This window comes from Streptomyces sp. SA15, assembly GCF_002291145.1.
In the GTDB taxonomy this organism is placed as follows: domain Bacteria; phylum Actinomycetota; class Actinomycetes; order Streptomycetales; family Streptomycetaceae; genus Streptomyces.
This window is the reverse complement of record NZ_NTGE01000099.1, coordinates 348,597-406,267: the sequence shown is the minus strand read 5'-3', so window position 1 is coordinate 406,267 and position 57,671 is coordinate 348,597. Positions and strand designations below refer to the sequence as shown.

The 57,671-nt window shown below is 70.7% G+C and carries 36 protein-coding genes and 3 pseudogenes (2 of these 39 cut by a window edge); 18 read left to right on the top strand and 21 right to left on the bottom strand.

Annotated elements, in window-relative coordinates; genetic code table 11:
• The 4 genes from CLM62_RS21965 to CLM62_RS21945 form a co-directional block, all read right to left on the bottom strand.
• Nucleotides 1-965 carry the 5' portion of a polysaccharide deacetylase family protein gene (locus CLM62_RS21965; RefSeq protein WP_095751575.1) on the bottom strand. The gene continues 493 nt to the left of window position 1, outside the view, so the window shows 965 of its 1,458 coding nt (coding positions 1-965); its start codon is at nucleotides 963-965; the stop codon falls past the left edge of the window.
• 213 nt (nucleotides 966-1,178) lie between these two features.
• Entirely contained in the window at nucleotides 1,179-5,036 is a 3,858-nt protein-coding gene (locus tag CLM62_RS21960; RefSeq protein ID WP_095751574.1) for a helix-turn-helix domain-containing protein, read from the bottom strand.
• Nucleotides 5,037-5,202: 166 nt separating this feature from the next.
• Nucleotides 5,203-6,768 (bottom strand): alpha/beta hydrolase, encoded by a 1,566-nt coding sequence (locus CLM62_RS21955; protein WP_095751715.1) that lies wholly within the window; start codon nucleotides 6,766-6,768, stop codon nucleotides 5,203-5,205.
• An 851-nt stretch (nucleotides 6,769-7,619) separates the two neighbouring features.
• Nucleotides 7,620-9,098, bottom strand: a complete 1,479-nt coding sequence (locus CLM62_RS21945; protein WP_095751573.1) for an MFS transporter — start codon at nucleotides 9,096-9,098, stop codon at nucleotides 7,620-7,622.
• A gap of 382 nt (nucleotides 9,099-9,480) precedes the next feature.
• Here CLM62_RS21945 and CLM62_RS51725 point away from each other — a divergent pair.
• Nucleotides 9,481-9,738: pseudogene (locus CLM62_RS51725) on the top strand (MarR family winged helix-turn-helix transcriptional regulator); the annotation flags it as partial.
• A 37-nt stretch (nucleotides 9,739-9,775) separates the two neighbouring features.
• Here CLM62_RS51725 and CLM62_RS21935 read toward each other — a convergent pair.
• Nucleotides 9,776-9,964, bottom strand: coding sequence for a hypothetical protein (locus tag CLM62_RS21935; protein ID WP_095751572.1), 189 nt, complete (start codon nucleotides 9,962-9,964; stop codon nucleotides 9,776-9,778).
• A 258-nt stretch (nucleotides 9,965-10,222) separates the two neighbouring features.
• On the opposite strand from CLM62_RS21935, the gene CLM62_RS21930 reads away from it, so the two are divergent.
• Nucleotides 10,223-12,682 (top strand): SpoIIE family protein phosphatase, encoded by a 2,460-nt coding sequence (locus CLM62_RS21930; protein ID WP_095751714.1) that lies wholly within the window; start codon nucleotides 10,223-10,225, stop codon nucleotides 12,680-12,682.
• A 126-nt stretch (nucleotides 12,683-12,808) separates the two neighbouring features.
• Here the strand turns inward: CLM62_RS21930 and CLM62_RS21925 are convergent, their stop codons facing one another.
• Nucleotides 12,809-15,997, bottom strand: a complete 3,189-nt coding sequence (locus tag CLM62_RS21925; protein WP_257003986.1) for a S8 family serine peptidase — start codon at nucleotides 15,995-15,997, stop codon at nucleotides 12,809-12,811.
• A gap of 347 nt (nucleotides 15,998-16,344) precedes the next feature.
• On the opposite strand from CLM62_RS21925, the gene CLM62_RS21920 reads away from it, so the two are divergent.
• Complete coding sequence (locus CLM62_RS21920) at nucleotides 16,345-16,866, top strand: hypothetical protein (protein ID WP_095751571.1); 522 nt, start codon at nucleotides 16,345-16,347, stop codon at nucleotides 16,864-16,866.
• A 73-nt stretch (nucleotides 16,867-16,939) separates the two neighbouring features.
• On the opposite strand, the gene CLM62_RS21915 is transcribed toward CLM62_RS21920, so the two are convergent.
• Nucleotides 16,940-19,852: a hypothetical protein gene (locus tag CLM62_RS21915; protein WP_095751712.1), complete on the bottom strand. Its 2,913-nt coding sequence runs from the start codon at nucleotides 19,850-19,852 to the stop codon at nucleotides 16,940-16,942.
• Between the two features lie 315 nt (nucleotides 19,853-20,167).
• On the opposite strand from CLM62_RS21915, the gene CLM62_RS21910 reads away from it, so the two are divergent.
• The 3 genes from CLM62_RS21910 to CLM62_RS21900 all read left to right on the top strand — a co-directional run bounded on the left by CLM62_RS21910 (nucleotide 20,168) and on the right by CLM62_RS21900 (nucleotide 23,486).
• Nucleotides 20,168-21,763, top strand: a complete 1,596-nt coding sequence (locus CLM62_RS21910; RefSeq protein ID WP_095751570.1) for an AAA family ATPase — start codon at nucleotides 20,168-20,170, stop codon at nucleotides 21,761-21,763.
• Nucleotides 21,760-22,632 (top strand): hypothetical protein, encoded by an 873-nt coding sequence (locus CLM62_RS21905; RefSeq protein ID WP_257003985.1) that lies wholly within the window; start codon nucleotides 21,760-21,762, stop codon nucleotides 22,630-22,632. The genes CLM62_RS21910 and CLM62_RS21905 overlap by 4 nt, the downstream gene beginning before the upstream one ends.
• Nucleotides 22,633-22,697: 65 nt before the next feature.
• Nucleotides 22,698-23,486, top strand: a complete 789-nt coding sequence (locus CLM62_RS21900) for an Fpg/Nei family DNA glycosylase (protein ID WP_095751569.1) — start codon at nucleotides 22,698-22,700, stop codon at nucleotides 23,484-23,486.
• A gap of 95 nt (nucleotides 23,487-23,581) precedes the next feature.
• Here the strand turns inward: CLM62_RS21900 and CLM62_RS21895 are convergent, their stop codons facing one another.
• A complete protein-coding gene (locus CLM62_RS21895; protein WP_095751568.1) occupies nucleotides 23,582-24,124 on the bottom strand; it encodes an MOSC domain-containing protein in 543 nt (180 codons plus the stop codon).
• Nucleotides 24,125-24,607: 483 nt separating this feature from the next.
• On the opposite strand from CLM62_RS21895, the gene CLM62_RS21890 reads away from it, so the two are divergent.
• Together CLM62_RS21890 and CLM62_RS51720 are read left to right on the top strand one after the other, a co-directional pair.
• Nucleotides 24,608-24,877 carry a hypothetical protein gene (locus CLM62_RS21890; protein WP_095751567.1) on the top strand — a complete coding sequence of 90 codons (270 nt, stop codon included), beginning with the start codon at nucleotides 24,608-24,610 and terminating at the stop codon, nucleotides 24,875-24,877.
• Between the two features lie 46 nt (nucleotides 24,878-24,923).
• On the top strand, nucleotides 24,924-25,052 hold the full coding sequence (locus CLM62_RS51720; protein WP_257003984.1) for a hypothetical protein: 129 nt from the start codon (nucleotides 24,924-24,926) through the stop codon (nucleotides 25,050-25,052).
• Between the two features lie 255 nt (nucleotides 25,053-25,307).
• Here CLM62_RS51720 and CLM62_RS21885 read toward each other — a convergent pair whose 3' ends face one another.
• From CLM62_RS21885 to CLM62_RS21860, 6 genes are all read right to left on the bottom strand, one after another.
• Nucleotides 25,308-26,729, bottom strand: a complete 1,422-nt coding sequence (locus tag CLM62_RS21885; protein ID WP_095751566.1) for an ATP-binding protein — start codon at nucleotides 26,727-26,729, stop codon at nucleotides 25,308-25,310.
• Between the two features lie 110 nt (nucleotides 26,730-26,839).
• Nucleotides 26,840-28,741, bottom strand: coding sequence for a glycoside hydrolase family 97 protein (locus CLM62_RS21880; protein ID WP_257003983.1), 1,902 nt, complete (start codon nucleotides 28,739-28,741; stop codon nucleotides 26,840-26,842).
• A 139-nt stretch (nucleotides 28,742-28,880) separates the two neighbouring features.
• Nucleotides 28,881-30,284 (bottom strand): alpha/beta hydrolase, encoded by a 1,404-nt coding sequence (locus tag CLM62_RS21875; RefSeq protein WP_179382179.1) that lies wholly within the window; start codon nucleotides 30,282-30,284, stop codon nucleotides 28,881-28,883.
• Between the two features lie 247 nt (nucleotides 30,285-30,531).
• The gene (locus CLM62_RS21870) at nucleotides 30,532-31,218 is read right to left on the bottom strand and encodes a DUF2637 domain-containing protein (protein WP_095751564.1); all 687 of its coding nucleotides are present in this window, start codon (nucleotides 31,216-31,218) and stop codon (nucleotides 30,532-30,534) included.
• Between the two features lie 698 nt (nucleotides 31,219-31,916).
• A complete protein-coding gene (locus CLM62_RS21865) occupies nucleotides 31,917-33,428 on the bottom strand; it encodes a DEAD/DEAH box helicase (protein WP_095751563.1) in 1,512 nt (503 codons plus the stop codon).
• Nucleotides 33,429-33,675: 247 nt separating this feature from the next.
• On the bottom strand, nucleotides 33,676-33,879 hold the full coding sequence (locus CLM62_RS21860) for a cold-shock protein (protein WP_095751562.1): 204 nt from the start codon (nucleotides 33,877-33,879) through the stop codon (nucleotides 33,676-33,678).
• A 261-nt stretch (nucleotides 33,880-34,140) separates the two neighbouring features.
• Here CLM62_RS21860 and CLM62_RS21855 point away from each other — a divergent pair.
• The 5 genes and pseudogenes from CLM62_RS21855 to CLM62_RS21835 form a co-directional block, all read left to right on the top strand.
• Nucleotides 34,141-34,326, top strand: a pseudogene (locus CLM62_RS21855) (carboxymuconolactone decarboxylase family protein); the annotation flags it as partial.
• A gap of 161 nt (nucleotides 34,327-34,487) precedes the next feature.
• Entirely contained in the window at nucleotides 34,488-36,563 is a 2,076-nt protein-coding gene (locus CLM62_RS21850) for a glycoside hydrolase (RefSeq protein ID WP_095751561.1), read from the top strand.
• Nucleotides 36,564-36,722: 159 nt separating this feature from the next.
• A complete protein-coding gene (locus CLM62_RS21845; RefSeq protein WP_095751709.1) occupies nucleotides 36,723-37,601 on the top strand; it encodes a PP2C family protein-serine/threonine phosphatase in 879 nt (292 codons plus the stop codon).
• The gene (locus tag CLM62_RS21840; protein WP_095751560.1) at nucleotides 37,598-38,593 is read left to right on the top strand and encodes an MASE1 domain-containing protein; all 996 of its coding nucleotides are present in this window, start codon (nucleotides 37,598-37,600) and stop codon (nucleotides 38,591-38,593) included. Before CLM62_RS21845 ends, CLM62_RS21840 begins: the two co-directional genes overlap by 4 nt.
• A 228-nt stretch (nucleotides 38,594-38,821) precedes the next feature.
• Nucleotides 38,822-40,348 carry a glycosyl hydrolase family 28 protein gene (locus CLM62_RS21835; RefSeq protein WP_095751559.1) on the top strand — a complete coding sequence of 509 codons (1,527 nt, stop codon included), beginning with the start codon at nucleotides 38,822-38,824 and terminating at the stop codon, nucleotides 40,346-40,348.
• A gap of 79 nt (nucleotides 40,349-40,427) precedes the next feature.
• On the opposite strand, the gene CLM62_RS21830 is transcribed toward CLM62_RS21835, so the two are convergent.
• The 4 genes and pseudogenes from CLM62_RS21830 to CLM62_RS53125 form a co-directional block, all read right to left on the bottom strand.
• Nucleotides 40,428-40,979 (bottom strand): tellurite resistance TerB family protein, encoded by a 552-nt coding sequence (locus CLM62_RS21830; RefSeq protein ID WP_095751708.1) that lies wholly within the window; start codon nucleotides 40,977-40,979, stop codon nucleotides 40,428-40,430.
• A 175-nt stretch (nucleotides 40,980-41,154) separates the two neighbouring features.
• Nucleotides 41,155-44,448: an FG-GAP-like repeat-containing protein gene (locus CLM62_RS21825; RefSeq protein ID WP_107483811.1), complete on the bottom strand. Its 3,294-nt coding sequence runs from the start codon at nucleotides 44,446-44,448 to the stop codon at nucleotides 41,155-41,157.
• A gap of 135 nt (nucleotides 44,449-44,583) precedes the next feature.
• Nucleotides 44,584-45,612 (bottom strand): acyltransferase family protein, encoded by a 1,029-nt coding sequence (locus tag CLM62_RS53130; RefSeq protein WP_373559178.1) that lies wholly within the window; start codon nucleotides 45,610-45,612, stop codon nucleotides 44,584-44,586.
• A 108-nt stretch (nucleotides 45,613-45,720) separates the two neighbouring features.
• A pseudogene (locus CLM62_RS53125) lies at nucleotides 45,721-46,901 on the bottom strand (AMP-binding protein); the annotation flags it as partial.
• 577 nt (nucleotides 46,902-47,478) lie between these two features.
• On the opposite strand from CLM62_RS53125, the gene CLM62_RS21815 reads away from it, so the two are divergent.
• From CLM62_RS21815 to CLM62_RS21805, 3 genes are read left to right on the top strand one after another with little or no spacing between them, the layout of a single operon-like run.
• A complete protein-coding gene (locus CLM62_RS21815; protein WP_095751557.1) occupies nucleotides 47,479-48,525 on the top strand; it encodes an iron ABC transporter substrate-binding protein in 1,047 nt (348 codons plus the stop codon).
• 6 nt (nucleotides 48,526-48,531) lie between these two features.
• The gene (locus tag CLM62_RS21810; RefSeq protein WP_095751556.1) at nucleotides 48,532-50,160 is read left to right on the top strand and encodes an iron ABC transporter permease; all 1,629 of its coding nucleotides are present in this window, start codon (nucleotides 48,532-48,534) and stop codon (nucleotides 50,158-50,160) included.
• Entirely contained in the window at nucleotides 50,157-51,209 is a 1,053-nt protein-coding gene (locus CLM62_RS21805) for an ABC transporter ATP-binding protein (protein WP_095751555.1), read from the top strand. The genes CLM62_RS21810 and CLM62_RS21805 overlap by 4 nt, the downstream gene beginning before the upstream one ends.
• 23 nt (nucleotides 51,210-51,232) lie before the next feature.
• Here CLM62_RS21805 and rutA read toward each other — a convergent pair whose 3' ends face one another.
• Complete coding sequence (gene rutA, locus CLM62_RS21800) at nucleotides 51,233-52,315, bottom strand: pyrimidine utilization protein A (protein WP_095751554.1); 1,083 nt, start codon at nucleotides 52,313-52,315, stop codon at nucleotides 51,233-51,235.
• Nucleotides 52,316-52,431: 116 nt separating this feature from the next.
• On the opposite strand from rutA, the gene CLM62_RS21795 reads away from it, so the two are divergent.
• Nucleotides 52,432-55,368: a SpoIIE family protein phosphatase gene (locus CLM62_RS21795; protein WP_095751553.1), complete on the top strand. Its 2,937-nt coding sequence runs from the start codon at nucleotides 52,432-52,434 to the stop codon at nucleotides 55,366-55,368.
• 39 nt (nucleotides 55,369-55,407) lie between these two features.
• Here the strand turns inward: CLM62_RS21795 and CLM62_RS21790 are convergent, their stop codons facing one another.
• Together CLM62_RS21790 and CLM62_RS21785 are read right to left on the bottom strand one after the other, a co-directional pair.
• Nucleotides 55,408-55,875: a DUF5990 family protein gene (locus CLM62_RS21790; protein WP_095751552.1), complete on the bottom strand. Its 468-nt coding sequence runs from the start codon at nucleotides 55,873-55,875 to the stop codon at nucleotides 55,408-55,410.
• 69 nt (nucleotides 55,876-55,944) lie between these two features.
• Complete coding sequence (locus tag CLM62_RS21785; RefSeq protein ID WP_095751551.1) at nucleotides 55,945-57,294, bottom strand: helix-turn-helix transcriptional regulator; 1,350 nt, start codon at nucleotides 57,292-57,294, stop codon at nucleotides 55,945-55,947.
• Nucleotides 57,295-57,505: 211 nt separating this feature from the next.
• Between CLM62_RS21785 and CLM62_RS21780 the strand changes: the two genes are divergently transcribed.
• Nucleotides 57,506-57,671 carry the 5' end (the start) of a DUF4232 domain-containing protein gene (locus CLM62_RS21780; RefSeq protein ID WP_095751550.1) on the top strand. 605 nt of this gene lie beyond the right edge of the window, so 166 of the gene's 771 nt are visible here — the first part of the coding sequence; it begins with the start codon at nucleotides 57,506-57,508; its stop codon lies beyond the right edge, outside the window.

Genomic DNA, 57,671 nt, shown 5'->3' with positions numbered 1-57,671 from the left:
GTCAGCAGCGTCGCCGTCTCCGGGGCGGCGGGGCCGTCGTCGAAGGTGAGGGCGACGCATTTCGCCCTCCGGCAGTCCGTCGGGTCGTCCTTCGGGGCGGTGTGCGTCGGTACGGCCGGCTCGGGCTCGGCGGTGACGCCGAGGTCGAGCCGGCCGCTCGGGTGCACGGTCTGACGCTGGACGCGCCCGCCGAAGTCGGACAGCCACGGGGTGACCGTCGCCTTCGAGAGGGTCACGGTGAAGCGCCCGGCCGGCGGGACGCCCACCTCACCGCGGTCGAAGTCCACCCTCAGACCTCCGTCGGCGGTGAACGCCATGTCGTCCAGGGCCGCCGTGCGGGAGGCCGGGTCGGCGAGCGTGTCGTCGAGTGAGGCCGCGTCGATGCCCTCCCGGCCATCGAGCTGCTTCTTCAGGGCGGCGGTGAAGGCGTCCGTGGAGCCGTCCGCGATGAGGTCGACGGCGGAACTGCGGGCGCGGTCCTTGCCGTCGTACCAGTACGTGCGGGTCATCAGCCCGTCTCCGGCCGAGCGGACGTCCAGTGTGGTCAGCCGTACGCCCAGGACGTCGCCGGAGGCGACCAGGAACTGGTGGCTGACGTTCAGCTCCGCGCCCTCGACCGCGCTCGTACCGTCGTCACACACCGCCGGCCGGAAGTCCGCGAGGCGCCGCTCGATGTCCTTCTTCATCTCGGCCGTCATGGCCTCGGCACCCGGCACGGCCGGATAGCTGGTCGCGTACGGGCAGGAGCTGTGCTCGCTGTTGTCGTTGACGATCTTCAGGCCCTTGATGCGAGACGGGTCGACGCCCCGGTCGGCGGCCGCGGCGGACGCGCCGGGAAGGGCGGACGGCGACGGCTGCCTTCCGGAGGAGTCCGAGGACCAGGACCCGCATGCCGCCGTCAGGGCCAGCGAGCCGAGCAGGATGAGAGAGGGGATGAGCGAGGGGACGAGCGAGTACTTGCGCATGCGAGAGCCCTAGAGGACGGGGATGTGCCGGACGGCCGAACGGCCACTGCCCGATCCTCACGGCCCCGGCGGTTGTCCAGCGACCCGCTCCATCACCTCTGGACAATCACGTGGACAACCATGCCTGACCTGCGCCTTTGGGCTCCTCGGGCTCCTCGGGCTCCTCGGGCTCCTTGGGACTCCTTGGGATTCCTTTGGACGATCCCGTCCTGCTCAGCTCACCTCGCAGATCTCCCGGTACGGCGCGTCAGGGACGTACGTCCGCCACTGCGCCTCGCTCAGTCCGCCGCCCGCGCGGTCGCAGACGGCGGCCACGGCGTGGTCCGGGGTGACGGGGTAGCGCTGGAGTGGGGTGTTCGGGCCGGACGCGTAGAGCGTGCCGCCGTCCCGGGCGAACGCGACCGAGCGGATCTCGCCGCCGGGCGTGGGCAGATCCGTGCCGAGTGGCTGCTGCGACGGGGTGTCCCACAGCTGGAGGGTGCCGTTCCCGCCGCCCACGCCGAGCGTGCGGCCGTCGGGCGAGAAGGCGAGCGCGGCCACCGCCTCCGGCGGGTTCCCGTCGGCGAACGCGGTCAGTACGCCCGTACGGTGACCGACGTCGCCGTCCCACAGGGTGATCCGGCCGGACTCGTCCCCTACGGCGAGCCGCTTGCCGTCGGGGCTGAACGCCAGCGCGGTGACGTCCCTGCCGTCGGCCAGCTCCCGGCCGGTGACGTGACCGGACGGCAGCTGGACGTACTGGTCGTCGGTGCCGACCGCCCGGGCTCCGTCGGGGCGTACGGCCACGGTCTCGCCGTAGAAGCCCTGGTGGAAGGTCGCCGTCCTGCGGGGACGGCTGCCGATTGTCCACAGGTCTGTGACGACTCCCTCGCTCGCGGCGCGCGAGAGGAGCAGAGTACGGCCGTCCGGGCCGAGGGCGACGGGGGACATCGGGTCGGCGGACGTTCCCGGGAGGTCGAACGTCGTCCGTACCTTGTGCGCCCGCACGTCCCATACGGTGAACCGCTGCCGTTCGGAGTCGGAGCCGGCGGCACTCGCCCCCACGATGTCGCTCACCGCGAGCGACCCGCCGTCCGGGCTGAACGACATCACCGGCGCGTCGCCGACACCCGTCGGCAGGGAGCCGAGGGCAGCCCGTGCGAGTACGGCCCCTGTACGGGTGGACCGCAACTCGAAACGGAAGCCCCCGTCCCCGTCCCCGTCCCCGCCCCCGCCCCCGTCGCCATCGCGGGTCGCGGTGGCCAGAGTCGTGCCGTCCGGGCTGAGCGCGCTCGCGTCGGCCGGGGTGCTCTGCCAACCGGGCGTCAGGTTGGCCGTCACGTCGTACGAGCGGACCGTCGTGCCGTCGAGGAAGCGCAGCACGCGCTCGCGGCCCGGGACCCAGGACAGATTCCTGACCTCCCTGCCGGTCAATGGAGTGCGGAAGGCCGGTAGCGCGGAGTCCGTCAGGCGCCACACCGTGAGTTCCTCGCCGTCCGCCGTGGCGAGGAAACGCCCGTCGGGCGTGAAGGCGGCCTGGGTGAAGCCGCTGTCGACGAGGCTCAGGGCCTCGGAGAGGCGACGGCCGCCAGGGACGTCCCAGACCTTCAGCGTGGTGCCGGAGACGGCGGCGAGCCGCTTGCCGTCCGGGCTGAGGCGGAGCAGACGTTCGCCGTCATCGGCGCCCGTACCGGTACCGCAGAGGTTCTCCTCCTTGTCCCAGGCGCCGGCCAGGCGCTCGCCGCGGACGGTGTCCCAGACCTGGGGCGCGCCGCCGGACGCGCAGAGCGCGAGGACGCCGCCGTCCGCGTCGAGGGCGCTGGTGACCAGGGCACTCGGCAGCCGCGCCTGGAACAGGACCTCGCCGTCGCCGCGTCGGCGCAACTCGATGGGGCTCCGGTCGTCCGAGGGCGCGACGAGGTAGCTGTTCCCGTCCGCCGCGAACTCCATCAGCCCCATGTCCCGCAGATCGGCGAGCGGCCTGCCGGTCGCCAGGTCCCACAGCTGTTCGCCGTCCTCTCCCGAGAGGTCGACGGTTCGCGCGTCCGGGCCGACCAGGCTCGCGTCCAGGCCGGCGGGCAGCTCGGACGAGCCGGTACGGCGGCGGGTGGCCACGTCCCACATGGTCACCCGGCGGCCTGCCACGCTGACGAGCGTCCGGCCCGCGTCGGTGAGGAAGCGCGCGGTGTCGTTCCCGGTCTGTGGGTCGGTGAAGGCGTCCCGCTCCGGCTGGAACAGGGCGCCGAGGAGGGCCGAGCGGGACTCGGTGAGCGGGGCGACCTTCCAGGCCGCGACGCCGAGCAGTGCGGCGGTGCGCGGGTCGGTCGAGCGCAGGCCGGTGGCCGTCGCGGCGATCCGGCGGGCGGCTGCCTTGGCGGCTTCCTGACCACTCGCCCGGTTCTGCTGCCAGGCCAGCAGGCCGCCCGCGAGGGCGAGGACGAGGAGAGCGCAGAGTACGGCCGTGAAGGTTCGCCTTCTTCTGGCCGCCGTGGCGCGCGCGGCCAGGGAGGCGGTGAGGAAGGCCTGCTCCGGTCCGGTCAGGAGGAAGGCGCCCTGCTCCGGTCGGGTCGGGGTGCCGTCCGGAGTGTCGTCCGGGGTGTCATCCGAGTTGTCATCCCAGTTGTCATATGACTTGTCATCCGAGTTGTCCCCAGGCGGCCGCCCCCCGAACAGCTCCTCCGCCCGAGCCAGCCGCGTCCCCCGGTACAGCGCTCCCGGGTCGTGCCCCAGCTCCGCCCACGCGCGGGCGGCCTCGTCGAGGCGGCGTTGCTCGCGCAGCCGCTCGCGGTCCTCGTCGATCCAGCCGGCGAGTCTCGGCCAGCCGGTGATCAGCGCCTCGTGGGCGAGCTCCACCCTGTCGCCGTCCAGGGTGACCAGGCGGGCGGCGGCGAGGCGCTCGAGGACGTCCCGTGCGCCGGGGCCGAGTTCGTCCCGCCCGACCGGGCGCCGGGTGTCGGCGGTGCCGTCCCCGGGGGCGATCAGGCGGAGCAGGATGCGGCGGGCGGTGTGGGCCTGGTCCTCGGACAGCTCGCCGTACACCTGCTCGGCGGTGGCGGCGATCGCGCCGCGCACCCCGCCCGCCGCCTCGTACGTCGCGAGAGTCAGCGTCCGGCCGCGGCGGCGGCGCCAGGTCTCCAGCAGGGCGTGCGAGACCATGGGGAGCGCCCCCGGCTGATCGCTGACCTCGTCGATGATCCGGGCGGTCAGCGTCCGCTCCACCAGGAGGCCCGTGACCGCCGCGGGCTTGGTGATCACCTCGCGCAGCTCGTCCCGGCCCAGCGCGCCGACCAGCAGGTTCGCCCGGCTGACCGCCTCGGCCAGGTGGCGGTGGTCGGCGCAGTGGCCGTAGAAGTCGCCGCGCACCGCGACCAGGACCCGCAGTCGGCTGCCTGGCTCGCGGGCCGTCAGCAGCAGTTCGAGGAAACGTTCCCGCTCCTCGCGGTCCGGGCACAGGGTGAACAGTTCCTCGAACTGGTCGACGATCACCCAGGTGTCCTGCTCGCCGTCCTGCGGGACCAGCGCCTTCGCGTGGGTGCGTGCGGGCCGCTCGCCCGGGGTGAGCACCCGGACCACCGCCGGACGACGGTCGCCCGAGGCGTCCCGCAGGGCGGGGATCAGCCCGGCCCGCAGCAGCGAGGACTTGCCGCTGCCGGACGGCCCGAACACGGCGGCGAAGCGGTGCTCGCGCACCAGGTCCAGCAATTCGCCGACCAGGCGGCCCCGGCCGAAGAACAGATCGCTGTCGGACGGCTCGAAGCGGGCCAGTCCCCGATACGGCGGGCTCGCGTCCCCTGCGTCTGCCTCGGGGACCGTCTCCGTCTCCTCCTCGACCGCGTCCTTCGCCAGCCGCCAGCGCTCCTCCCATTCCTCCGCGTCCGCGTCCAGGGCCTGCGCGTAGGCCCGTACGACGGCCAGTGAGGGGAGCTGCTCGCCGGCCGCCGCGTGAGACAACGCGCTCGTCGAGTAGTTCGCCCGCCGCGCCATCTCGCGGTAGGTGGGCTTCCCGGCCTTCTCTCGGAGGGCGCGCAGGTCATGGGCGAGCCGCTGTATCGGACCGGCGTCGGGGTCGACCGGCTTCTCACGTCGTCCCACCGGGCAGGCCTTTCAAGGGTCGAGCAAAGCGGCTGGTCACGTTACATTTCCGCCTGAACCCGTGGCAATGTCGGCCCGGCCCTGACCTGCCCTGATCGGTGAAGAAAAGGGGCGAGGCGCCGAACCCTGGTGGGTCCGGCGCCTCGGTGTGGTGGTGCGGGGTGGGTCAGCGCAGGGTGCCGAGGAGGTCGAGGCGGTCGTTGACGCCCTTGAGGAGCTCGCCGAGCGTCGTGCCGGGCGGGGCCACGGTGGGCGTGGAGGACGGCGGCTGGGTCTCGTCGGCGCAGGTCGTGCCCGAGGCCGGAACCTTCAGGTCCAGCAGGTAGCCGGTGATCGCGTCCGTCGCGCAGGCGCTCCTGTTGAAGGCGGTGTGGCCCTCGGCCTTGAACGTGAGCAGCGAGGCGTTGTCGAGCTCACGGGACAGGGCCACCGCGTCGCGGTAAGGGGTGTCCGGGTCGCCGGTGGTGCCGACGACGAGGATCGGCGCGGAGCCCTCCGCACGGTAGGAGCCGTCGTAGCGGCTGACCTTCTCGCCGGGCCACTGGACGCAGGCGGGGGCGTGCTGGTGGTCGTAGGTCGGCGGGCCGTAGGCGAGGGCCGGGCCGAGCAGCGGTGCCGCCTTGGCGTTGGCCGTGACGTTCCGCTCCAGCCGGTTCAGGTCGCTCGGGTAGTCCCGGTCGACGCACTCGACGGCCACATTCGGGGCCAGGAAGTCGAAGCTGGCCGGGGACGGCGGCCGGAGCAGGAAGGAGGTGTTGTCGCGCTGCTGGGCCTTGCGCAGGGCCTCGCCGAGGGAGGGCCAGATGACCTTGCCCTCGTTGATGTTGAACAGGATGCGGTAGACGAGGGTGTAGCCGTTCGCCTGCCCGCCGTTCGCGGTCGGCACCGGGTTGGCGTCCAGGTCGGCCTTGAGCTTCTCGAAGGCCGCCCGCGGGTCGCCGTCGCCGAACCCGCAGGTGGCCTGGTCGGCGGCGCACCAGGTGAGGAAGCGGCTCATCGCGCCGTCCAGGGCCTGGTACTGGGGCCAGTCGTAGGAGTACGGCTGGTTCGCGTAGCGCTCCGGGTCGTACGCGCCGTCAAGTGCCAGGGCGCGCACCCGCTCCGGGAACATGGCGGCGTAGACGGTGCCGATGTAGCTGCCGAACGACCGCCCGTAGTAGGTGAGTTGGTCCTCGCCCAGCGCCTGGCGCAGCAGGTCGATGTCGCGGGCGACGTACTCGGTGCCGATGTACGGCAGCAGGTCGCCCGAGTTGTCCAGGCAGGCCTGGCCGAACTCGGCGGCCTGGCGCAGGGCCGGACCGTAGGCGTCCGGGCCGGGGACGCCCTTGGCCTCGGTGACGGCCTTGGTGTAGCGCTGGTCGTCCCAGCACTGGAGCGGGGAGCTGCGTCCGACGCCGCGTACGTCGTATCCGAAGACGTCGAACGAGTCGCGCAGGCCGGCCGGCAGGTTCGCGTAGTTGTTGCGGACGAAGTCCACTCCGGAGTTGCCTGGCCCGCCCGGCTGCATGAAGAGGGTGCCCTTGTGCTTCGCCTCGTCCGTGGCCTTCTTGCGGATCACCGCCAGGGTGATGGTGCGGCCCTGCGGTTCGCGGTAGTCCAGCGGCACGTCGGCGCTCGCGCACTCGAAGCCGCCCTGGCAGTCGGACCAGGACAGGGACGGCACCGGCGGAGTCTTCTCCGAGGCCGTCCCGGTCGTCTCAGCGGCCATCACCTGGACGCCCGTACCGGCCATGGCGAGAGCGGCCGCGGCGGCTCCGGCGATTCTCAGGCGCGTGAAGCGCTTGCGCGCTCGGGTACCGGTCGTACCGGTCCGGCACCCGAGCCCGCGCGTGAGGCGGTTGCCCCGGCCGGGCGAGACGTGATCTTGCGTGGTCACCGCGTGTTTCCCCTCGGGCTGATGCTGCCGTGCTTTTGCTGCCGTGCTTTTGAAGAACCCACCCGGGGTTCTGGAACCCCCTGTTCCAGAACCCCGGTGACGCTCTAAGAGCCCCCGTATGAAGGTGAGTTCGGGGATTGTCTAGCTCAACTGGAGGGGAAATAGCGACAGGAGTGGCCGTGTGTTCGTCCTTCCACCAGATCTTCCCAGTACCCGGCGGTAGTTGGCGCGTTCGCCACGTCGACAAGGGGTAAGGCAGGGCGACTTGGGCGTGAGCTGCGTCACGTCTGCTTTGCGCGGACCGCCCCCCCGCTGCTCTTCCTGACCACCTGCGACTCCCTCCACTGCCTCGTGCCCGAACTCGGCCCGGGCCAGGAGGACTACGTCACCAAGCCCCTGGGCATCGTCGAAGTCCTGGCCCGCGCCCAGGCTCTGCTGCGCGGCCGGAGACCCGGGCGGCGAAGAAGTGCCCTGCTTTCCACACCTGCCGGGGCTTCGGCTACTGGCTTGGCTGCCCCCGGCGTTGAGACGCTCCGCGTCCGCCCGCTGTCAGCTGGACGGCCCTGCTGGACCTGTTCTCCCACACCCTCTGAAAGTGATTGGCAGATCTGTTCCACCGCCGCACTCACGTGACCTGCGGTTTTCCCTCACGGGGGTGGAACAGATCTGCCAATTACCCCTTGATCCCCTACGCGAGCACCAGGAATCTACGCGGTCGCGTCGGTGAGTTCCGCCGGGCGTTTCGGGCCGTCGGCGGCAGATGGCGCGGCTGCACGGTGCCGGGGGATGAACGTGGCCAGGGCGAGAGCCAGGAGGGCCGCTCCGGCGCCGATGGCCATGACGACCTTGAAGCCGTTCTCCGAGGGCAGGGCGTGGCCGGCGAAGTCCGTGGTCATCTGGGCCAGCAGGACGCCGGCGATGGCGCTGGCGAAGGAGGTGCCCAGGGAGCGCATCAGGGTGTTGAGGCTGTTGGCGGCGGCCGTCTCGGAGGCGGGTACGGCGCCCATGATCAGGGCGGGCATGGCGCCGTAGGTGAAGCCGATGCCGCCGCCGATGACGCAGGCCACCAGGATCAGGTGCCAGATCTCGGACATCAGCACGATGCTCAGGCCGTAGCCCGCGGCCACGATCAGGGCGCCGATCATCAGCGTGAGCTTCGGGCCCTTGGCCTTGGTGATGCCGGCGGACACGGCGGACATGGCCATCACCACCAGGCCCTGCGGGGCCATGACCAGGCCGACGCTGAGCATCGACTTGCCGAGGCCGTAGCCGGTGGCCTCGGGCAGCTGGAGCACCTGCGGCAGGACCAGGGACATCGCGAACATCGAGAAGCCGAGCGCGATCGAGGCGAGGTTGGTGAACAGCACCTGGCGGCGGGCGGTGGTGCGCAGGTCCACCAGCGGCTGGGCGGTCCGCAACTCGTACCAGCCCCACGTCAGCAGGAGGACGACGGCGGCGGTGAACAGACCCAGGGTCGTGCCGCTCGTCCAGCCCCAGTCGCCGCCCTTGGAGATGGCCAGCAGCAGACAGATCAGCGCGGCGGACAGACCGAGGGCGCCGACGAGGTCGAAGCGGCCGCCGGTGCGCACCTTGGACTCGGGCACGATCACCAGCACGAGCGCCAGGGCGAGGGCACCGAGGACGGCGGAGGTCCAGAACAGTACGTGCCAGTCGAAGTTGTCGGCGATGAAGGCGGCGGCGGGCAGGCCCAGCGCACCGCCGACGCCCAGGGAGGCGCTCATCAGGGCGGTGGAGCCGGCCAGCCGCTCGGCGGGCAGTTCGTCGCGCATGATGCTGATGCCGAGCGGGACGACGGCGGCGGCCAGGCCCTGGAGCGTACGGCCGACGATCATCGGGACCAGGGACTCGCTCAGCGCGCACACCACCGAACCGGAGATCAGCAGGACGATGCTGGCCAGCAGCATGCGGCGCTTGCCGAACATGTCACCGAGCCGGCCCACCACCGGCGTGGCCACGGCCGCCGCCAGCAGGGTCGCGGTCACCGCCCAGGCCGTGTCGGACGCGGGTGCGTCGAGGAACTCGGGGAGCCTCGGGACGATCGGGATGACCAGGGTCTGCATCAGCGAGACGACGATCCCGGCGAGGGCCAGCACCGCCACCACGGCATTCGGCCTCGGCGGGGCGGACGTGCCCGCGTCGGCGGGTTGGGCAGGGGCGTGGGACATGGCGGGGCCTCCGTCGGAGCAGGAGCAACTGGATTGCTTGAGTTACGCAAAGAAAAGGATTGATTGAGTTAAGCAAGCGATTGCGGAAGGGTCTGTCTCGGTCGCCGTCGCCCTGCGCCTCACGCGCTCGCTTTCTGGATGTACGAGATGTATGAGATTGCGAGATTGCAAGATGGGCGATATGTACGGGATCTGACGGGACGTAGGGGTGTCACCGGGCCCGGCGGCGGACGGGGGGAGTGCTCCGCCCGCCGGACCCGGCGACCGCGCCGTTGCCCGTCCCCACGAGTTCGGCGCGACGGGGTCGCCTCCGCTCAAAGCGGCCCCGGTCTGTGGTGCGGCGGGATCGCCGCGTGGGTTGCTTGAGTTAGGCAAGCACGTTCTGCGGCAGCTGGAGCGGTGCGGCTACGTGATCCGCGTCCCGGACCCGGACGACCGCCGAGCCCAGCGCGTCCAGCTCACCGAGGCCGGACTGGCCGCCGTCCACCGCATACGGGAGGCGAGTCGCCGAGGGGTCGAAGTGGCCCTGGCGGACTGGTCGGCCGGGGATCGGCGGCAGCTCGCCACGCTCTTCCACCGGCTGTACGACGACTTCGTACGACGTGCCGAGGCGCAGGTCGACATCCGGCCCCCGGCCTGACGGACCACCCGCCCGACCGGAGATGTGACACAGGCTCTCAGCCCCGCTGCCGCGCGGGCCGCCCCCGGAGGAGGCCCATGCCCGCGCCGAGGGAGACGACACCCATGCCGGCGCTGGTGACGAGGCCCTGCGCGCCGTCGACGGCGAAGGGCGCGACCGCGGCGACGGCGAGGTTGAACAGGAACAGGAACCACAGGACGGGGCGGGAGGAGAGCAGCGCCTTCACGGGAGTTTCCTTTCGGGGAGAGCCGTGGACTTCCCCGGACGGGGAGCCGTTGACCTTGCGAGAACAACGATCCCGTCGTCGCGCCGCGGTCACGAGGGAGCCGACTCCCGAACCCATGGTGTAGCCCGCTGCACCCCGTGTTCCGGCGGAATAGAGTGAAACGGAAGATGGCTAGACATATGGAGCCCCTCAAGTACCCCAGGAGCTCCGTACCTCAGGAGCTCCACGAGAGCGAGATGAGTGGCCATGGAGCGGGCCATGGAGCGGCGGATCGTCGACGACCAGAGGGCGGGTCCCGGCCCGCACGTCGTCGGTGAGGCGCTCACCGCGCGCGCCACCGTCGACGAACACGGCACCGTCACCGGGTGGAACGACGGCGCCGAAGCCCTGCTCGGATACGCGTCCGAGGAGATCCTGGGCCGGCCGGCGGCCTCCCTGCTCGCCGAGGCACCCCCGGCACGGGAGATGCCACCCTTCGCCCAACTGCCGAGGTGGCACGGAACGCTCGCTCTGCGGCACCGGGACGGCCGCCGTATCGAGAGCAGGGTGCTGGCACACCACCACACGGCGCCGGCGCACGGCGGCGGCGAATGGCTGCTGCTCTCCCCCCTGACCGGGGAGGAGCCCGAGCCCGTCGACGAGACCCTGGTGCGCTGGAGCTTCACCCAGTCTCCGTGCTGTGCCCAGGCGCTGTACGACACGCGGCTCCGGCTGCGGCGCGCCAATGAGGACATGCAGCGGGCCTTGGCCCTCACCGAGGCCGAGATGCGCGGGCTGCGGGTGACCGAGATCGTCGACAACGATGCGGGCGTTCGGGCGGAACAGGCCATGGCGCGGGTGCTGGAGACCGGTGATCCGCAGTACGACGAGAACTATCTGCGCGCCGCCGGGGAGACCCGCGAGCACGCCTGGTCGGTCTTCATGGCGCCGCTGCGCGACCAGGAGGGCCGCATCCAGGGTGTCTGCCTCTCCGCGCACGACATGACGGAGCAGCACTGGGCCCGCAAGCGCCTCCAGCTGATCGCCGAGGCCGGCCGGCGCATCGGCAGCACGCTCGACGTGACGCGGACGGCGCAGGAACTCGCGGACGTGGCGGTCCCGGAACTCGCCGACTTCATCAGCGTCGAACTGCTGGCGTCCCTCGAGGAGCCACGCGAGCAGCCCCCGGCCGCCGCCGGATCGCTCACCCTGCGACGCATCGCCCAACAGTCCGTGTATCCCGGGGTCCCCGAGGCGGCCATCGCCCCGGGTGAGCTGGACGAGTATCCGGAGGGCTCCCCGCCGGTGGAGAGTCTGCGCTCGGGACGCGCCGTGCTGCACCAGGTCACCGAGCCCGCGATCGCAGAATGGATCGTCCAGCGCCCGATCAGGGCCTCCCGCGTCCGCGAGTTCGGCATCCATTCGGTGATGACCGTGCCCCTGTCGGCACGCGGAATCACCCTGGGCGTCGCCGTCTTCGTACGCCACCGGCACCCCGACCCGTTCCAGCAGGACGACCTGGTCCTGGCCGAGGAACTGGCGTCCAGGGCGGCGGTCTGCATCGACAACGCCCGGCGCTACACCCGCGAACGCGGCACGGCCGTCACCCTGCAGCGCAGCCTGCTGCCGCAGAGCATGCCCGAGCAGGCCGCCGTGGACGTCGCCTCCCGCTACCTGCCGGCCGGTGCCCAGGCAGGGGTGGGCGGAGACTGGTTCGACGTGATCCCGCTGTCCGGAGCCAGGGTGGCGCTGGTCGTGGGCGACGTCGTGGGCCACGGCATCCACGCCTCCGCGACCATGGGCCGGCTGCGGACCGCCGTACGCACCCTCGCCGACATCGACCTGCCCCCCGACGAACTGCTCACCCACCTCGACGATCTGGTGGGTCGGCTGTCCACCGAGGCGGAAGGCGCCGGGTGGACCGCCGGGGACGGGGAGACCTCGGGAGATGTCGGAGCGACCTGTCTGTACGCCGTGTACGACCCGGTCTCCCGCCATTGCACGCTCGCCCGGGCCGGGCATCCGCTGCCGGCCATGGTGAGCCCGGACGGCACCGTGGAACTGCTCGACCTTCCGGTGGGACCCCCGCTGGGCCTCGGCGGACTGCCCTTCGAGGCGGCCGAGGTCGAACTGCCGGAAGGCAGCCTGCTCGCCCTCTACACCAACGGTCTGCTCGAATCCCGCGACGACGGCGTCGAAAGCGACGTCGACGGCGGCATCGCCCGGTTGTGCCGCGCCCTCGCCGGCCCCGCCGCCTCCCTGGACATCCTGTGCGACGCGGTTCTCGCGTCCGTACTGCCGCAGCGGCCCTCCGACGACGTGGCGCTGCTCGTCGCCCGCACCCGGGGGCTCGACACCGACCGGGTCGCCTCCTGGGACGTGCCCCCCGAGCCCGCCGCCGTCTCCGAGGCGCGCAAGAACGCCATGGCGCAGCTCGAGGAGTGGGGCCTGACCGACGCGGTGTTCGTCACCGAACTGGTCGTCAGCGAACTGGTCACCAACGCCATCCGGCACGCCGAAGCGCCCATCCAGCTCCGCCTCATCCATGACAGAAGCCTCATCTGCGAGGTCTCCGACGGCAGCAGCACCGCCCCCCACATGCGCCGCGCCCGCACCTTCGACGAAGGCGGCCGGGGCCTGCTGCTGGTCGCCCAGCTCACCCGGCGTTGGGGCACGCGCCCGACCTCCAAGGGGAAGACGATATGGGCGGAACAGAGCGTCGAGCAGTCCCGCAAGTAGCCTCGAGCAGTCCCACAAGCAAGGAACAGCCCACATGCAAGAGGGCCGGCCCCCGCCACACGTGTGGCGGGGGCCGGCCCGGTGACCGGTTCTCCGAATCAGGGAGTGACGGTCAGGGAACGACGGTCAGGGAGTGACGGTCACGACAGTGCTGCCGACGCTGTCGGTTCCGTCGCCGTAGCCGACGAGGCCCAGGTAGGAGTGGCCGGTCGGGAGGTCCTTCCAGGAGACGGTGACCTCGGCGGTGCCGCCCATGGACGCCGGCTGCTCGGCCGGGGCGGCGGTGGCCTGGTGGTCCGGCTTGCTGTCCGGGCCGATCAGCCAGGTGTGCAGGGTGTACGGCTGGCTCGTCTTGCCTTCCGGCAGTGCGAACTGGACGACGTACACCGTGTACGTGCCCGGCTTGAGGTCGGCGTGCTCGTCGCTGCTGCCGCCGGGCAGGTCGTTGACGAGGTTGCCGTCCTTGTCGAGGACGAACAGGTCCAGGTCGCTGCCCGCCAGGTGGTCGGCGGACTGGATCGCGACGCGGGCCAGTTTCGTGCCCTCGGGCACGGTGACCTCGGACTTGGCCACGGAGGCCGGCTGCGACGACGCCGTCGGGTCGAAGTTGCGGTTGGTGCCGGTGAGCGTGCCGGTCTTGGTGGTGCCCTCGTACAGGCCGTTCACGGCGGCGGTGAGCTTGCCGTCGTAGCCGGTCTTCGGGGTGAGGGCGACCGAGCCGGTGGCGCCCTTGCCGGTGACGTCGGCCGGCGGGGCGAGCGGCGCGGCGCGCAGGGCGACGGTGCTGCGGACGCGGTGGTCCTTGTCGCTCAGGATGACCGAGCCGTACGACCACTTGCCGAAGGCGGCGTCGGTACGGGTGAAGCTCACCTTGTACGTGGCCGACTCACCGGGCTTCACGGTCAGCGTCTTCGGCGACACCGTGGCCTTGTAGCCGGGCGGCGTCTGCAGCGACGCGGTGTAGACGCCGGTGGTGTCGTCGACGTTGGTGACCGTGCGGGTGATGGTCTGCTTCCCGGTGAACCTGCCGGACGAGATCGTCGGGTAGTTCAGGTCGCTCGGGTCGATCTTCCGGGCGGTGGCACAGGCGTCGGATCCGTCGCCGTACACCGGCTTGTCGCCGACCGCGCAGGAGAACGCGATCCAGTCGGCGGACGTGGAGTCGTAGACCAGGCCAGGCTTGTCGGCGGCGTTGGGGACGACGTGCCCGGCGCCGTAGTCGAGCGGGGTGGCCGCGCTGCCGGAGCGCTGGATCGGCTTGCCGTCGCTGTTCTTGGTGGACGCGGTCGTCATCAGCGCCGACTTGACCTCCATCGGCGACCAGTCGGGGTGCAGCGCCTTGAGCAGCAGAGCCAGACCGGAGACGTGCGGGGCGGACATGGAGGTGCCGGACATGATGCCCTGCTCGCCCTTGAAGGTGCCGTTCTCGCCGCCCGGCGAGGTGCCGGCGACGACGTCGACGCCGGGGGCCGTGATGTCGGGCTTGAGCAGGCTGCCGTCGCTGAGCGGGTCCGGGCCGCCGGAGGAGAAGCCGGCCATCTCGGGGGCCGTCTGACGGACGGCCTTGGCCGCGGCCAGTTCGGCCTTGGCCCCGGAGCCGTCGGCGTACGCCTTGACGGCCTCGCCGGAAGCCTTGTCGAGGTGCGTGGTCGGGACGGTGTGCGCGTCGGCGACCTCCTCGTCGGCCGCGCTGACGTTGTACAGCACCATGCCGACGCCGCCGGCCGCCTTGACCTGGGCGCTCTTGTCGACTCGGGCGTTGCCGCCGCGCGCGCAGACCACGATGGCGTCCTTGACCTTGGCCGGGTCCAGGGCGTCCGGCTGGCACTGCCCGGCCTTGGTGGCGTCCACACCGCTCTTGGCGGCCTTCGCCCCGTCGACCAGCGGCGCGGACGGTACGGCGGAGCCGCTGATGCCGACGCCGGTGTAGGCCTTGCCGTCGCCGAGGGTGACGGTCGTGCGGTAGCCGATGTCGTGGGTGGAGGCGGCGACCGTGGTCACCCACGGCACGCTGTTGCCGGTGGTGTTCGGCCCGTCGTTGCCCGACGAGGCGGAGACGAAGACACCGGCCCTGGCGGCGTTGAACATCGCCAGGAACTCCGGGTCGGTGGTGTCCTGAGCGGGACCGCCGAGGGAGTAGTTGATGACGTCCACGCCGTCGGCCACGGCCTTGTCCATGGCGGCGACGATGTCGATCGTCGAGCAGCCCATGCTCCAGCAGATCTTGTACGCCGAGATGCGGGCGCCCGGCGCGATCCCGGATATGTCGCCCTTGATGCCGCTGTCGGTCACGGCGGCGGGCACGTGGGCGTTGCCGGCCGCGGTGGTCGCGGTGTGGGTGCCGTGGGACTCGGCGTCCATCGGGGACGCCCAGTCGGTGGGGCCGGGGCTGGGGATGCCCTTGTTGAAGTACTGGGCGCCGATCACCTTGTTGTTGCAGGTGACCCGGTGGGCGAGGTCCGCGCCGGGGTCGCAGCTGCCCTTCCACTTCTTGGCGATGATCTCGTCGTCGGTCGTGTTCGGCATCGCCTGCAGCGAGGGGTTGCCGGTGTTGATGCCGGTGTCGAGGACACCGAGGATCATCCCTTCACCGGCCTTGCGCTGACCGCCCGGGAACTTGGAGTACAGGCCCTTGCGGTCCTTCAGACCGAGGAACTCGGCGGTGTCGGGGACGGGAAGCGAGCCGGCCGCGGTCGTGTCGGTGGGGGCGGCGGCGGGCCGGGCGGCGGCTGCCGTGTTCCCGAGCGCAGTGTTCCCGAGCGCAGTGTTCCCGACTGCCGTGTTCCCGCCCGCCGTCTTCGCCGCGCCCGTCGCCTGCCCGGCCGCCGCCGCGTCGGCGTCGGACGCGGCCGTCACCTGGCGCATCTCGTTCCGGCTCAGCGAGACGACGCCCGGGGTGCGGGCCAGCTCGTTGGCCTGACCCGCCGTCAACTTGGCGGCGAATCCGTTCAGTACGTACTGGTAGCTGTACAGCGGCTTCACGCCCTGCACCTCGTCCAGCACCTTGTCGAGTTCCTTCTTCAGGTGGCCGAGGTAGTCGCGCACGGCCTTCGTCCCCGGCTTCAGCCGCTCACCCGGATCGGGCGCCGTCTCGGATGCCGTGGCGACGGGCTTGTCGGCGAGTTGGACGAAGTACGTGCCGCCCTTGTAGGGCAGCCGACCGGCGTCGGCCGAGGAGACCGGCGGCGCGTCGGTGGGTGCGGCCTGGGCGAAGGGCCCGTAGGTGAAGATCAGGCCGCCGGCGACGGCCGGGGCCAACAGGAAAGCGCTTCTACGGCCGACGCGGCGGCGTCGGCGCGGGTGTTGCTGGGACAAGATGGTGCCTTCCCCCTGCGCACGCCGCTAAGTGGGGTGCGCATGACGGTCGTTGGAGTAGTCACGTCCCCCGGGATGGTTTTCATCTTGGCTGCTGAGAGATCACTGTGAGAAGGGTGGGATCTCTGAAAGCGCAACAACTTCACATCTGTTCCACCCGAGTTCGCACAGTCCGGGGGATCCTCGACCTTTCGGACGATCGTCGGCCCGCGTCCCTCGTCCGTTCGGCCGATCCGACGGGCCCCGGCAGCCGCCTACGATGCGCTGCGTAATCTTGGCAACATCCCTGGCCGGCAGCCCGTTGAGGCCGACCGATTCACTCGAGCGAACCCGAAGGAACAGCGAACGTGTCGTCCAAGAACAGTCGTCTCAGGGTCGCTTTGGTGGCCCTCACCGTGGCGGTGGCGGGCCTGGCCCTGGCCGGACCCGCCGCGGCAGCCACGCACCAGACCTCCACAGCCTCCGCGACAGCGGCCACGGCTCCGCAGGATGAAGCGCCCCTCATACCCGTCGACTTCGTGGACCTGCCCACGAGCGCCCTCCCGGCCGACAGCAAGCGGCACAAGTTCACCGTTACCTACCGCAACGAATCGTCGGCGGACCAGACGGTCGCCCCGCAGCTCCTCGTGGAGTCACCGGACGCGGGTCCGTTCCTCAACCCGTCGGACGTCAAGCTGGAGCGGCGCACCGCGCACGGCTGCTGGGAAGCCGTGGAGGTCGGCAGCCAGACCGGCACCCTGTTCACCGACCTCACGACCGCGCAGCGCACCCTGCACGCCGGCGAGACCCTCACCGAGGTCTACCGCCTCACCGTCCTCAACCCGGAGGCCGAGGGCACGGTGCACCCGAGGGTGGCGCTCTACGGCTGACCGCTCCTGGTGACTTGACGCTCGGCCCCGGACAGGTGAGGTACCTGTCCGGGGCCGAAACGCGTCCTACTGACTACTGCTGCGGCGCCGGGGCGGGCGACGGAGACGGGGACGGGTCGACGGCGTCCTCGGGTTCGCCCGGCAGGGGCTCGAAGGCCAGGGCGTCCCAGGCGATCGAGTCGTCGCCGGTACCGTCCGCCGTGTCCGAGCTCAGCGAGACACTCGGGGTGCCCTTGAACTCGTACGAACCCAGCGACACCCAGGTGTTCTCGCCGCCGGTGTCCTGGGAGATCGTCTTGTCCACGACGGTGCCGTCACCGAGATCGATGTGGTACGTCGCCTGGTCGGTGTTGGCCTCGTGGTCGGGCAGGTGGACCATGACCCGCGCCCAGCCCCTGACCTTCCGGTCGGGCGTCCAGGTTCCGGTGACGACCGAGTCGGTGAACTTTGGATCCCGGGTGTGGGTGAGCCAGAAGTGGCCGCCGAAGCCCGCACCGAGTTGGTGGAAGTCGATCTTCGACGGGTAGACGGTCGCGCCGTTCTGCTCCGCGGAGCCGAAGGTGAACGACAACGTGCCCCGGCTGGTCCAGTTCTTGCCGGCGCAGGGGTTGGTGTTGCCGACCCGGAACTTCACCGTGTTGGGCACGTCGTCCACGATCAACGCGTTCTCGGGCAGGGAGGAGGTGCAGGCGGCCGGGCGGGGCGAGGTGACCTCCGGCTCGGGATCGGTCGCCTGGTAGGTCAGCACCTCGGTGCCGCACTTCTCCGCGCAGTCCGTCCACGTCACCGGCTCGTGCCACCAGCACTTGAAGTCGTCCCGCTGGCACGGGCCTTCGGGCTGGCTCGACCCCTCGACCTTGCGGGGCTTGGAGGTGTCGCACTCGTTGACGGTGGGCTTGCAGAAGGCGTCGTGCGGCGGCTGCGCGTCCGGCGCGTTGCCGGTCGGCCAGTCGCCGACCGTGAAGGCCGGAGCGGACGTGCCGGTCGTCGGGTCTGTCTTCTGCTGGGAGTACGCCGCCCAGCCCAGGACCCGCTCCGGGTACGTCCACAGGTTGGGGGTGCGGGCGTCGTCCGGGCCGGACGACAGGAACATCTTCCGGTCCGGCGGGTAGAGGCCGTTGGCCGGGTTGTTGAACCAGCCGAGGCCCCACGGGGCGGCGCTGTCCGAGGCGTTCGGCTCGTTGAAGCCGCTGTTGTACGCCCACAGTGCGTACCACCAGTTCTCCAGGTACTGGGGGTCCCCGCCGTTGACGAGCATGCCGTGGTCGTACAGCTGGTTCCACTTGTCCTGGAGGATCTGCAGCCCGGCCGCGATGTTGGCCGCGTAGTCCACGGTGATCGCCTTCTGCTGCTCGGCCGTGTAGGCGGCGTCCGAGCGGGCCATGCCGGTGGTCACCTGGGAGATGCCGTAACCGCAGTCGGCGGCCGACCAGTTGACGGTGTGGACGCTGCCGGCGTTGCCGTAGTAGCCGCCCTGGATGAAGTTGCCGCTCTCGCCGGCCGCCGCCCTGGGGCTGGCCTGCACCAGATTGCTCTCCTGGGAGAGCACGCCGAGCATGACCTGCGCGGGCACCCGGCCACCGCCCTTGAGGTCGACGGGCGGGAAGAATCCCTGCGGGGTGTACGACGGAAGGTCGGTGCCGTTCCAGCCGGACCGGCGGCGGACGTCCAGCTTGCCCTGCACGGCGAGGTCCGTCGCCCACTCGACCATGGCGGGGGACGGCTGGAGCGACTGGAGCTCGGGGTCGTTGCGCGTGACGGCGCAGGCCCGGTCCGGGTCGGTGGTGGTGTGCGCCGGGCCGTCGTCGACGCTGTTCAGCTGCATGCCGACCGACGGCTTTGCGCTGCCGCGGTCGTCGGTTGGGGCGGACAGGGCAGGGGACTGTGCGGCGCCCTGCGCCTGCCGCAGCGCCTTCGGCTTCACCCGGAAGTCGAAGGTCTGGTCGGTGCCCGGTATCAGGGCGTTGATACCGACCGGCTGCGCGGTGCCGGGCGTCTGGGCCGTGGTGATGTTCTTGCCACCGGCCGCTTCGGCGCCGTTGCCGATACTGGTCAGGGCGAGAGAGCCGGTGGTGGAGACCTCGGACGAGGCGGGGACGTCGAGCAGCTTCCAGCTCTTGGGCAGAGCGGAGCCCGTGATCTCCTCCCGCGCGTCCTTCCCGGTCACGAAGACCCGGCCGCCGTTGCCGCGCACGGACAGGGCCCCGAGCAGGCCGGAGCCGAGCAACCGGTCGGAGCCGGCCTGCGTGACCCGGCGGATCTGTACCCGCTCCTTGGCGGCCGGGACCTGGTAGGCGAGGCCGCTGCCCGCGTCCGGCACCAGCCGGAACGGCATTCCCTCCGTACGGGCCAGGGTGTCGATACGTCCGTCGCCGTTCACCGAGACCACCGAGTCACCGGTGGCCGCCGCGATCCCGTTCCCGAAGGGCACGGCGGAGGTCAGGAGCCCCTTGACGGTCTGCTGCCCCGTCAGCTTTCCCTGCCGCGCGTCGACGGTCAGCAACTGTGTGTCGTCGCCCTGCGGCCGGGTGAGCACGGCCTGCTCGCCCTCGCCGCAACCGGGGTTGAAGTAGGCGAGGGAGACCAGCTCCGGCAGCTTGGTCACCGCGCCGTTCTCCAGGTCGACCACGGCCGCGAAGGCGCCCTTCTGGAAGCCCTCCTGATCGTTGATCACCTGCCGGGGTGCGTAGACCACCACGGCGCGGTCCCCCGACGCCGTCATACAACTCTGGCCGATCCACTGGTCGGTGTCGATGCCCGGCTCGGACAGGGTGGCCGCGGTGCGCCAGGCGTAGGCGTCCGCGGCGTCGGCGGTCAGGATGTGCAGTCCGGTGCTGTCCCCGTCGTACGCGACGATCCGGTCGTCGGACCGCTGCCATCCGGACGGTAGTTGGGAGGTGTCGGTGACCCGGTCCGACAACGGTGTGGGGTTCGGACCGGACGAGCCGGTCAGGGCCGCCGACGCCAGCGGGGCGATGAGCGCCATCGCCAGCACGGATATCCCTCCGGCCGCGAGTATTCGGCCCCGTCGGCTTTTCGGCACCCGCCAGCGGTGCCTTCCTCCTGGGGTTTCACGAGAAGTGCGCAAGGTGTTCCGTCCGGATTCATTTATGAAGGTCTGTGCCGGCTTTGACGGTTCCCCCGACGCCGGTGCAGCGGAAGTTATCAATCCGATGTGGCCGCTCCAGGTGGCCGAGGTGTTCTACCGGGCGGTATCCACGAAACATCCACGAGATCATTAATGAGACGGCCGGATGAGGTTCTGGGAGGGGTCCCGTGCGGCACGGTCAGAATTCCTCGCATGCGTGAGACCAGCCGGGCCGAAGTCCGCGAGATCGCGGGAGCCATAGCGAGCGAGACCGTCATGCGATACGCCGACGCCCTCGCCAGATCGCCCTACGCCGAACAGACCATGGAGACGACGGCGCAGCGCGTGGCCACCGAGGTCGCCCGCGCCATCGCCGACGAACGCGTCGCCCATGCCGACGAGATCGTCCGGGCCGCCGAGGAGGCGGCCGGGAACACGGCCACCGAGACCGCGCAGCGGGTCGCCGAGAAGACAGCCGCGAGTCTCACGGCCGAGGCGGCGGCCAAGTCGCTGGAGGAGGCGCGCGAAGCGGTCGCGGAGGCGCTGGAGGAATCCCGCCGGGCGGTCGAGGCCGCGCTGGAAAAGGCGCGGGGCGAGGCCAAGTCGGCGCTGGAGAAGGCGCGGAGCGAGGCGAGGGAGGAACTGGACAAGGCCCGGACGGAGGCGAAGGAAGCGCTCGGGCAGGCACGGAGCGAGGCGAGGGAGGAACTGGACAAGGCCCGGACGGAGGCGAAGGAAGCGCTCGGGCAGGCGCAGAGGGAGGTGAAGGAGGAACTGGGTCAGGCGCGGACGGAGCTGGAGGATGCGCAGGAGGAGCTGAAGAAGGCGCTCTCGAAGATCCGGGTCGACCTGGCGGACGCCAAGGGGGAGTTGGACAAGACGCTGTCGAAGGCCTGGACGGCCCTGATCGCGGCGCGGGATCAGGTGACGGAGACCGTCGGCCGGTTCGCCCGGGAGGAGGCGGTCCGCGCGGTCCTCGAGACCGTCGCCGAGAAGGTGCCGCCCGTCGTGGAGGTCAGGGTGGCGGACGCCGACCCGGTCCGCGTCACCGGCCACACGCACGCCGTACTGCCGGACGTACTGCTCGCCCTCGGCGCCGGCTGCCACGTCCTGCTGGTGGGACCGGCCGGCACCGGCAAGTCGATGATGGCCCAGCAGGCGGCGGAGGGGTTCGGCCAGGAGTTCCACGCCCTGTCCCTCGGCCCGACGACGCCGATGAGCAAGATCTTCGGCTACTACGACGCGCACGGGACCTACCACGGAACGCCCTTCCGCAGCGCCTTCGAGCACGGCGGCCTGATGCTGCTCGACGAACTGGACAGCGGCCACCCCGGGCTCCTCGCGGAACTGAACCAGGCCCTGTCCATCCGCTCCTGCGCCTTCGCCGACGGCATGGTCGCCGCCCACCCGGAGTTCCGCCTCGTCGCCACAGCGAACACGTACGGCACCGGCGGCGACCGGCAGTACGTGGGCCGCCAGGCGCTGGACGCGGCCACGCTCGACCGCTTCGTCGTCATCGACGTACCGGTGGACGAGGACCTGGAGGAGCGCCTCGCACTCGCGCACGCGCCCGCACGGCAGGAGGACACCCTGCGGGTGATCGAGAAGGTACGGCGGCTGCGCGCCACGGCGGCCGAGAAGCGGCTGCCGGTGATGTTCTCGCCCCGCGCCGGCATCGACGCGGCGAAGCTGCTCCAGGCCGGGGCGAGCGTGGAGCAGGCCATCCGGTGGCGGGTGGTACGGGGCATGTCGGCGGCCCACCGCTCGGCGCTGGGGCTGGGAGACGGCGGAGAGGACGGCGAGGAGTGAGCCGGATCAACGCCGAGCCGGGGGACACCGTCCACGCACTGCCGGTGATGTGGTCCTGGCAGGAGTTCGTCGACCGGGCCCGCGAGCCCGACAGCATCGACAACGGAGACGGGCGCAACTACACCGACGACGAGTGGGCCGGCGCCTCGTGGGAGGAGGCGCTGCGGCTGGCCGAGGACGGCTGGACGACCGTACTGCCCGAGGTGGAGGCCGAGGTGGCCGAGCTGCGCGAACGGGTCGGGGACCAGGTGCTGACCACCGCCCTGGTGCCCGCCTGGGACGTCACCGGCAGCGAGGTGGACGTCGGCGTCTACCTGAGCGGCGTACCGGAGTGCATGGTGGACGCGGTGCCACAGCGAATCTCGGCACGAGGCCGGGTAGTGACGTTCCTGGTCCCGACCGGCTACGTCAACACCACCCCCCACTCGGCCGTGCACCACCGGGGCGTGGCCCTGGCCGCCCTGTGCTCGTCCATCATCGCCTCCGGGCACAGCGTCGAGATCTGGTCGGGCTTCTGCTCCTACGTGAGCGATACGGACCGGTACGCGTCGGTGGCGCGGGTGGTCTCGGCGGCGGAGCCGCTGGACATCGGCCGGCTGATGTTCGTGATGGCACATCCGGCGATGCTGCGCCGCCTGTGGTTCGCGGTGTGGGACAGCGCCCCGGAGCCGGTGGCCCGCCGCTTCAAGCAGGAGGTGTACGGCAGCGCGTCGTACGACTGCTTCCCGGAGGATCTCCCGGAGGGCATCACGGACCCGTACGTCCTCCCCTACCTGTCGCCGGAGGACAGCCAGTGGGAATCGACGGACACGGCGCTGGCATGGTGCCGGAAGATGTTCGCGGGGCTGGGGCTGCTGCGGGCATCCTGAAGAGAGAGGGTTTGCCCCGTTCCGGGCGAGGGTGCTCCGCGTTCCGGAGAGAGGATGTGACCCCCATGCCTGAACTGCCAGACGTCGAGGGATTCCGAAGGGTGCTCGAATCCTGCGCGAAGGGCCGGGTCATCCGCCAGGTCGACGTCCGCGACGCGGGCGTCCTGCACGGGGTGAGCGAGCGGCGCCTGCGCGAGGCCCTGGAGGGCCGGCGCTTCACCACTCCGCAGCGCCACGGAAAGTGGCTGCTGGCCCACACCGGCGGCCCCACCCTCATCCTCCACTTCGGCATGACCGGCCAACTGCTCTGCGCCCACGCCGACGACGCCCCCGAGCCCCACGACCGCGTCCTGTTCACCGTCGGCACCGACCGCCAGCTCCGCTACCGCGACCAGCGAAAACTCCAGGGCCTCTGGCTGGCCGAGGACGACTCCGAGGTCGTACGACTGCTGGACGATCAGGGCCCCGACGCGCTGACGGTGGACCGCGACGACTTCGAGGCCGCGCTGGCCTCACACCGAGGCCGCGTCAAGGCGGTCCTCACCGACCAGTCGGTCCTGGCCGGCCTCGGCAACCTGCTCGCCGACGAGATCCTGTGGCGAGCCGGCCTGAGCCCCGCGACCCGGTCGAGCGACCTCACGGAACCGCAACGCCGCCACCTCCACACGACCATGCGCCGCACCCTACGCGCCGCGGTCACGGCCGGCTGCGTCCCGCCCCGCGACTCCTGGCTCACGGGCCACCGCGACGACCCGGACCCGAGATGCCCGCGCTGCGGCGGCCATCTGCGGCGGTCGCGTATGGCGGGGCGGGGGACGGTGTGGTGTCCGGGGTGTCAGGGGGACGGGGCCTGAATTCAGTAATTGGCAGATCTGTTCCACCGGCACGGCCGCGTGACCTGCGGTTTTCCCTCGCGGGGGTGGAACAGATCTGCCAATTACCGCACTGGTCAGACCCGGTCCAGCGAGCGGTGCGGCCCTTCCGGGAGCTCGACCTTGATCCCATCGCCTGGACGCACCACGCCACCCACCTTCACCACGCTCATGATTCCGGCCTTCCGCACGATGCCGCCGGCCTGGTCACGGCCGACGACCTGCTTCAGCAGACCTTCCTGAAAGTTGTCGATCTGCAGGCACGGATTGCGCAGGCCGGTCACCTCCACCACCGCGTCGTCGCCGATGCGCAGCACCGCACCGACAGGCAGGGCAAGGAGGTCGATCCCGCGCGTGGTGATGTTCTCGCCGAGCTCGCCGGGCGCCACCCGGAATCCCGCCTCACCCACCTCGGCCAAGAGCTCCTCATGGATGAGGTGAACCTGGCGCAGGTTCGGCTGGGTGGGGTCCTGCGCGACGCGTGAGCGGTGCTTGACCGTCACACCGGCGTGCACGTCCCCTTCGACGCCGAGACCTGCGAGCAAGGTGATGCTCTCCCGGTTCGGCTTGGTGAACGAATACTCGCCGTTGCTGCTGACCGCGGTCACCGTTGCGCTCATGATCCCGAGCCCCCTGTTCAGTAGCGATGATCTGTCAGGAACCTAACGCTCAACGCCTATGGTGCGCACCCGCGTTCAATCGCGGGCCGGCTCGTTGAAGATGCAGTTTCATGGACGACTCGTCACCAGGCTGGGGTCGGCTCCCGGTCATGGCTGAACGCCGGTGAACCGGCCTGAATGAGACGGAAACTGAGAACGGCCCGTCCGACAGTCGTTGTCAGTGGCCTCGCCTAAGGACTGTCCCGTAACTGCTGGCCAGGCCGGTGAGTGGGGCGCGGAAACTGCGTGGCCGTTGCGCCTGCGCGCCAGCAGGCTGCTCTCAGTCCTTGACGGGGGCCGACGGGCGCGGCGGCCTCGTCCATACGTGGTGGGTCCGTTACTGCCCACTTCCCCATTCGTTACTTACAGTGAAGGGCGAGTACTCTCCGTGTGGTGGTGCGGCTGTCTGCGCACCACCACGAGTAAAGAAGGCAAAGGATTTCTGTGCTCAAGAACATCGCTAGGGCTTCCCTGGCCACCACCGCCGCGCTGGCGTTCATGGCCGCCGCTGCCGGGACCGCCTCCGCCGCCGACAAAAACACCTCCAACCCCCGCAGCGACGCCAGGTGCAGCAACCCCCTCCTCATCCTGTCGCCCGGCACCAAGATCGACGGCAGCCGCTGCTCGAGCGTTACGGTCCTCCACCAGGAGATCGACAAGAACAACAGCAACAACACCTCCGTGCTGTCTGCGCTGTTCGGCCACAAGCGCTGATCCCAGCTCTCTCCCTCCCTCGCGTCCCTTCGAAAGGAACGGAAGTATGACTTCTCGCACCCGGGCCCTGGTGATCAGCGCCCTTACCGCCGGTCTGCTCGCCCTGATGGCCGCCCCCGCCAGCGCCATCGCCATCGACGTCGCCGGCTTGATCATCGAGACGCCGCCTATCTAAGTACCAGTACCTCCCTGCGGTTCCTGCCGCCCTTCCTCCGCCGCTGGAACCGCGTGCCGGGCCCCCTCCGGGCCCGGCACGCGTAGTCCCGCCGACGCGCGAGCAAGAGGGATCGGCCGCCGGTTTCGGTGAGCGCTTCAGGTCAAGGTCGGTGGAGTCTCAATGACCCGGTCAAGCGCTGCTGCCAGGCTGAGACGGCCACCCGCCCCGCCGGGCCCGAGTGATCACCCGGGGAGCGAACCCGTCCGCCCTTAATCAGGCCCTCCGCCACGCCCCCAGCAGTTCCTCGGGCCCGTACGCCGCCTGGAGTCCCGAACAGCTGACTCCGCTGCGGGAGACCGCCACGAGCGGTACGGGATCGTCCGTGATCGCCGCCCGGTGTTTTTGCAATGCCGCCAAGTCATGGCTGTCGAACGCGGAGTTCTCCAGCCACTTGACCGAGCCGAGGAAGAGCAACTGCTTGGCCACCGGTTGCCGGTCGGCTCCCACCAGGTCGATCTCGACGTCGTTGCTGCGGGTCCAGTAGCCGCCGATCGCTGGAGCGGTCGGCAGGGCGTCGTCCGGCAGTAGGCGGGCCAGGGACTCCCGGACGAGTGGCTCGATGGCGCGGCCTCGCCAGCTCGTCCATTGCTCCTTGATCCGGCTCAGCGTGAGGTCGCCCCGCATTCGTTCGATCTCCGCCATGTGCGGATCCAGGAACATCAGCCAGAACCGCAGGTAGGGGTCGGCCACTCGGTAGCGGCGCTCCTTGGACGGCTTGGTCGAGAGCGGCAGTTCGGCTGCCACTACTCGTTTCTCGGTCAGTACGTCCGTGGCTCGCGTGAGGGTGGTGTGGGCGATGCCTCCGGCGGCGCGCGCGATGTTCGTGAAGGTCCGCTCTCCCGTGCCGATGGCTCGCAGCACTTCGCGGCTCATCGCCTGCGGCGGGAACTCCGCGGCCAGCGATCGCTCGGCCGAGACCAGCAGTGCCGAGATCGGATTGTCCAACGAGTCGCGGAGAAATTCCCAGACATCCGCACCTCTGCGCCACTCGGCGCAGATCAGTGGCAGCCCGCCGGTGATCAGGGCGGCGTCGAAGGCGGACGACGGCGGCAGGTCGAGCATCTCGCCGATGTCGGCCGGGTTCAGCGGCCCCAGGATCATCTCGCGCCCGCGTTGGTGGAAGGGGCGGTCGTAGCTGTTCAGTGCCTCCATCATCGACAGGTCGGAACCGACCAGGAGGAGGAGCACGGGCTTGCGGCTGAGCAGGCGGTCCCATGCCCGCTGGAGCATGCCCTCGAAGGCGTCGATCCGGTTCATGAGATACGGAACCTCATCGATGACGACCACGCTCGGGCTGTCGTCGGGGAGGATGTCCGCGAGCAGCCTGAATGCCGCGTTCCACTGTCCCGGCGTCTCCTCCGAGAACAGCGCCCGCTCGGGCAGGTTGGACCTGGAGACCGCGTCGATCAGCTCCGTCAGCTCGTCCTCCGCCGAGCCGCCCGCCGCGGTGAAGAAGAGATACGGCGTCTCGGAGCGCCGGATGAACTCCTCCACCAGGGTGGACTTGCCGATCCGGCGCCTTCCGCGCATGAGGACGCACCGGCCGGGCTTCGCGGAACCCGCGGCTTCGCGAACCTCCTGGAAGGCGCGGTGGAGCACGTTCAGCTCGCGGTCCCGTCCGATGAAACGGTGCATGGCGCGACTCCCAGAGCAGGAGGAATAGTATCGCTGGCGATACTATCTCGCTCGATACCATCCCTCCCGTACTGAAGCCGGGGAGGCCGCTGACGCGGCCCCCGCCCCCGTCAGCTCGGCTTCAAGATGATCGCCTGGCCACCCGCAGGGGCCATGCCCACGTCCAGCGTGGTCTCCGAGGTGACCGTCCGCGTACCGACCACGACCGGCGTACGGAACGGGCTGCTGCCCGGCGTGCCGTCGGCGTACACGGTCGCCGTGTAGCTTCCGCTGCCCAGGAACGACAGCGGGATCGACAGCGTCCGGGCCGTCTCGTTGGTCATCGCCCCGAGGTACCAGGCGGAGCCGCCCCGTCGGGCGACCGCCACGTACTCGCCGATCGATCCGGCCAGGGTCCTGCTCTCGTCCCAGGTCGTGGGGACCGCGTTGAACCAGGGCAGGCCGGGCCAGCCGGCGGGGTTGGCGTACTTGGACGGCCTGTCGTACCAGAACAGGAAGTTGAGGGGCTGGTAGTACACCGCGGCCATCGCCATCTGGTGGGCGTTGGTCGTCTTGTTGCGGGACTGGCCGTAGCAGATGGTGTAGTCGATCGGGCCGCCGATGTTGCGGGAGAAGGGCAGCGTCACGTTGTGGGTGGCGGTCGGGAACTGCTCGTTGCCCCGGACGCCCTCCAGGCTGATGTAGTTCGGGTAGGCGCGCTCGTAGCCGAACGGCCGGACGTCGTCGTGCATGTCGATCAGCAGCTCGTACTTGGCGGCCGTCCGCGCCCAGCCGGTGATCTGGTTCGTCATCGACTGCGTTCCCTCGTTGATGAAGCCCAGCTTGATGCCCGCGACGCCCCAGCTCTTGTAGAGGCCGAACAGCGCGTCCGCGTCGGTCAGCGCGATCCGGTTGACGTAGAGGAAGACGCCGATGCCCTTGCCGGTCGCGTACGAGATGACCGACGGCAGGTCGATGGCGGCGATCGGCTTCGTCGCGTCGGTGGTGGTGAACTCGGGGCCGTACCAGCCGGCGTCGTACTCGATGTATTCCACGCCGCGGGCCACGGCGAAGTCGACGCCCGCGAGGCCGGCGGCGGTGCTGAGCTCGCAGCGGAAGACCTTGCCCGGCTTGATCCACGAGGTGTCGGTCAGGGCGATGGGCGGGGCCAGGTTGAGCACCAGCTCGGCGTTGTCGACCAGCTCGGCGTGCGTGGCCCCGATCACGACCGCGCGCCACGGCGTGGCGAACGGGGTGGTGACCGTGGCGGTCGTCTCGACCGGGCCGGAGCCGCGGGCGGTGTGCTCCATCAGGAAGGCGGAGAGGGTGCCGGGCTGCCCGGGGACCGAACTGAGCATCAGGCGGGGGAAGTCCAGGCGGGCGGACTCGCAGACGCAGGCGATGTACCCGTTGGAGAGGGCGGCGGTCAGGGGCAGGTCGGTCAGGGGGCCCTGGTCCGTGCTCGGCGTTCCGGTGGAGGGGATCGCGTCGGGGGCGACCGGGAGGTAGGCGTCCTCGTCGCGTGCGCTGTAGACGGTGGTGTCGTCCGGGAAGACGAACGTCGTCAGTTCGTCAGCGATGGTCGTGGTGCCCTCTTCGAGGAGGATGTAGCGCAGGGCCACGCCGGTCCTGTACGCGCGGATCCGGACGCCGAAGCGGATCCCCGAGGCGGTGTCCTGGAGGGTCCAGCGCTGCTCCTGGTAGTGGTCGGTGACGGTCGCGTTGCGCCCGTACACGGGGGACCAGGTGGTGCGGGTGGTCCGGAAGTCGTCCCGGAGGAGCGTCACGTCGCTGCCGAGGACGGTCCCGTCGGCCAGCCTGAGGCCCAGGGCCGAGGTGTCGATCACCGTCTTGCCGTTCCGGGTGGCGGACCACCGGAGCGCCCCGTCCACCACCGACATGGTGATGGACGTGCCGCCCATGCGTGCGGTCGCGCGGGGCGCACCGGCCGGGGCGTCCGCCGCGAGGGCTGGCGCCGTGGCACCGAGGCCCACCGCGGCCGTCCCGACGGTGACGGCCGCGCCCTTGAGCATCCCGCGGCGGGACAGTGCCCCATCTTCTGAAGTTGCCCCATCCTCTGAAGTTCTCATCGCACTCTCCGGCCCCGACCTGAGTCATGAGTAGTAAGCGGTTTCCGTCGGGGGGACGGTAGTACGCGGAGCTGAGGTCTCACTACCCCCTTGCAAGAAACCCGGCGAAGGCACGGGTCATCGTGTTGTGGGCACTGGCGGCGAACAGCGGGTCCAGATGGTTCATCCCCTCGTCCGTCTCGTACACGGCGTACGGAATATGGGAACCGGTTACGACGCGCCGGGCACCGGTCTCGACCGTCCCGCTGGCGTAGCTCGTCTGGAAGGCGTAGAGCGGTACGTCGATCCCCGCGCCGTGCTGCAGCCGGAGCCCGAGGGAACGGGCGAGGTCCGTATCGGCGTAGGCATCGGTGACGTCCAGGTCCACCGACAGCCGGGACGGCCAGTACCACTCCCAGACCGTCGGCTCCGGGCCCGCGTACGCCGCCGCGACACGGCCGATGGGCGTGATGCCCTCGTCGATCCAGCCGCGTACGTCACCGCCGCCACCGCTCTCGGCGACGCGCCCCGAGTGCACGCTGATGTCGTTCGGCCAGCCGAACCCGGCGTCCACCAGCGTTCCCAGCAGCGCGGCATTGGTGATCGGATACGGCAGCCGCAGCGCGTCGGGCAGCCGGGGCTGCAGGACCGACCGGCCCTCGGGCTCGACATGCGCGTACCAGCCGGCGAGCTGGTACCAGATCTGCGAACTCTCCGCGCGGCTGCCCAGGCCGACCCCGCTGAGGGTCATGTCGAAGACGGCACCGCCCTCGATGGCCGTGAGCCGCTCCCGTACCTCCTCCGGCGAGTCGCTGACCGGCGCGCCCGTTCCGTCGAACGCCCCCAGGACACCGCCGTCGATCAGCGCCAGGCCCGCGAGGTCCCGGTACCCGGGGTGCCCGTCGAAGTCCCAGGCGGCGTACGCCATCGCGGTCGTCGCGCCCCAGGAGTGACCGCCCAGCACCACCCGCCGCCGGCCCCCGGCACCGGCCGCGAGCACCACCGTACGCAGATCCTCCAGGGTGAGCCGCAGACCCCAGCCGGCGGCGTATCCGGAGGCGGCCGGGTCCTGTGAGCGGTAGTGGCCGTCCAGGTAGTACGCGGCCGGGTCGGCGGTGGCGAACCCGGCACGGTCGGCCAGGTTCTCCTCCCGCCGGTCGAACGCCCACACCTGGACGCCGGGCACCGCCCGCACCAGGTCCCTGGCCACCAGCCGGAAGTCGTTGGCCGCGCCGAACATGCCCGGCACCAGGACCACCACGGTGCCCGCCCGCTCCGGCCCGACCTTGAGCACATGCACCCGGTCCGTCCCGACGGGACCGCCGCCACGGCCCACCGGTATCGGGACATACGGCTCCGCGGTCACCCCGCGGCTGCCGTGTCCCCGCCCCGACGCCCATGCCGCGCCGGCTCCGGCTGCGGCGGCTCCGGCGGCCCCGGCGGTCAGCGCCAGACCGCCGACCAGTCCACTGAGTACGGTCCTGCGGTGTGGCAGATGGCTCGTCATGTCTGCGTATCTCCTTGAGAGTTGAAGAAAACGGAACGCGTCCCAGCTTCCTCCAGCCCTCGGGACAGCCGGTCGCGGGGGTCGCCGCGTCACCGCCGCCGCACACCACGAACCGGGCGAAGGAGGCGAGCGGGCCGTGTCCGCCTGGACAACGAACGCAACCCCAGGTCACTGACCTGGGGTTGCTTCGTTCTCAGGCGGGCGGAAACTTCGCGGTGGCCGGCCCGGTTGCCACGGGCGGGTCGGTCTACGGCCTTGTCTGCTTGGGCCCGTTCACGGAGTCGGCGGCGTGCCGGGGGCCGTGTCGAGGTGAGAACTGGCCGACGAGTTCACGGAAGCAGACCAGGGCGGTGATCGGGGGAATCCCGACGATCACCATCGCCAGCAGGGAATGCGGTGACTGTCCGATGCACAGAGCCACCGCCGTGCCGGAGGAGAGCAGCATCACAGCCCAGGACCGCCGGGCGGATCGGTACTGAACGGATGCCCGCAGGATGGATAAACCCGCCACGAGCCACGGCCCGTACACTGTCAGTGGCCACCACTGCGCCAACTTCTCCGACACCACCAGCCGCGCGATGCTGTGCAGTTGTTCGTACGAATAAGAGATGGACCAGCTCAGCATCGTCACTGCGCACGTGGTGATCATTGCGATAAGGATCGCAACAGTGATGATCCTGGGGTTGCGGGGAGCGATGTGATTCCCTGGCCGGGGTCGCCGTCGACTGACCGGGCGGCGCGGACGCGTATGGATGTCCAGTGGGGGAGGAACGGTATCCATGCCGTGCGTCGTATGCAGCATCTGAGCCAGTTCTTCATCCGGATCCCATGCCTCCGACGGGAGCGCCGGATCAGGGACGTGCCAGATGTGCTGCGTCTCAAATGGCTCAGTAAAACTGGGGAACTGGTTTACCGCGTCATAGTCGGTTCTCATCCTGAATCCTGTCCGTCCTTGACCCCTGCGCGCTCCGGTTCAGAATGCTTCGTTCAGAGCGCGAGCCTTGGTCCGGCCGACGACTGGGCTGGGGTGTCATGTCCCTCCATCGCGGCCCGCAGGTATTCACTCTCCATCCGGCTGATGGTCTCAAGGAAGTCCTCAAGCAGGTCCGAGCAGTGCTTGAGGGTCACTCTCCCGCCGGCCAACTCGAGCCAGACGGTGCTGTTTTCCGTAGCGGTCTGATCAGCTGGGAAGAAGATCCGCTTTTCCGGTTCTCCGCAACCTCCCTCACGCGAGAGGAACGGATGAGCTTCACCTGCATGCCTTTCCTTCCAAGTCACAACCACCTAACGAGCACCGCGCAGCGGCAGGCATCGGGCATTTGGGGGAATGAAAGTCGGCCATTGGTGACTATCCCAAGTATCCGATGAAAGGGCATGGCTGATGAAATTCTGAAGATGTATGACGCGGTGTTATTGGCTTCCCTGACCTACAGGCCGCACGCCACTCGCCGCACGCCACTCGCCGAACGTCACTCACCACACGCCGCACGCCACTCGCCATATGCCGCACGCAGCACCGCGCCCGGCGTCCGGACCCGGTTCGGGCCCAACGCCGGGCGAGGGGAGGAGATTGGAACAGACTGACACCGAGCCGGCACCGGCGCCCCCGGTGTGACACCGGGGGCGCCGGTTTCAGCGGCCCGTGCCCTTGGCGGAGGTGCGGCGGCGGCCCTGGGCGGGGCGGCTGCGTCGTCCGCGCTGGGAGGAACCCGAGCGCTCGGGGCGCTTCTCGGTGACCGGCGGGGTGAGGACGACGGGCACGCCCGTGGGTGCCTGTGCGCCGGTGATGCGGGTCAGTTCGGCCTCGCCCGAGCGGACGCGGGTGGTCCGCGGGGTGATGGCGGCGTCGGCCATCAGGCGGGTCATCTCGCGGCGCTGGTGGGGGAGGACCAGTGTGACGACGGTGCCGGACTCGCCGGCGCGTGCCGTACGGCCGCCGCGGTGCAGGTAGTCCTTGTGGTCGCTGGGCGGATCGACGTTGACGACGAGGTCGAGGTCGTCGACGTGGATGCCGCGGGCCGCGACGTTGGTGGCCACCAGAACCGTGACGTGGCCCTCCTTGAACTGGGCCAGGGTCCGGGTGCGCTGGGACTGGGACTTGCCGCCGTGCAGGGCCGCGGCACGCACGCCGACGGCCAGGAGCCGCTTGGCCAGCCGGTCCGCCGCGTGCTTGGTGTCCAGGAACATGATCACGCGTCCGTCACGGGCGGCGATCTCCGTCGTGGTGGCGTGCTTGTCGACCTCGTCCACGTGGAGCACGTGGTGCTCCATCGTGGTGACCGCGCCCGCGGACGGGTCGACCGAGTGCACCACGGGGTCGTGGAGGTAGCGGCGTACCAGACGGTCGACATTGCGGTCGAGAGTGGCCGAGAACAGCATCCGCTGGCCGTCGGTCCGTACCTGGTCGAGCAGGGCGGTCACCTGCGGCATGAAGCCCATGTCGGCCATCTGGTCGGCTTCGTCCAGCACGGTGATGGCGACGCGGTCCAGGCGGCAGTCGTCCCGGTCTATGAGGTCCTTGAGCCGGCCGGGTGTCGCGACGACGACCTCGGCGCCGGCGCGCAGGGCGCTCGCCTGGCGGCCGATCGACAGACCGCCGACCACCGTGGCGATCCGCAGGCGCAGGGCGCGTGCGTAGGGGGTGAGGGCGTCGGTGACCTGCTGGGCCAGTTCCCGGGTGGGTACGAGGACGAGCGCCAGCGGATGCCGGGGCTCGGCCCGCTGCCCCTCGGTACGGGCCAGCAGGGCCAGGCCGAAGGCGAGGGTCTTGCCCGACCCGGTGCGCCCGCGGCCCAGGACGTCCCGGCCGGCCAGCGAGTTGGGAAGGGTCGCGGCCTGGATCGGGAACGGGGCGGTCACGCCTTCGGCCCCGAGGGTGGTCAGCAGCCGTTCAGGCATGTCGAGTTCGGCGAACGCCTCGACCGGCGGCAGTGCCGCGGTGTGGGTGACCGGCAGGGCGAACTCACCGCCGGGCGCGGCGGGACGGCCTCCGCGACCGCTCCGCGCGGGCTTGGCCGAACGGGAAGGAGCGCTCTGGCGGTCCGTCCCCTGAGAGTGGGCGCGGTTGCCCCGGGCGGAGCCGGCGGTGCCCCTGTCGGTACGGGAGCGGGAGGAGCCGTTGTTCGTGCGAGCTGTGCGGTTCAAAGGGAACCTTCCTCGATGCGGCACACGTATCGAGGAATCCCTCCGAGCGGCGACGGGCCGTATGAGGATTCGCAAGAACTGAGCCGAAGAAAACGAAAAAAAGACCGGGACCGGGCGCGAGATCCGGCGGGTTTCCGATCGGCCGAGAACTGGGTGCGTTTCGGCGGTTGGCTGTGCGATGAGAATGCGATGAGCCGGGGCCCGCACCCCAAGAGTGCGGGCCCCGGCCACGTGGTGCGCGTCAGCGTCAGGCGGGAACGATGTTCTCGGCCTGCGGGCCCTTCTGGCCCTGCGTGACGTCGAAGGTAACCTTCTGGCCTTCCTGAAGCTCGCGGAAGCCCTGGGTGGCGATGTTCGAGTAGTGGGCGAAGACGTCGGGGCCGCCGCCGTCCTGCTCGATGAAGCCGAAGCCCTTTTCCGCGTTGAACCACTTCACGGTGCCAGATGCCATATTGAATCTCCCTTGAGGGTAGTGCCCGGGTCCGCACCTTGCGGACCCGGCGTCGCAACAACGAGTACCCGACCGGAAAGATCCGGACATGAAAAGAGTGCTCGTCGACGGAAGGTCGGAAGAGCACTCAAAAGTCTCTGGTAACCAAAACTGCAACTCTTACCACGATAGCACAGGTTGGTTGGGAAGGGCCGACCCCTCAACCCGGGTGTCGCCCCCATCATACGCCTGACCTGCGCATTCGTACGATCGAAGAACCGTCACCTGGTCGCGGCCTGGCGGGAGGCCAAGGTGTTCACCGACGCCGAGCGCGCTGCCCTGGAGCTCACCGAGCAGGGCACCCGCATCGCGGACGCGGCCGGCGGCGTCACGGACGAGGTCTGGGAGAGCGCCGCCAAGCACTACGACGAGGAGCAGCTCGCCGCCCGGGTGTCCCTCAACTGTCTCCCAGGTCCCCTGGCTGCGCAGCTTTCGATCCGGTCCGACTCCTTGACCGTCGAGATTCGAACGGTGTAGACATCGCGCCAGCGCATGTTTACGTAAACATGACCAACCGAACTTCTGTGTCTCGCCGGGACGCGGCACGCAGAAGAGTTGGAGTACTCGAGATGGCACACCGCACCCGCAAGCGACGGCTCATGGGGATCGGCGTCACCGCCCTCGCCACCGGGACCGTCCTGGCCACCACCTCACTGCCGGCCGCGCACGCCGAGACGACGGCCGCCGCCGCTTCGGTCACCGTCCGGCCCGATCCCTCCTACAAGCAGGAGAAGTTCGAGGGCTGGGGCACCAGCCTGGTCTGGTTCGCCAACGCCACCGGCGACTACCCCGCCGAGATCCGGGAGAAGCTGGCCCAGCTCCTCTTCGGGGACGACGGCCTCGCCCTGAACATCGCCCGCTACAACATCGGCGGCGGCAACGCCCCGGACGTCAAGGACTACCTTCGCCCCGGCGGAGCGGTCGAGGGCTGGTGGAAGGCCCCGGCGGGCACCACCCGCGAGGACGTCGACTGGTGGAGCGCCGACGACCCCGCCGACTGGAACAAGAACGCCGACGCCACGCAGCGCTGGTGGGTGGACCGCATCAAGAAGGACATCACCCACTGGGAGACGTTCAGCAACTCGCCGCCGTGGTTCATGACCAACAGCGGCTATGTCTCCGGCGGATTCGACGCGAACGCCGACCAGCTCAAGACCGAGTCCGTCGACGACTTCGCCAAGTACCTGGTGGGCGCCACCGAGCGCCTGGAGAAGGCGCACGGCATCAAGGTCGACACGCTGGACGCGTTCAACGAGCCGAACACCGGCTACTGGGGCACCAAGCTGGGGCCGGACGGGCAGCCGACGGGCGGCCGTCAGGAAGGGGCCCACATGGGTCCCGAGCTCCAGCAGAAGGTGCTCCGCGAGCTGGCTCCGGTCCTGGAGAAGTCCCGGACGAACGCGGAGATCTCCGCGATGGACGAGACCAACCCGGGCATCTTCGCCACGAACTGGACCTCCTACCCCCAGGAGGTGCGCGATCTCGTCGGCCAGATGAACGTCCACACCTACGGCACCGGCCAGCGCACCACCGTGCGCGACCTGGCCAAGGCGGCCGACAAGCCGCTGTGGATGAGCGAGGTGGAGGGCGACTGGGGCGACGGCCAGAGCTTCACCGACATGCGGCCGGGTCTCGGCCTCGCCCAGCGCATGGTCGACGATCTGCGTGAACTGGAGCCCCGCGCCTGGGTGTTCTGGCAGCCCGTCGAGGACTACGACAACATGAAGCCGGGCGGCGAGTCCGCGAAGGGCGGCAACTGGGGCGAGATCCAGATCCCCTTCAGCTGCACCAAGAAGGACACCCTCGAGACCTGCCCGATCTACACCAACACCAAGTTCGACACCGCCCGCAACTTCACCCACTACATCAAGCCCGGCGACCGGCTGATCAAGACCGACGACACCTCCAGCACCGCCGCGCTCTCCCGCAAGGGCGACAAGGCGACCGTCGTCCACGTCAACAGCACCACCGAGGCCCGCGACGTCACCCTCGACCTGTCGAAGTTCGGCCACATCTCCTCCCGGGCCACCGTCACCCCGGTGGTGACCAGCGCCGACGGCAAGCTGGCACGGCAGAAGCCCGTCCGTGTCACCGGCGAGCAGGCCACCGTCACCGTGCCCGCCCAGTCCGTGACCTCCTTCCTCGTCGACGGGGTGTCCGGCGTCGCCAAGGACGCGCCCGAGCTGCGCAAGGGCCACACCTACCGGCTGACCGGCGTCCAGAGCGGCAAGGACCTCACTGTCGGCCCCGACGGCACCGGCCTCGTCATCAAGAGCGCCGACGCGGCCGACCCCAGCGGTCAGCACTGGCGGCTGGAGCAGATCCGCGGCACCGACAACCGGGCGCGGTACGTGTTCACCGAGGTCGAGTCGGACAAGCGCCTGGCCATCCGCGACGGCGCCCTGGTGGCCGAGCCCGACGAGGGCAGCCGCGACAGGGCCGCTCAGTGGATCATGTCGACGACCGGGGACGGCACCTGGACCCTCGTCAACGCCGCCACCGGCCGGCTCCCGGACGTCTACGGGCAGGCCACGAACGACGGAGCCGGCGTCGGTGTGTGGTGGCCGAACTCCGGCTCCAACCAGCGCTGGAAGGTGACCGACGTGACGGGCGACGCCGAGGCGTCGTCGGCCGCGCAGGACTGAGCCCGACACCGAGGAACCCCCAGGTCAGGTCACTGGCCTGGGGTTTCTTCATGGGCCGGGCGCCGACCCGCCGGTCGTCGGCGGCCCATCTGACCTCACGGAGGTACCGTGAGAACGTCATATATGGCGCAACTCCGTACGAACCCGGAGGGTGATGCCATGCCTCGCCGCCGCGCCGTTTCCTCCGGTTCCAGTGACGCCGGGGTCCTCCTGCACACGCTCGCGGATCTGACCGGCCGGATACTGGACCGGATCAGGTTCCAGCAGGCCCGCGTGGAGCTCGCTGCCGCGCTGCAGCGTCAGGTCCTCGCCGCCGAAATGCCGGTGCTGCCCTGCCTGCGGGCGGCGGGCCGGTACGCGCCCGCGCGAACCGGGCTGGACATCGGCGGCGACTGGTACGACGGCTTCCTCATGGCGGACGGTTCGGTGGGCTTCGCGATCGGGGACGTACAGGGCCACGACGTCGAGGCCGCGGCGCTCATGGGGCAGGTGCGCGCCTGCCTCAGGGCCGTCGCGACCGCCACCACGGACCCGGCGGAGGTCCTCCGGCGCACCAACGACGTACTCGTCGCCATGGACTCCGGGCTGTTCGTGACCTGCTCGTTCCTGCGCTTCGACCCGGCCACGAACGAGCTAGCCGACGCCCGCGCCGGGCACGTACCCGCCGTCTGGGCCAGGGGCGACGGCCGCTGCGACATCGTGCTGGACGACGGCGGTCTGCCGCTGGGCATCCACGCCGGCGAGCGCTACCCGTCGACCCGCCGGTCGCTGACCGAGGCGGGCGCGTTCGTGCTGCTCACCGACGGCGTGGTGGAAGGCCCCGGCTACCCGGTCGACGAAGGGCTCGCACAGGTGGCCGCACTGGCCGGCGGCGCCTGCCGCACGGACCCGGACGACCTGGCCGCGCAGATCATCAAGGTGGCGGACTACACCGGCCACAACGACGATGCCGCGGTCCTCGTCCTCCGTCACGGAGGGGCCTTCGTCACGGAGGGCTCCGGAAGCGGCGGCACGGCGAAGGGTGAGCGGCGGGGATGAACGTTGCGGCACGCAGTGCGCGGCTCCAGCCGTACGCCGCCGAGGGCCTGCGGCTGGCCGCCATCGCGGCCGTCTACTACGTCAGCGCCAAGATCGGGCTCCAGCAGGAACTGGTACGAGGGCAGGTCACGCCGTTCTGGCCGCCCACCGGCATCGCTGTCGTCGTCCTGCTGCTGTGGGGCCTGCGCAGATGGCCGGGGATCGCTCTCGGGGCGTTCCTGGTGAACGTGGCCCTCGGACCGTCGATCCTCCCCGTGCTCGCCATCACGGCCGGCAACACGCTCGCACCGGTATGCGCCTGCCTTCTCCTGCGGCGGGTGGGCTTCCGCACCGCGCTCGACCGGCTGCAGGACGCCCTGGCGCTGGTCTTCCTCGGGGCCCTGAGCGGGATGCTGATCAGCGCGACGATCGGCACGGGAGTCTTGGTGGCCTCCGAGGCGCTGGCGGCCGACGACTTCTGGCCGACCTGGTCGGTGTGGTGGACGGGCGACGCGATGGGGGTCCTGGTCATCGCGCCGCTCCTGCTGGCCGTACGCACCGCCCGATGGCCACGCGACGCACCTGTCCTGCGCTGGGCCGAGGTGGTGGCCCTGCTGGGCGGCACGGCGGCGGTCTCCGCGGCGGCCACTCACACCTCGATCAGCCTGCTCTTTCTCGTCGTGCCCTTTCTGATCTGGGCGGCCCTCCGTTTCCAGCTGGCGGGGGCCGCCCCGTGCGTGCTGATCACCTCCGTGATCGCGGTCCACGCCGGTGCCGTCGGATCCGGACCGTTCGCCGGCCGGGATCTCCTCGCCAAGATGGTCGTCCTCCAGGCCTTCAACGGCACCGTCTCACTGACAGCCCTTCTGCTCTCGGCGATCATCGCCGAGCGGAACCGCACCTTCCGGCAGATCGAGGAGGCCTGCGAGCGCCTGTCCGAAGCCCTCTCCCGGCTCGCCCCGGACGAGGCACTCGCTCAGCGGCCGTCCTCCCGGCCGGAAGGACGCGATTAGGCACAGTCCACGATGCCACCGGCCCGGCCGCGCACTTCCGCGGCCGGGCCGGTGGCGTCGTCCGTGTCACGTGAAGCAGCCGCAGCGATCGCGACACCGGAAGTTTCGAAAACCAGCCAATGCCTTGACGGAGATTTCCGCGCGGCTGCAAGATCAGCCCGCCTTTGCACCACATTTACGAAGCATGGTGCTCTGCCCCACCCGCCCCCATTCCGTCAAGGAGTCATCATGAGCTCGTCACTCTCCCGGCGAACGACCCTCCAGGCCGCGGGCGCCCTCGCTGTCGCCGGCCTGGCCGGCGGTGTCGCGGGCTCTTCACAGGCCGCTGCCGCCACGGCGGAGGAGAACGGCACTGCCGACATCGTTGTCATCCACCCGACCCTCCCGCAGGTGCCCGTCAACAACGCCTTCACCGTCAAGGTCCGGTCGCTCGGCGGCAGTTGGCAGCGGCTCGGTGTCTACCTGGCCAAGCTCCCGCTGATCGACGCCACCACCGGCAGCAACAGAGCCCAGAACTCCTCGTGGGCCGCCTTCGACTTCTCCGGCACCGTCGAGGTCGAGGTCACCTACAATCCCGGCGGCGCCGAGAAGTTCCGCGTCCGTCCGGACTCGTACGGCATCACCCCCGAGGTGCTCGGCAGCACCGCGCGCTTCACCCTGGACCGCCCCCGCAACGTCGTCGTCCAGGTCGACGACAAGATCTTCGACTGCCTGCACCTGTTCGCGAACCCGCTCGAGCAGGACCCGCCCGCCGAGGGCGACAAGAACGTCATGTACTTCGGGCCCGGTCTGCACACGCCGGCCAACGGTGAGCTGAAGGTGCCCAGCAACACCACCGTGTACCTGGCCCCCGGCGCGGTCCTCAACTCGTTCGTGCAGTTCGAGGGGGTGGAGAACTCCCGGCTGATCGGCCGCGGCGTGATCTACAACTCCAAGTGGGGCGCGATGCTCATCCGCAAGTGCGAGAACGTCACGATCGACGGCATCACGATCCTCAACCCCCGCTACGAGAACCTCAGGGTCGCCGAGTCGCGGAACCTCACCATCAAGAACCTGCGCGCCTTCAGCCACCAGGGCTGGGGTGACGGCATCCAGCTCTACTGCTCCGAGAACGTCACGATCGACGGCTGCTTCCTGCGTACGTCCGACGACTGCATCGCCCTCTACACCCACCGCTGGGACTTCTACGGCGACACCCGCAACATCACGGTCAAGAACTGCTCCCTCTGGGCCGACGTCGCCCACCCGATCAACATCGGCGTGCACGGCAACTCCGACACCCCGGAGATGCTGGAGAACCTGAACTTCGAGAACATCGACATCCTCGACCACCGCGAGCCGCAGGTGACCTACCAGGGCGCCATCGCCTTCATGGTCGGCGACAGCAATCTTGTCCGGGACGTCACGTTCGACAACATCCGCGTGGAGGACTTCCGCTGGGGTCAGCTCATCCACATGCGGGTCGAGTACAACCCGAAGTACAACACCTCGGCCGGCCGCGGCATCGAGAGCGTCTACATCAAGGACCTCAGCTACAACGGGAAGAACGCCGACCTGTCGATCATCACCGGTCTCGACAAGGACCACGCCATCAAGGACGTCACTTTCGAGAACCTGCGCGTCAACGGCAGGGTGATCGCCGACAGCACGGGCAAGCCGAGGTGGTACCTGGCTTCGGACGGCGTGCCCATGTTCGTCAACGAGCACGTACAGAACCTCCGCTTCCTCACCACCGAGGAGGCCGCGGCCCTGTGACCGCCGGCGGCCGGTCCCGGGCGTCCTGCCGAGGCAGGACGCCCGGGACCGGCCCCACGAAGGGTTCGCCCGAGCGTTGTCAGAGACCGAACTCCTGGGGGGACAGGCCCAGTACCGAGCACGCCTCACGCAGGACCTGCTCCTCGGCCGGCGCCACGTATCCGTCCGCGCCCGCGACGACGAAGCCGGTCTGTACGACCGCCCTGGCCTCCGTCGGCTTCTTCGCGGCCTTGGCGATCTCCTGCATGGCCTCGGCCTTGCCCTGCTGGAAGTTGAACGCGAGCTGGTCGACGTGCTTGTTGAAGCGCTGCCGCAGCTGGTCCGGCGGGAAGTTCTGCAGGACATCGTTGTTCAGGAGCAGCGACTCCACATGCTGCCGCTCGGCCGGGTCGACATGCCCGTCGGCGGCGGCTACCAGCGCGCACATGGCCATGCTGGCGTCCCGGTAGGCGCCGCTCTTCAGTTCCGTCTTGAGGGAAGTGAGCTGGGACTTGAGGGTGTTCACCAGCTGAGCCTTCGATCCCCCGGAGGATCCCGCACCGGGCCGCCCGTGTCCGCCGGCGCTCCGCGTCCCCTGCGCCTGCTGCTGCAGACCCTTGGCCTGGTCCTTGATCCGATCCCACATCGCCATGCGTGCCACCTCGGCTTGAGCCGTGTCGTTCCGGTCGTCCGCGTGCGTTCCGCACGTCATTCTGCCAACTCCCCGCGGCTCCGCGAAGTTCCAGAGCTGATCCGCGCGGGTCTGCGGCGGTGCCGGGCCCGGGCCGCGAGACCCGGGCCCGGCACCGGGCGCCACGGGATGTTGCTTATAGGACGGCCTTGTAGCCCTGCCAGCCCGTCGCGATCCTCGTACGGCCGCCGAACGACCCCTTGCCGTCACCACTGTTGCGGTACAGGTTGCCGCTGGTGTCGCGCGAGACGAGGTCCCTCTTGCCGTCGCCGGTGAAGTCACCGACTCCGACGACCGCGTTGTAGGAAGCGCCCCAGTTCGAGAACAGCTTCACGCGGGCCTTGAACGTGCCCTTGCCGGTGCCGTCGTACCGGTACAGGTTGTTCGACTTGTCCTGGGCGAGGAGGTCGCCGATGCCGTCGCCGTTCAGGTCACCGGCGCCGACGACCTTGTTGTACGTCTTCCAGTTGTCGTACAGCTTCACGCGCGCCGACAGCTTGCCCGTGCTGGTGCCCTTGTACAGGTAGACCGTGCCGGTCGAGGCGTTGCGGGCGATCAGGTCCGGGCGGCCGTCACCGCTCATGTCACCCGGCGAGGTCAGCACGTCGTACTGGGTCCATCCGGAGGTACCGAGTGTGGTGTACGGCGTCGAGGGCGTCGGCGCCGCGCCGCAGGCCGGGCGGTAGGCGCGCAGGGCGCCGCTGCTCAGCCGGACCAGGACGTCGTTGCACCGGTCGCCGCTGAGGTCGCCGAACGGCACGAACCTCGCCGTGGTCGGCCAGCCGGCGCCGGAGACCTTGCTGCCCAGCGTGCCCGTGCCGGTGCCGCTCTGGATGGTGAGGGTGCCGGAGGAGTTGAGGGTGAGGACGTCGCCGACGCCGTCCTTGCCCGCGTAGTCGCGCGGTGCCGCCGCTCCGGCCGTCACGGCGACGTTGCCGGAGAGGGTGAGGGCGGCGCCCTGGCCGTCGGCGGGCTGGGCGGTGAGCGTCCAGGTGTAGGTGCCGTTGGTGACGAGACGGCCCGCGGAGTCCTTGCCGTCCCAGGCGGCCTTCAGCAGACCGCGGGCGGCGGAGCCGGACACGGTACGCACGGTGGCGCCGGACGCCTTGTGGCGGACGGTCACTTTCCAGGAGGCGGCGGGCTTCGACAGCCACCAGGTGCCGGACCAGCTCGCTGCCCCGGACGTGACCGTGGAGTCGATGGCGGACAGCGCGGACGCCGGAACGCCGGTCGGTACGAGGTGGACGCGCTGCTCGCGGTCGGTGTAGGCGACACCGCCGCCGAAACGGTCCACCGTCCAGTTCAGGCCCACCCTGAGGTTGTCCCGGCCGATGTCGGTCCAGTCGGCCAGCTTGCGGCTCGGCAGTTCCGTGTGATCGCCGCTGGACGGCAGTCCGTTGTGCAGGTCGACGAGCTTCAGCCCGCTGCCCGACTCGATTCCGCCGACGCGCTCGACGAGATACCCGTCACCGAGGAGGACCCTGCTCGCCGGGGCGGTGGCGGTGCGCTTGGCCGTACGGTCGTAGACGCCGGAGCCCTGGACGTCGCCCCAGGCGTCCACGCAGGTCCAGTACACCCAGCGGCCCACGGCCTGGAGGCTGGACGGAGTGCAGCCGTTGCGGGTGGTGAAGGACTCCACGGCGGTGCCGGACGGGAGCCGGGTGGCCGTGACCTTGCCTCCCGTGGCCGCGCCGCTCCACAGGGTGTTGCCCCAGACGGCCGCGGCGACCCGGTCGCGCTTCTGCAGGACCTTGCCCGCCGCGGCGCTGGCGAACTCGCCTGTGTACTGGTAGCCGGAGGAGGCGCCGTCGACGACCGCGTACCGTCCCGAGAGATCCTTGAGCTGGGGGCCGTCATCGCCGGTGTCGAGGGTCGGGCCCCAGGTGGTGGCGCCGTTGGCGCGCAGCATGGTCAGGCCGGACTCGGTGGCGTCGTGGCGGCCGTGGTGGCCGGTGCCGTCGGCGAACATCCGGATACAGCGGGTGGCGCCGGCGGTGCAGTCGCCGTCCGACCCGTTGACCAGCCCGTCCACGGTGGCCTTGGCGACGCCCGGAGTGCCGCTCGTCGTGAGCCAGGTGCTGCGATAGGCGCCGATGATCGTGCCGGGCTCGTACAGCGTGCTGTTGTCGGCCGTGGTGAGGATGCCGCTGCCGAGCGAGAGGCCGTAGACCTGCGCGGGCATCGGCTGCACGGCGGTCAGGCGGCTGCGGGTGAGCGAGCCGTCGGCGGCCCGGGCGATCCGGTACACGCCCCAGTCGAGGTCGCCCTGCTCGACGTATTGCTGGGCGCCCGCAACGAGCACGGAGCCGTCCGGCGCCTGGACGATCCCGTGGGCGGCCGGGTCCATGACCTTGGTCAGGCCGGTGTCCGTGCCGTCGGTCGTGAGGGCCCACAGCGGCTGGCCCCGGTACTTGCTGTCGCCGGGCGCCACCGGTTCGAGGCCGAGCAGCTTGTCGCCCACGATCCCGTAGGAAGCCTGGTAGGTCAGGGCGCCCGTGTCGAACGCACGGGGCGCGGCGGACAGGTCGGCGCGGTCGTACAGGTCCGCCTTGGAGCGCCCGCTGCGCAGCCGCAGCACCGAGTCGGCACCCAGCCGGAAGCCGGTCACCTCCCAGCCGTCGTCCGGGTCGACCCGGTCGGGGAGCGCGCTGAACGCGCCGGTGGCGAGGTCGACGATGCCCCAGTGGCCCCAGCCTTCGTCGCCGTCGATGTCGTAGCGGAGGATGACGGACCGGGCGTCGCCGTCCTCGACGACGATGTTTCCCGCGCCGTCCGGCAGCCCGGTCACGGGCGTCTGCCCGACCCCGCCGCCGTCCTGAACGCGCCACAGCTGGTAGGCATTCGGGTTTCCGGTGCCGCGGCTGGTGCTGGTGAGGACGGTGCTGCCGAAGGTGCCCTGGTAGGTGTGGTACTCGGGCACGGGCACCACGGTGGTGCCGCCCGAGGTGCCCGCGCCCTGGAGGAGGGTGACTTGGGAGTCCTCCTCGGAGTACAGGGCGACGGTGTCGGACCCGTCCCCGTAGTGGCCGAGCTGGAAGGAGGCGGCCTGCTGGAAGTAGCCGCTGTCGATGTCGTACTGCACCGGGACGTCCAGGTGCTGCTCCAGCGCGGTCGTGGTGCCGGTGGCGTAATCCGTCCACAGGAGCCGGTCGTCGCCCTCCTGCGCCCAAAGGAAGCCGGTGGTCCCCGCGTTGAGGATCTGCGTGGCCCTGGGGACGGCACGCGGGGCGGCGGGCAGTACGAAATCTCCCGCCGCGGCGGCCGACTGCGGCGCGGCTGCCGCCGAGGGCGGTACGGCGGCGAGCGGGAGGCTGAGCGTCAGTGCCGCCGCGAGGACGGCCGCGGTACGTGCCGTCAGCGGACCGAGACGTGCTGAGCGTGAACCAAGTGCCGGTCTGTGTCTGTGCCGGCGTCGGCCGAGTCGGGCCACGGTTCCTCCTGAAAGGCAAGAAGAAGGCATGGCGGGACATACGGCAACGCCCTGGCATTTCCCCGTCGGCCCCCCGGCCGCTCCCCCCACGCGTGTGAGCGGAGCCTAACAGCATGGTCATGACCAGAGTCCATGTCACAGCCACCGGACCGTCCGCGTCCCCCGGATCACGACCGCCGCGTAGCCGATGCCGACCACGAGAGAGACGAACAGGGCGGTGAGGGGGAAGTCCTCCTGGAGGTAGGGGTAGACCTGGTAATGGGTCAGGTAGATGTAGAGGGAACTGCTCGCCAGCACGCCCGCGAGCGCGCTGAGCGGGCCGAGGCTGGGCAGGGTCGGCACCCAGATCAGCAGCGCCAGCCCGACGATCACGAGGGTCGTGCGCAGGGGCTGGTCATGGAACAGGCCGGGCACGGTGAGCACCAGCACCGCCGTCAGCAGTGCCCGTTGCCGCACGGTGGAGGCCCGCGCGGCCGCCCACCCGAGCGTGAACAGCCAGAAGACCACGGTGGGGCTCAGCTGGGGGCGGGCGGACGCCAGGCCCAGCAGGTCGTAGCGGCCGACCAGGCCGACGGCCGTGAGGGCCAGCGGCACGCCGAACGCGTACCGCCGCTCCAGCCGGTCCAGCAGCGGTGCGGCCATGAGGACGGCGAGGAAGACGAGGAAGTAGACCAGGGCCTCCACGAACCAGTAGGCCCAGTCGAACCGGTCGTTGCCCTGGTCGAGGACGCTGTTGAGCAGCAGGGCGTTGGCCGGGTCGTAGAAGTCGGTCAGGACCACCGCGCCGGTGATCCACACCATGCTCGGTACCGCGATGCGGGCGATGCTGCGCCACAGGTGCCGTACGCGCTCGCGGCGTCCCGCGTCGGTCAGCTGGAAGCGGGCGAAGTTGTAGCCCGCGACGCAGAGGAGGATGTGGGCGAAGCCCTTGATGTCGAAGAGCTGTATGTGCGAGCCGACGATGAGGACGATCCCTACGGCGCGCAGGGCGATGCCGGTCTCCAGGGTGCGGCGGGTCCGCCAGGACGTCGGGCTGGTCCAGGAGCGCAGTGCCTCCAGGAGGCCCGTGGCCGTGCGGGCCCGCCGCGACTGCGGCCCGTTCTGTCCGCCCTGTCCGCCGTTTCCGCCCTGTCCTTCCGGTCCCCGGGTCGTGGGCGCCGCCATGGTCCGCAGCTCGCGGATCGTCCGCCTGTGCCAGTCGGTGGGCAGGTGGCCCAGGGCCTCCTCCAGGCGCAGGGACATCTCGACGTAGCACAGTGAGTCGCCGCCCAGGCCGGCGAAGCTGCTGTCCTCGGTGACGTCGGCGTGGTCGAGGATCTCCGCGTAGAGGCGGCGGAGATCGTCACCGGGGTCGGGGGTCTCCCCCTGCGCGGGGCGCGTCAGCCGCCGTACGGCCTCGTAGTCGGGCTTGTCCGTGGCCAGGCGGGGGAGTCGGTCGAGGACCCGGACCCGTACGGCATGGGACGGGAGCCCGCACTCCTGCGCGACCAGCCGCCGGATCTGTGCGTGGTCACCGGCGGGTCCGAGCGCGGCCACCGCGAGCGCCTCCCCGTCGCCCGCGCAGTACGCGGTGACCCCGCGCTCCTCCAGCAGGGACTCGACGCGCTGCGGATCGATCCGCAGCCCGAGGATCTTCACGAAGCGGCTGCGGCGGCCCACGATCTCGTACAGCCCGTCGGACGCGCGCCGGGCGAGGTCCCCGGTGTGCAGTTCCGCCACGGTCCGGCCGAGGGCGAGGTCGGCCGGGCGCTCCGCGTAACCGAGCATCACGTTCGGCCCCGAGTAGACCAGTTCACCGGTGTCCGGACCGTGGCCGTCGACCGGCCGCAGCCGGAAGGTGCCGCCGGGTATCGGCACACCGACCGCCTCGGGGCGCTCGGCGGCGAGCCGCGGCGGGAGGTAGGCCATGCGGGCCGTGGCCTCGGTCTGGCCGTACATCACGAACAGCTCCAGCCCGAGCGGCGGCCCAACTCGGCGTACCGGGTGACGCGTTCCGGTGCCAGCCGGCCCCCGGCCTGGGTGACGCGGCGCAGGTGCGGCAGGTCCATCCGGTCGAAGCCGACCCGGTCGAGAAGGTCGAAGGTGTACGGCACGCCGGCCAGCGAGGTGCCGCGGGTGGCGCGGAACTCCTTCCAGAAGGCCGCCTCGGACACCGACCGCTCGGTGAGGATCAGCCCGGCGCCGCGCACCAGATGGCTGTGGATGACGGACAGGCCGTAGCAGTAGTGCGGGGGCAGCGTGGTGGCCGCCCGGTCGGTGTCGTCGAGGCCGAGGTACGCGGCGATGGACTCGGCGTTGGCCTGGAGGTTCTCGTGGGAGAGCCGCACCAGCTTGGGCGAGCCGGTCGAGCCGGAGGTGCTCAGCAGCAGGGCGAGGTCCGGGTGGAGGGTGTGGACGCTGCCGCGGTGCCGCTCGTCGAGGATCCACGTCCCGTCGGCATCCGGGCGAGCCACGACGTCGGGGGCGTACGCCTCGGTCAGCGAGCGGATCGTGCTCTCGCTGTCGCCGGGGACGAGCAGGACGGGGTGACCGGCGGACAGGGCGGCGAGATGGATGACGAGCGCGTCGGTCCGGTTGGCCCCGGCCAGCAGCACCAGCCGCCGTACGGGCCCGAGACGCTCGGCGGTGGCGGCCACCCGCTCGGCCAGTTCGCGGTACGACAGCTCCCCCTCCGGCGTGACGAGCGCGACGCGGTCGCCGTAGGCCGCGAGTTCGCGCGCGAAGGGCACGCCGTTCGGTCGCAGAGGCCGTGCAGGCCGTGCAGGCCGTACAGGCCGCAGGGGCTGTGCGGGCAGCAGATGCACGGGGGACGGAGCCGGGAGGGGCTCGGAGGGGTGGAGCACGGGGCGCGCCCTTTCCGCGGCAACGTCCGCTTCAGCACAGAACCCTTGACGTTTAGGTAATCCTTACCTTATTCATAGCAGGGACATAATCAAGCCACAGAAGAGTCACAGGTTCCGCTTCGCCCCCGCTCTCCACCGACATGACCGGCGGCGGCAACAAGGCGAGCCCCGCAGGAAGGCACACACCATGCGACGCCCCTCGGTTCGCCGGACGACCGCGCTGGTCGCGGCCGGTCTGCTGCTCCCCGCCCTCGCGGCGTGCGGCTCCGACGGCAAGGACGGCGGGGGCGAGGGCGACGCCTCCTCCCTCGTCATCTACTCCGGCCGCAACGAGAAGCTGGTCAAGCCACTTTTGGACAAGTTGGAGAAGGCCGTCGGCGCCGAGGTCGAGGTGCGGTACGGCGACAGCGCGGAGCTCGCCGCCCAGATCCTGGAGGAGGGCGACCGCACCAAGGCCGGGCTGTTCTTCTCCCAGGACGCCGGCGCGCTGGGCGCCCTGTCCAAGGAGGGCATGCTGCGGAAGCTGCCTTCGGCCACCCTCGACAAGGTCGACGAGGCGTACCGCGGCTCCGGCGGTGACTGGGTCGGCCTCTCGGGACGCGTCCGCGTCATCGCGTACAACCCGGACAAGGTCGCCGAGGACGACGTCCCGGACAGTGTCTTCGACGTGGTCGAGCCGGAGTGGAAGGACAAGGTCGGCTTCGCGCCGACCAACGCCTCCTTCCAGGCCTTCGTCACCGGCATGCGCGTCCTCAAGGGCGACGACGCCACCCGCGAGTGGCTGAAGGACCTGAAGGCCAACGGCGCCAAGACGTACGCCCACAACCTCGCCACCCTGGACGCCGTCGAGTCCGGCGAGGTCTCCCTAGGCCTGGTCAACCACTACTACTGGTACGAGCGGGTCGCCGAGAAGGGCGAGGACAAGGTCGACTCCAAGCTGCACTTCCTGCCCGGCGACGACCCCGGCGCGCTGATCAATGTCGCCGGCGCGGGCATCCTCGAGGACAGCGGGCAGAGCGAGACCGCGCAGAAGGCCGTGGACTACCTGTTGTCGAAGGAGGCGCAGACCTACTTCGCGGACAAGACGAAGGAGTACCCGCTGGCCGCGGGCGTCACCAGCAGCGTGGAGGGCCTGCCCGCGTTCGAGTCGCTGGAGTCCCCCGACATCGACCTCGGCAAGCTGGACTCCCTCCAGGAGACGCTGGCCATGCTCCAGGACGTCGGACTGGTCTGACCCGCCGTGCGTACTTCGCCGTCCACCTCGCGCCCGGCCGGAGCCCCCGCCCCCGACGGGCGCGAACGCGGGGACGACCGAGGGGACTCGGCCCGCTCGCTCCGCAGGCCCGGAAGGACGCGTACGGCAGGCCGGAGGCCGCCCCTGGTCCTGCTCGTCCCCGCCTGCGTGGCCGCCCTCTTCGCCCTGCTGCCCCTCGGCTACCTCGCCGTCCGCGCCCTGGAACGCGGCCCGGCCTTCGCCTGGGACGTCGTCGCCGACGAACGCACCCTGAACCTCCTCGGCCGCAGCCTCGGCCTGACCGTCGTGGTCGTGGCTGCCTGCCTGGTGCTGGGAGTCTCGCTGGCCTGGCTGACCGTGCGCACCGCGCTGCCCGGAGCCCGCGCCTGGTCGGTGCTGGCCACGCTGCCGCTGGCCGTGCCCAGTTACGTCGCCGCGTTCGCCTGGCTGTCGGCCGAGCCGGGCCTCGCAGGGTTCGGCGGCGCCGCGCTCGCCCTGACGCTGGTCAGCTTCCCGTACGTCCACCTGCCGGTCGCCGCCGCGCTGCGGGGCATCGACCCGGCGCAGGAGGAGGCGGCACGCTCCCTCGGGCACGGCCCGCTGCGGACGTTCGTCAGGGTCACGCTCCCGCAGCTGCGGCCGGCGGCCGCGGGCGGAGCGCTGCTCGTCGCCCTGTACGTGCTCTCCGACTTCGGCGCGGTGTCCCTGATGCGGTACGACACCTTCACCCGGGCCGTCCACACCTCGTACCGCGCCTCCTTCGACCGGACCCCGGCCGCCGCCCTCAGCGTGGTGCTGGTCGTGATGACGATCGCGCTGGTGGCCGCCGAGGCCCGTACACGCGGACGCGCCGGGCACGCCAGGACCGGTACGGGCGCCGCCCGCCCGGCTCTCCCGGTCGCCCTCGGCCGGTGGCGGCCGCTCGCCCTGCTGTGGTGCGGGGCGGTGGCGGCCGTGGCCGTCGCCTTCCCGCTGGGCACCCTCGGGTACTGGCTGGCCGTCGGCAGCTCGGCGGACTGGGATCTCGGCGGGCTCGCGGAGACGGCCTGGGCGACGTTCGGGGTCGCGGCGGCGGGCGCCGGCCTCACCACGGTCCTCGCCCTGCCGGTCGGGGTGATCGCCGCCCGGCACCGGGGCCGCGGCGCGCGTCTGCTGGAGCAGGCGGCGTACGCGGGACACGCGCTGCCCGGCATCACGGTCGCGCTCGCCCTGGTGTTCTTCGCCGTGCGCTACGCGTACCCGCTCTACCAGCGACTGCCCCTGCTGGTCGGTGCCTACGCCGTGCTGTTCCTGCCCGTCGCGGTGGCCGCCACCCGTGCGGCCGTACTCCAGGCGCCGCCCGTGCTGGAGGACGTGGCCCGCTCGCTCGGGCGGCGGCCGTGGCAGGTGCTGCGCGAGATCACCGTGCCGCTGGCCGCGCCCGGCGTGGCCGCCGGGGCGGCACTCACCTTCGTGGTCTGCATGAAGGAGCTGCCCGCGACCCTGTTGTTGCGCCCCACCGGCATGGACACCCTTGCCACCCGGCTGTGGACGGAGACCGGCGCCGGATCCTTCGCGGCCGCCGCCCCCTACGCCGCCGCGCTGATCCTGCTGGCCGCCGTCCCCTCGTACCTCCTAGGCAGGCACCGGACATGAACGCACTGCACGTCGAAGGGCTCACCAAGTCCTACGGAGCCGGGGAGCCGGTCCTGCGCGGCCTCGAACTCACCGTCCCGGCGGGCGCGTTGGCCGCCGTCCTGGGCCCCTCCGGCTGCGGCAAGACCACGATGCTGCGGATCGTCGCCGGTTTCCTGCGCGCCGACGCGGGCACCGTCCGACTCGGCGACCGGATCCTGAACGGGCCCGGCGTCCACGTCCCGCCGGAGCGGCGCCGCATCGGCATCGTGCCCCAGGAGGGCGCCCTCTTCCCGCACCTGAGCGTCGCCCGCAACGTCGCCTTCGGCCTGACCGGCACCGACCGGCCCGAACGGCGGCGCAGGACCGACGACATGCTCGAACTGGTCGGCCTGGCCGGATACGGCGACCGCATGCCGCACGAGCTGTCCGGCGGCCAGCAACAGCGCGTCGCCCTGGCCCGCGCCCTCGCCCCGCGACCCGGGCTCGTGCTGCTCGACGAGCCGTTCAACGCCCTCGACAGCGCGCTGCGGGCGGGGGTACGGGCGGACGTGCGGGCAGCGCTGCGGGCGACCGGGGCCACGGCGGTCCTCGTCACCCACGACCAGCAAGAAGCCCTGTCCACCGCCGACCTCGTCGCCGTCGTACGGGACGGCCGGGTCGCCCAGTGCGCCACTCCGCAGGACCTCTACCGCCACCCCGCGGATCCCTGGATCGCCGGCTTCGTCGGCGACGCCGTCCTGCTCCCCGGCACGGTCGACGCCGACGGCACGGCCGTGACCGCCCTGGGCGCGGTACCCCTCGCCACGCCGCCCGAGGGCGTGCGCACCGGCACGGTCCTGCTCCGCCCGGAACAGCTCCGCCTCACCGACACGGACGCCGACGGCTCGGTCAGGGGCACGGTGACCGACGTCTCGTACTACGGCCACGACGCCATGGTCACCGTGGCCGTCGAGGGCCACGACACCCCGGTCGGCATCCGGGTCGCGGGCCCGCTGTCCGTCCGCCCGGGGGAGGAGACGGGGGTGCGGGTCGTGGGGGAGGCGGGCCTCCACTTTCCTGCGACCTGATCCGCCGGACAGGCCCGGTGAACTCACCCCGCCGTCGAGTGGCCCGACCTGGACCGCATCAGCGGCTGGATGCGCGTACCGAAGTTCTCGAGGCCTTCGAGGAAGTCGTCGAACACCAGCATGATGCCCTTGGTGCCGGACACCCCGGCGACCTCGTCGAGCATCCTCGCGACGGTCTCGTAGGAGCCGACGAGCGTGCCCATGTTGAAGTTCACGGCGCCCTCGGGCAGCGAGATGGTCCGGGCGGTCGAGGAGTCGTCGGCGGTGTTGTCCGTGGCCGATTCCCCCGCCATGTACGCCAGCGCCGCGAGATCGGCGTTGTCGTGGTAGTCCTTCCACTTCGCCCGGGCGGCCTCGTCGGTCTCGTCCGCGATGACCATGAACAGCGAGAGCGCTCCGACGTCGCGGCCCGTCTCCTTCGCCGCGTCCACGAGCGTGGCCGTGGAGTCCGAGAGCGCGAGCGGGGTGTTGACGCCGCTGCCCAGGATGAAGCTGTAGTCGGCGTGCTCGGCGGCGAACCTCATGCCGGTGTTGCTCTGTCCGGCGGCGACGATGTCGATGTGCCCGTTCGCCGGCCGGGGAGACAGCACGCAGTCGTCCATCTCGTAGAACTCCCCCTTGAAGTCGCTGACACCCTCGCTCCACAGCTCCTTCATCACGGTGACGTACTCGGCGGCACGGGCGTAGCGGTTGCCGAAGTGCTCGTCCCCGGGCCACAGGCCCATCTGGGAGTACTCGCCGGGCGCCCAGCCGGTGACGATGTTGACGCCGAACCGGCCGGGGGCGATCGAGTCGACCGTCACGGCCATGCGCGCGACGATGGCCGGAGGCAGCGCGAGGATCGGCGTGGAGGCGTACAGCTTGATCCGGTCCGTCGCGGCGGCCAGGCCCGCCATCAGGGTGAACGACTCGAGGTTGTGGTCCCAGAACTCGGTCTCGCCGCCGAACCCCTTGAGTTTGATCATCGACAGGGCGAAGTCCAGCCCGTGCTCCTCGGCCTTGCGTACGACGGCCTTGTTCAGTTCGAAGGTGGGCATGTATTGCGGAGAACTCTTCGATATGAGCCATCCGTTGTTGCCGATGGGGATGAAGACACCGATATCCATGGCGCCAGGCTGCCCGTGGGCAGGCACGTTGATGCTCTGTGGGGCAGCCCGGGGACAACCGTGAGAGTCCTGCGAAGCAAGGTTTCGAACGAGATGAGAACGATAAGGTCCGCGGCATGAACGCACGGTTGGCTTTGCTGAGCACAGTGGTCCCCGGTGTCACGGAAAGCGAAGTCTTCCGGCTGGCCCTCCAGCATGCGGTGGGCGAGTTGGGTGCCTTGGGAGGAACGGTTCACCTCCGTGGCCCCATGTCCGCGTTGCGTCTGGTGTCTGCGGCCGGGCTCCCTCCCGCCCTCACTCGCCCTTGGGAGATCCTCGACCAGGAAGGCCCGCTGGCCCCGGCCCGTGCCCTGCACCACGGCAGTGGCGTATGGGTGCCGCTGGAACCCGCCGATCCCACCGATCCCGCCGCACCTCCGGCGGAAGCGGCACAAGCGGCGGACGTCAGATGGCCCGGCACCGGCCTGGCCGCCTTACCGGTATTCAGCGGGGACCGCAGCATCGGCGCGCTCACCCTCCTGATGGGCGACGGCGGTGAGCCCACCCCGCGGCAGTGGGAGTTCCTGCGGGCCGTCGTCGCCTGGACCGAGGAGCGGATGGTGCAGGCACCGCCGCCGTCCGGGCCCTCGCAGACGGAGCTGGGCGGTGAGCGCCTGCGGCAGGCGCTGAAGGAGGTCAGCGTCGGCTCGTGGGACTGGAACATCCAGACCGGCGACCTGATGTGGGACGAGGCGGCCCTGGAGCTCTACGGCACCAGGACGGCCGACTTCACCGGAAAGATCGAGAACTGGATGCGGATCGTCCACCCCGACGACCTGGCACCGACGCTGGCGGCCGCGCAGCGGGCGATACGGGAGCACGGCGTGTACGAGGCCGAGTACCGCGTGCGCAAACTGGACGGAACCTGGGGCTGGACCCAGGCACGCGGCAGGGCGACGTACGACGAACAGGGCGAAGCCCACCGGATGATCGGCGTGGGGTGGGACAGCAACGAGCCCCGTACCGCCCGTGACGCACTGAGCCGGGCCCTGCGCCATATGAGCGACGGCTTCCTGGCGGTGGACGACGACTGGCGGATCACCTTCGCCAACCTGGAGGCGGAACGCACGCTCGGCTTCTCCGAGGAGGAGTTGTTCGGGCGCATCCTGTGGGAGCTGCCCTCCGCACAGCAGGTCCCCGGCCTGGAGAGCCGCTGCCGACGGGCCGCGGCCGAGGAGAAGCCCGCCGGCTTCGACGTACACGTTCCGGACACCGGGCGCCGCTACCACCTGCGGCTCGTCCCGGGACCCGACGGCCGCACCCTCTACTTCACCGACGTCACCAAGCCGCGGCGCCTCGCGGAGGAGCACCGGGCCGCCGAACGCGCCGCATCCGAACGAGCGGCCCGGATCGCGGAGCTGACCACGGCACTCGCCAAGGCGACGACCTCACAGGACGTGGTGGACGCGGTCGCCCGACGGGTGCTGCCGCCGTTCGCCGCCACCGGGCTGGTGGTGCAGGTGCGTGAGGGCGACCGGCTGCACGACGTCGGATCCGTCGGCTACCCGGACGACTTTCTCGACCGGCTCGGCAGCCGCGAGCGGATGCGGCCCAACCCGCTGTGGGACACGGTCCTGGCCGGCACACCGCTGTTCCTGTCCTCCGCGCAGGAATTCGCCGCGCGTTACCCCGGACGGGCCGACCTGCCCGGCCACGCCGGCAAACAGGCCTGGGCGTTTCTGCCGCTGACCGCGTCCGGGCACACGTTCGGGGTCTGCGCGGTCTCCTTCGACCGCCCGCGCCGCCTCACCGACGAGGAGCGCACCCTCCTCACCACGATCAGCGCCCTCGTCGCGCAGGCCCTGGAACGGGCCCGGCTCTACGACGCCGAACACACCCGTTCCCGCGAACTCCAGCGCAGTCTGCTTCCCCGGGGGCTGCCCGACCTGCCCGCGTGCGAGGCCGCCGCCCGCTATCTCCCCGCCGGCCAGGGCATGGACGTGGGCGGCGACTGGTACGACATCATCCCGCTCTCCAGCGGCCAGGTCGCCCTCGTCGTCGGCGACGTGATGGGCCACGGCCTGCCCGAGGCGGCCACCATGGGCCGCCTGCGCACGGCCGTCCACACCCTGGCCGACCTGGAACTGCCCCCCGACGAGATCATGAGCCACCTCAACGACATCGTCGGCGGCATGGGCGAGGAGTCGTACGTGACCTGCCTGTACGCGCTCTACGACTCCACCACCCAGGTCTGCTCCATCGCCCGCGCCGGGCACCCGCCCCCGGCCCTGGTCCACCCCGACGGCACGGTCCACTTCCCGGACCTGGCCGTGGACCCACCCCTGGGCGCGGCGGAACCGCCCTTCGAGACGGTCGAACTGCCGGTCCCCGAGGGAAGCCTGCTCGTGCTCTACACCGACGGCCTGGTCGAGTCGGCCAAGCGCGAGATGGACGAGGGCATGGCGGATTTGGCCCAACTCCTGCGCACCGCCCAGGAGGACGGCACCGGCACAGACCTGGAGCGTCTGTGCGACACCCTGACGGACGGGCTGCTCCCCGCCGACCACCAGGCGGCCGACGACGCCGCGTTCCTCGTCGCCCGCCTGCACGCCCTGAACGGCGACAGGATGGCCTCCTGGCCGCTGCCCCAGGACCCGAAGGCGGCCCGCCAGGCCCGCCGCCACGTCCGTGAGCAACTCTCCGCCTGGGGCCTGGACGACCTGACCCCCACCACGGAACTCCTGGCCAGCGAACTGGTGGGCAACGTCGTACGCCACGCCAAGGGCCCGGTCAGCCTGCGTCTGCTGCACGGCCGCGAACTGGTCTGCGAGGTCTTCGACGGCAGCCTCACGATGCCCCGCATCCGCCGTGCCACGGACACCGACGAGGGAGGCCGCGGCCTGCAACTGATCACGGCACTCTCCCAACGCTGGGGCACGCGCTACACGGCGAAGGGAAAGTGCATCTGGACCGAGCAGGCACTCCTCGGCCCGGACAGCCGCGAGGACGGGGCGTCCGATGCCTTGGAGCTGATGTTGCTGAACGGGGAGGACTTCGGCGTGGACCTGGACTGAGCGGGTGTTCTCCACGGCTCCACGGCGGGGACAGGCGCCCTAGTCGGCGGGTTCGGCGGTCCAGGTGATGTGCGGGGGCTCGACTCGTGCGCACAGGGGGTTGCCGTCGTGGTCGGTCAGGCCGAGGCGGCCGACCAGCAGGCCGTCGCGTGCGGCGGCGGCGAGTGTGTCCGCGGGGACGGCGTCGAGCATCAGCTTGGCGCGGCGGAACATGGTGAAGCGGCCCTGGTCGTCGACGGTGCCCCACGACAGGTAGATGAACCGGCGGCCCAGACGGTCCTGCACATACGGGCCTTTGACGTCGATGCCGGTCGGTGAGGCGAGCGCGGTGCACTCCAGGGTCCATGTCGCGGACGCCGCGTCGCCGGGCTGCGGGTCGAGGAGTTCGGCGGGACGGTCGCGGCGTTGCACGGCGACATGGATGTCGGCGTACGCGGGGGCGTTGCCGTCGGAGGGGGCCCGGCTGGTGCGGCCGGGCAGGTCGACGGCGTCGATACGGATGCGCATACGGCCATCATCCGCTGCCTGCCTGCCTGCCTGCCTGCCTGCCTGCGTGCGTGCGTGCAGGCAGGGCGCTCAGCCGGGAATCTCGGGGGCGGACTCGTCCCGCCGCCACTGCGAGTCCCCGAGCGGGTGGTTGTACGCGGGCCGTCCCACGTTCCCGCTCGTCCGGAAGGGTTTGCCGTTGTCGTCGACGCGTACGGTGCCCTTCTTGCCGCCGCTGGACCACTCCAGCTCCAGGTACCAGCTCACGTTGTTCGCCCGCGCGTCCGCGAAGACGTAGAAGACCTCGGGGTCGGACTCGCTGACCTTGTACGGGAAGTCACGCTGACCGGCCTTGGGGGAGATCGCGGGCCGCCCGGCATCGAGGTCCACTCCGAACGCCGTCGTCTCCACGCCGCCACCGCATCCGACGCCCATCGCGAAGTCGTTCCAGGCGAGCGGCTCGCTCTTCTCCACCACCCGCACATGGAGTTCGTCCAGGACGACGGTGGCCTTCCCGGTGCCCTGCACGGTCAGCTCGAGCATCTGCTGCCCGCCGGCGACCCCGCCGAACGCGGTGACCCACCCGCGCGCGTCGGGCTCAGGAGGCGGCGGAGGCACCTCCTCGGGCTTCCGGTCGAGCAGGTAGTGCTGGCTGCACGGCCCTTCCCACTTGTACGGATCGACGGCGACCTTGGGCGCGGATGCCCCGTCCTCGGCATCGCCGCCCTGGGCCGCCCCGGCGCCGCCGCTCCGGGAGGCGGAGGCGGAAGCCGGGGGATTGCTGCTGCGCGGGGCGGACGGTGAGGCCGACCTGCTCTTCGCGTCGGTCGGCTTGGAGGCGTCGGGACTGTCGTCACTTCCGCCGGCGGACTGGGAGGCGGCTCCCACGGACTGCTTCCCGCTCTGGTCGTCGCCGCCCTCGCCGGGCACGAGATTCACCACGAGCGCGGCGGCTACGAGGGCGGCGGCCACGGCGGTCCCGGCGAGCACGACGGTACGCCGCCGCCGCGCCACGGGAGCCTCCTTCAGGGGCCGTCGCTCGACCTCGGGCACGGGCTCGGCCGCCGCATCGGATTCCGCCGCATCGGATTCCGCCGCCCCGGATTCCGTCGCCCCGGACGTGACGTTCGGTCCGGTCCCGGCCTCCGCCGCTGTCCGCGCCCGCGGTTCCTCCCCCGCAGGCGCCTCGCCGGCCTTCTGTCCCCGCCGGGCATCCGCGAGAACCCACCGCCGATGCAGTTCCACCAGTTCCTCGGGCGTCGCCTTGCACACCCGCGCGAACCGCTCCACGGGTGCGTAATCCGTCGGTACGGCGTCCCCGTTGACGTACCGGTGAAGCGTGGACGCGCTCGTGTGCAGGCGCTTCCCGAGCACCCCGTAACTGAGCCCCGACCGCTCCTTGAGCCGGCCCAACAGCTCGGAGAAATCGTCCCCCGCCACCGTTCCTCCCTCTCCCACGTCCCGGAACCCCGTTCCAGGGGCAGGTCATTCCCCCAGGTCAGAGCTGTTGCGAGCGTTCCAGCGTCCCGGATGCCCCGGCAGTCGTGGCGGCTGGGACGGATCGCCGCACAAGCTGGGGCCATCCAAGCACGCCGCTCCCGGCACCCGGTCGAGCGGCCATGCAACACCCGTACCGCACCAGGGGGATTTCATGTCCACACGCACCCACCGCACCCGCCTGCTCGTCGCCGCCGCGCTCACGGCCGCCACGCTGACGTTGACGGCGTGCGGCAGCGGAGAGGGCGTCCACGACGAGGGGGCGTCGGCGGGATCCGCGTCCACGTCGACGGCCACGGCCTCCGCCACGCCGTCGGCCA

What these genes read in the sequence shown, in the direction of transcription:
- CLM62_RS21955 (WP_095751715.1), bottom strand. Translation starts at nt 6,768, where the DNA reads ATGGCCGGTACGGGCGTCCAGGTGATGGCCGCTGAGACGACCGGGACG.
- CLM62_RS21945 (WP_095751573.1), bottom strand. Translation starts at nt 9,098, where the DNA reads ATGTCCCACGCCCCTGCCCAACCCGCCGACGCGGGCACGTCCGCCCCG.
- CLM62_RS21930 (WP_095751714.1), top strand. Translation starts at nt 10,223, where the DNA reads ATGGAGCGGCGGATCGTCGACGACCAGAGGGCGGGTCCCGGCCCGCAC.
- CLM62_RS21915 (WP_095751712.1), bottom strand. Translation starts at nt 19,852, where the DNA reads ATGGCGCTCATCGCCCCGCTGGCGTCGGCGGCCCTGACCGGCTCGTCC.
- CLM62_RS21910 (WP_095751570.1), top strand. Translation starts at nt 20,168, where the DNA reads ATGCGTGAGACCAGCCGGGCCGAAGTCCGCGAGATCGCGGGAGCCATA.
- CLM62_RS21900 (WP_095751569.1), top strand. Translation starts at nt 22,698, where the DNA reads ATGCCTGAACTGCCAGACGTCGAGGGATTCCGAAGGGTGCTCGAATCC.
- CLM62_RS21895 (WP_095751568.1), bottom strand. Translation starts at nt 24,124, where the DNA reads ATGAGCGCAACGGTGACCGCGGTCAGCAGCAACGGCGAGTATTCGTTC.
- CLM62_RS51720 (WP_257003984.1), top strand. Translation starts at nt 24,924, where the DNA reads ATGACTTCTCGCACCCGGGCCCTGGTGATCAGCGCCCTTACCGCCGGT.
- CLM62_RS21885 (WP_095751566.1), bottom strand. Translation starts at nt 26,729, where the DNA reads ATGCACCGTTTCATCGGACGGGACCGCGAGCTGAACGTGCTCCACCGC.
- CLM62_RS21880 (WP_257003983.1), bottom strand. Translation starts at nt 28,741, where the DNA reads ATGCTCAAGGGCGCGGCCGTCACCGTCGGGACGGCCGCGGTGGGCCTC.
- CLM62_RS21875 (WP_179382179.1), bottom strand. Translation starts at nt 30,284, where the DNA reads ATGACGAGCCATCTGCCACACCGCAGGACCGTACTCAGTGGACTGGTC.
- CLM62_RS21870 (WP_095751564.1), bottom strand. Translation starts at nt 31,218, where the DNA reads ATGAGAACCGACTATGACGCGGTAAACCAGTTCCCCAGTTTTACTGAG.
- CLM62_RS21860 (WP_095751562.1), bottom strand. Translation starts at nt 33,879, where the DNA reads ATGGCATCTGGCACCGTGAAGTGGTTCAACGCGGAAAAGGGCTTCGGC.
- CLM62_RS21850 (WP_095751561.1), top strand. Translation starts at nt 34,488, where the DNA reads ATGGCACACCGCACCCGCAAGCGACGGCTCATGGGGATCGGCGTCACC.
- CLM62_RS21845 (WP_095751709.1), top strand. Translation starts at nt 36,723, where the DNA reads ATGCCTCGCCGCCGCGCCGTTTCCTCCGGTTCCAGTGACGCCGGGGTC.
- CLM62_RS21840 (WP_095751560.1), top strand. Translation starts at nt 37,598, where the DNA reads ATGAACGTTGCGGCACGCAGTGCGCGGCTCCAGCCGTACGCCGCCGAG.
- CLM62_RS21835 (WP_095751559.1), top strand. Translation starts at nt 38,822, where the DNA reads ATGAGCTCGTCACTCTCCCGGCGAACGACCCTCCAGGCCGCGGGCGCC.
- CLM62_RS21830 (WP_095751708.1), bottom strand. Translation starts at nt 40,979, where the DNA reads ATGGCGATGTGGGATCGGATCAAGGACCAGGCCAAGGGTCTGCAGCAG.
- CLM62_RS53130 (WP_373559178.1), bottom strand. Translation starts at nt 45,612, where the DNA reads ATGGCGGCGCCCACGACCCGGGGACCGGAAGGACAGGGCGGAAACGGC.
- CLM62_RS21815 (WP_095751557.1), top strand. Translation starts at nt 47,479, where the DNA reads ATGCGACGCCCCTCGGTTCGCCGGACGACCGCGCTGGTCGCGGCCGGT.
- CLM62_RS21805 (WP_095751555.1), top strand. Translation starts at nt 50,157, where the DNA reads ATGAACGCACTGCACGTCGAAGGGCTCACCAAGTCCTACGGAGCCGGG.
- rutA (WP_095751554.1), bottom strand. Translation starts at nt 52,315, where the DNA reads ATGGATATCGGTGTCTTCATCCCCATCGGCAACAACGGATGGCTCATA.
- CLM62_RS21795 (WP_095751553.1), top strand. Translation starts at nt 52,432, where the DNA reads ATGAACGCACGGTTGGCTTTGCTGAGCACAGTGGTCCCCGGTGTCACG.
- CLM62_RS21790 (WP_095751552.1), bottom strand. Translation starts at nt 55,875, where the DNA reads ATGCGCATCCGTATCGACGCCGTCGACCTGCCCGGCCGCACCAGCCGG.